This is a genomic window from Streptomyces sp. NPDC087440 (assembly GCF_044744005.1).
Classification (GTDB): domain Bacteria; phylum Actinomycetota; class Actinomycetes; order Streptomycetales; family Streptomycetaceae; genus Streptomyces.
This window is the reverse complement of the sequence record NZ_JBIUXN010000016.1, coordinates 1-56,534: the sequence shown is the minus strand read 5'-3', so window position 1 is coordinate 56,534 and position 56,534 is coordinate 1. Positions and strand designations below refer to the sequence as shown.

The window sequence follows — 56,534 nt, the reverse complement described above, 5'->3', positions numbered from 1 at the left end:
GGGGCCCGGGGGGGGGTGGGGGGGCGGGGGGGGGGGGGGGGGGGGGGGGGCGGGGGGGGGGGGGGGGGGGGGGGGGGTGCTGTTCGTGCCGGGGGCGCTGCCCCCGGACCCCCGGATTTCGCCCCGGTCCCGCCCCTTCACCTAAAGCGCTCGGCCGCGCGGCTGGGTGGGTGGTTGCTCGCGCAGTTCCCCGCGCCCCTTTAGGCGACCCGTTCGACCTCCCGCACCGACTGGGCCGGTACGTGGGCGCACGGTTGGGGGCCGCGGCGCGGGGACGGCTTGCGGCGCAGGAAGCGGGGGAGGGCCAGCGTGACGAAGCCCTCGGCCTGCATCGCGGCGAAGCCGATGCGCGGGAGGTCCCGGGTGGTGCGGAAGACCACGAAGCGCGGCTCCCAGCGCGGGCGGAACTTCGCGTTGAACTTGTAGAGGGACTCGATCTGGAACCAGCGGGAGAGGAAGACCAGCAGGCCGCGCCAGCCGCGCAGGACCGGGCCCGCGCCCAGTTTCTCGCCGCGGGCGAGCGCCGAGCGGAACATCGCGAAGTTCAGGGAGACCTTCGTGATGCCGAGGGAGGGGGCGGCCGTGAGGGACGCGACGATCAGGAGTTCGTTCATGCCCGGGTCCGCGCTGCGGTCGCGCCGCATCAGGTCCAGGGACATGCCGTCCGGACCCCAGGGGACGAAGTGCAGGACGGCCTTCAGGTCGCCGTAGGGGCCGGGGTCGGCGCCCTCGTCGTCGGCCTTGTGGGCGGTGGCGATGAAGCAGTCCTCGTCGCCCGGCTCACCCACACGGCCCAGCGCCATCGAGAAGCCGCGCTCGGTCTCCGTGCCGCGCCAGTCGGCGGCGGCGCGGCGGATGCGGTCCAGCTCCTCGGAGTCCAGGTCGCCGACCCGGCGCACACGCGTCTCGTAACCGTTGCGCTCGATGCGCTTGACCATCTGGCGCACGTTGCGCATCGCGCGGCCGGTGAGGGAGAAGTCGGGGACGTCGACGATCGCCTCGTCGCCCAGCTCCAGGGCGTCCAGGCCCGTCTCACGGGTCCACACCTCGCCGCCCGTCTCCGAGCAGCCCATCACGGCCGGGGTCCAGGAGTGGGCCTTGGCCTCCTCCATGAAGCGCTCGATCGCACCCGGCCAGGCCTCGACGTCGCCGATCGGGTCGCCGCTGGCCAGCATCACGCCGGAGACCACCCGGTAGGTGACGGCCGCCTTGCCCGAGGGGGAGAAGACCGCCGCCTTGTCGTGGCGCAGCGCGAAGTGGCCCAGCGAGTCGCGGTCGCCGTGCTTGGCGAGCAGGGCGCGCAGCTGCGCCTCGTCCTCCTCGGTGAGGCGGGCGGCCGGGTGCTCGGGGCGGAAGGCCAGGTAGACCGTGGTGATCGCGGTGATCCAGCCCAGCGCGCCGAGCGAGTAGCCGACCGTCCAGGAGACCTGTCCGCCGTACGAGAGGGGGCCCTCGAAGCCCACCAGCCCGTACAGGACGTGCTCCAGGCGCTCCAGCAGGCTCGGGTCGCCGATCAGCTTCCTCGGGTGCGAGCTGACGATCAGCAGGCCCAGCGCCAGGGAGCCCACCAGCATCACGACGAAGTTGGTGAGCGCCTTCCAGCGGCTGCGCGGGTCCGGCAGCGCGGCGAATTCACTCCGATGGACGATCAGGAGCGCCAGGAGTGCGAGGGCGATCAGCACACCGATGACGGAGTGCCGGTACGTGTACTGGGCGACCGCTCCGACGGGCAGCAGGAACACCGCCGAGCGCCAGGCCCGGCGCTTGCGCCGCTTCAGCCCGTGCGCGAGCAGGAGCAGCAGCACACCCACGGTGAGCGAGAACGCGGCCGCGAACGGGCCGAACGTACCCGGCAGCACCTCGGCCAGGCTGTGCATGCGACTGTGCCGGAAACGGGGGAAGACCCCGGCGGCGATGTCGAGCAGGCCCACGATCGTGACGGCCGCGCCCACCAGCGAAGGGACCGTTTCGGGACGCGGTCCGCGCAGGACCCGCCGGACCCGATCCGGAACCGCTCCGGACTTATCCCCATCTATTCTGATTGACATCGCTTCCCGAGGTTCCGCGAGAGGTTGTGTGCCCGTGGAACCTGGAGAAGGTCCGTCCGGACATTGTGCGTTCACTAGGACGGCGCTTGCGGGAGGTGGGTTCACTCAGCTCTCAGGAAATTCTCAGCCAGGAAGTAACGATCTCGACATGGGTCTCACCAGCACCAAAGTTCTCGTGCTCGCCGTTGTGGTGGCGGTACTGCTGTTCGCCGCCACGATCTGGCTCTGGCCGCGGCTGTCGGGACGCACCTGGCGTTCCGTGCTCGGCCGGATCGGCATGATGCTGGCGACCCAGTTGGCGCTGTTCGCCGCGATCGGCCTGGCCGCGAACAAGTCGTTCCTCTTCTACGGCTCCTGGGCGGACCTCTTCGGCCAGGAGGACCAGATGGGTGTGGTCGTCGACCACGCGAGCGGGGGCGGCAGCAAGGAGGCCCAGCTCATCGGGACCCAGGCGATGGACGTACCCGGCGGCAACAAGCCGGCCGTCGGCGGGCAGATACAGGAAGTACGGATCGAGGGCCGCGCCTCCAAGATCGTCAGCCCGGCGTACGTCTACCTGCCGCCGGAGTACTTCCAGCCGGAGTTCAAGAAGAAGCAGTTCCCGGCGACGGTCGTGCTCACCGGCTACCCGGGCATCGCGATGAACCTGATCAAAGGGCTCCGCTACCCGCAGACCGCTCTGATGCAGGCCCGCGCGGGCAAGGCACAGCCGATGATCATGGTCCTGATGCGGCCGACCGTCGCGCCGCCGCGCGACACCAACTGCGTGGACATCCCCGGCGGCCCGCAGACCGAGACCTTCTTCGCCAAGGACCTGCCGCAGGCGATCTCCGCCTCGTACCGCGTGGGCACGAAGCCGCAGAACTGGGGCTTCATGGGGAACTCCACCGGCGGCTACTGCGCCCTGAAGATCGCCATGGCGCACCCGGACAGGTTCGCCGCGGGCGCGGGCCTCTCCCCGGACTACAAGGCGGCCGACGACCCCACGACCGGTGACCTCTTCGGCGGCGACGAGGACCTGAAGAAGCGCGCCAACCTGATCTGGGCGCTCGACCACCTGCCCGCGCCCAAGACCTCCCTGCTGGTCACCACCAGCAAGAAGGGCGAGAGCAACAAGAAGCCGACGGCGGAGTTCATCAGCAAGGTGAAGCCGCCGACGAAGGTCTCCTCGATCACGCTCAACAGCGGCGGCCACAACTTCAACACCTGGAAGCGCGAGATCCCCGCCGTCATCGAGTGGATGAGCAAGAAGCTCACCGCCTGACGGACTCGGGATCACCCCCTGACGGCCGGAGCGGGTGGTCAGCCCACCGTCTCCACGTCCACCTCCGTACGAGAGACCCTGCGCCCGTCCGCGTCGATGGACCGGCGCAGGGCTTCGTGCAGCCGGGCCGGGGTGAGCACCCCGAGGAAGCGGCCCTCGCTCGCCTCGTCGATCACCGCGATCCACCCGGCGTCGTGCTGGAGCATCGTCGAGAACGCCTGCTTCAGCGAGGCCCCCACCGGCAGCCACGCCTCCATCCGGCGCGCGTGCTCGCGCACCGTGCCGTCCTTGCCCGCGGACTCCGCGGGAATCCAGCCGTGCAGGTTGTCCTCCCCGTCCAGGACGACGGCCCAGTGCGCCCCCTGCTCCGCCAGCCGTGCCGAGGCGGTGCGCATCGGGTCGTCCAGGTGCACCACGGGCGGCTGCTCCAGGTCGCCCTCCTCGATCGGGGTCACCGAGAGCCTCTTGAGGCCCCGGTCGGCGCCGACGAAGTCCGCGACGTACCCAGTGGCGGGTGCGCCCAGCACCACGGCCGGTGCGTCGAACTGCTCGATGGTGCCCTGTCCGTAGACGGCGATGCGGTCGCCGAGGCGGACCGCCTCCTCGATGTCGTGCGTCACGAACAGCACCGTCTTGCGGACCTGCGACTGGAGCTTGAGGAACTCGTTCTGGAGGCGTTCGCGGACCACCGGGTCGACCGCGCCGAACGGTTCGTCCATGAGGAGTACGGGCGGGTCCGCGGCCAGGGCGCGGGCGACGCCGACGCGCTGGCGCTGGCCGCCGGAGAGCTGTTCGGGGTAGCGGGACCCGTAGACCTTGGGGTCGAGGCCGACCAGGTCGAGGAGTTCGGCGGCCCGCAGCCGTGCCTCGGTCTTCTTCACGCCGAGCAGGTGCGGGACCGTGGCGGTGTTGTCGAGGACGGTCTTGTGCGGGAAGAGGCCGACCTGCTGGATGACGTACCCGATCCGGCGGCGGAGTTCCACGGGGTCGCCGTCGGCTATGTCCTCGCCGTCGAGGAATATGCGGCCCTCGGTGGGCTCGATGAGGCGGTTGACCATCTTCATGGTGGTGGTCTTGCCGCAGCCCGACGGGCCGACGAGCGTGACGAGTTCACCCGCGGCGACCTCGAAGGACAGGTCGTCGACGGCGGTCGTTCCGTCGGCGTAGCGCTTGGTGACGTGCTCGAACCGGATCATGGGTCCCCATTGTGGCGGCTGGTGGCGGGTGTTGTGTGAAGAGCGTGTTGCCGGGATGTGGCAGGCCGAACCGGGCCGGGCTCGTTGTCAGTGGTCGGGGATATGGTCGTTCGACGATGCGTGAACATACGTTCTCAGTCGTGTGGAACGGCCGAATCGGGGGAGGTGGGAACGCGTGAGTGAGCAGAACTGTCTGGTGACGAACGACTGGATCTGCGGGGAGTACCTGCGTTCCCGAAGCCAGGAGTTGACCGACGCGACCCTCCAGCACGTGGGGATCACGGTGGCGTCGGTGCTGATCGGACTGGCCGTGGCGCTTCCGCTGGCCGTTCTCGCGCGGCGCCACCAGCGCTTCGCCGGACCCGTCCTCGGGCTGACCACGATCCTCTACACGGTGCCGTCGCTGGCCATGTTCTCGCTGCTGCTGCCGCTGTTCGGGCTGTCGTCGGCGCTGGTCATCACCGGGCTGGTGCTGTACTCGCTGACGATCCTGGTACGGAACATCCTGGCGGGCCTGGAGGCCGTGCCCGAAGAGGCCAGGGAAGCGGCGCGCGGGATGGGGTACGGGCCGTGGCGGCTGCTGTGGGAAGTGGAACTGCCGCTCTCGCTGCCCGCGTTGATGGCCGGGGTGCGGATCGCGACCGTCTCGACGGTGGCGCTGACCACCGTCGGGTCCATCGTGGGGCGGGGCGGGCTCGGCAATCTGATCGAGGACGCGCTGCCCACCTTCTTCAAGGCGCAGGTGCTCGCCGCCTCCGTGCTGTGCGTGCTGCTGGCGCTGGTCGCCGACCTGCTGCTGCTCGGGCTGCAACGGCTGCTCACTCCGTGGACAAGGGGGCCGCGGGCCCCGAAGGCCCGGCGGGAGCCGCTGCGGGACCGCATACGCAAGACTTCTGCGGCTGTTGAGGCGGGCTGATCGCGATGGGTGTGCTCGGTGATGCCTGGACCTGGCTGGTCACGGGCTCCAACTGGTCCGGCGACGGCGGGGTCTGGACCCGGCTGACGGAGCATCTGTACGTCAGCGGGGTCGCCCTGGTGGCCGCCTGCCTGCTCGCGCTGCCGCTGGCCTTCCTGCTCGGGCACCTCGGCAAGGGAGGTGCGCTCGCGGTCAACATCTCCAACATCGGACGGGCGATCCCGGTGTTCGCGGTGCTGGCGCTGTTCATGGTCTCGCCGCTGAGGTCCGCCGGTTACCTGCCGACGATCATCGCGCTGGTGCTGTTCGCGGTGCCGCCGCTGCTGACCAACGCGTACGTGGGGATGCGGGAGGTGGACCGGGCGGTGGTCGAGGCCGCGCGCGGCATGGGCATGTCCGGCATGCAGCTTTTCCTGCGGGTCGAACTGCCCCTCGCGTACCCCCTGGTGATGACCGGTCTGCGCTCGGCCGCCGTCCAGGTGGTGGCCACCGCATCGATCGCCGCGATGGTCGGGCAGGGCGGGCTCGGGCGGATCATCACCGCCGGCTTCAACACGTACGACACCGCGCAGGTCGTGGCGGGGGCCGTGCTGGTGGCGCTGCTCGCCCTGGTGGTGGAGGGGACGCTGGTGCTGCTCGGCCGGTTCTGCTCGCCGCTGCGGAAGTCGGCGTGAGCGCGTTTCGTACGGCTGTCCCCACTCTTTCTGTTGTTCCGGTCTTTCTGTTGTTCCGGCACTTCGTGCCTCTCACGGATGGTGAATCCTCATGATCAAGACCTCACGTCTCGCGGGCGCGATAGTCGGCCTGGTGGCCCTGTCCGGTTCGCTCGCCGCGTGCGGCGGCGACAGCCTGGAGAAGGAGAAGCCGGGCGCGGGCGGGGCCTCCGCCGGTGCCGACGCCGGTTCCGGTGCGGCCGGCGGCAAGAAGGGGGCGCTTGTGGTGGGCGCGGCGGCCTTCACCGAGTCCAAGGTGCTCGCGGAGCTGTACGCGCAGGTGCTGAAGGACGCCGGATTCGACACCTCGGTGACCGTCGTCAAGAACCGTGAGCTGTACGAACCCTCGCTGGAGAAGGGCGAGATAGACGTCGTCCCGGAATACGCGGCGACGCTCGCGGAATTCCTCAATGCCAAGGTCAACGGTGCGGAGAAGGCCAAGAGCAATCCGCTGGCCTCGCCGGACGTTGCCAAGACAGTCGGCGAGCTGGAGAAGCTCGCCACTCCGCTCGGGCTGAAAGTCCTGCCCGCGGGAGAGGCCGTCGACCAGAACGCCTTCGCGGTGACCAAGGAATTCGCCGCGAAGAACAAGCTCAAGACCCTTTCCGATCTGGGCAGGTCCAAGATCAAGGTCAAGATCGCGGCGGGCGACGAGTGCGCGATCCGGCCGTTCTGCGCGCCGGGCCTGAAGTCGAAGTACGGCATCGACGTCGCGGGAATCGACCCCAAGGGCGTCGGCACCCCGCAGGCCAAGCAGGCCGTGAAGGACGGGGAGGACCAGCTCGTCCTGACCACCACGACCGACGCCACCATCGACAGCTTCGGCCTGGTCTTCCTGGAGGACGACAAGAAGCTCCAGAACGCCGACAACCTGCTGCCCGTGCTCAACACCAAGGACGCCTCGGACCCGGCGGTGGCCGAGGCCCTGAACAAGGTCACCAAGGCGCTGACCACGGCCGATCTCGGTGAGCTGAACCGCAAGGTCGACATCGAGCGGGCCAAGGAGGCCGACGTCGCGAAGGCCTACCTGGAGTCGAAGGGGCTCCTGAAGAAGTAGGCACCGGGGGAATGGCGGGCGCCGCCCGGCGTGTTCGTCGCGTAACGGGCGGGAACAGATTTACGGGCGATACCCCATACGTGTCGCGCACACGGTAAATTTCAAGCCATGCCACGTGGACGCCACCGCCATTCCCCACCCCTGCACAAACTGCTGCCGCCCTCGACGGTCGCGGGCGCCTCGCTCGTGATCGCGGGCGGTGCCTGGTTCGTGGCGGAACCCGTGGTGCTCCGGATACTGGTCGCCGCCGCAGCCGCGGCGGCCGTCACCGGGGCCGCCCTCATGCGCAGTTGGGACCGCACGGCGGGCCGCAAGGTCGCCGAGCTGAACCGGGCCCGCGAGGCCGATGTATGGAAGGCCGAGGAGCGGGCCGCCGATCTGGAGGGCGACCTGGAGGAGTCGCGCGCCCTGCGCATCCGGCTGGAGAACAAGCTGCGCGCCAAGCGCGTCGAGCTGGCCGGGCTGCGCAACGAGCACGCCGCGCTGCTGCGCCGGTACGCGACCGCCGAGACCGAGCGGGCCACCGCGCTGGAGCGGCGTCGCCTGCTGGAGCTGGAGGCGGCCTCCGCGGCCCCCAAGGAGCTGACGGCGGGGGCCTCCACGCCGACCCCGGCGGCGTACGCACGGGCCGCGGCGGCGCTGGAGAAGCTGGCGTCGGGTGCGGGGCGCGAGGTGGAGGTGCGGGCTGCGGCCCAGGCGCCCGCGCGGGTGGCGGAGCATGCCGCGGAGCGCGGGGCGGAGCAGGTGCGGGACGGGGTTCCCGCCGCCGAGTCCACGGCGCCGACCGGCTCCACAGGGGTGGAGGCGCTGGCTCCGGTTCCGGCTCCGACTCCGGCGAGCGCGGCGAAGCCGCCCGTACGAACTCCTGCGAAGCCGCCCGTACGAACTCCTGCACAGACACAGCAGGCACCGCAGGCCCCGCAGGAGCCGCAGGGACCGCAGGCCCCGCGAGCCCCACAGGCACGTCAGGCCCCGCAGGCCCCCGTGCCGACGCGGGAACTGCGGGAGCACATGCGGCCGTCGGCCGCGCTCGCCCCGTACGCACCGCAGAACCTGCCCGCCGTCCGCAAGCAGGGCGGATTCGACTTCTTCGGTACGGGCACGGGTGCGGGCACCCCGGCCGAGCGCGCGGTGCAGGAGACCGACCTGGCCGACGTCGTCGGCGAGGAGGCGCTCGCCGAGCACCGCTCCGCCCGTGGCGTCGACGGCGACGCGGTCGGCGAGGTCATCGACCTCACCGCGCACGACGAGACCGAGCAGCTGGACGTGGCGGGGCTCAGGAGCGTCGCCGGGTCCTGAACCCCCTCGCGGCGGGCGCTACTTGTCGATGTCGCCGACGACGAAGAAGAGCGAGCCGAGAATCGCAACCATGTCGGCGACCAGGGTGCCCGGCAGCAGCTCGGTCAGCGCCTGGATGTTGTTGAAGGACGCCGAGCGCAGCTTGAGGCGGTACGGCGTCTTCTCGCCCTTGGACACCAGGTAGTACCCGTTGATGCCGAGCGGGTTCTCGGTCCAGGCGTACGTGTGGCCCTCGGGGGCCTTGAGGACCTTCGGCAGGCGCTGGTTGATCGGGCCGGGCGGCAGGTCGGCGATGCGGGTCAGGCAGGCGTCGGCCAGGTCCAGGGCGTTGTGGGTCTGCTCCAGCAGGCATTCGAAGCGGGCCAGGCAGTCGCCCTCGGTGCGGGTGACGACCTTCAACGTGTCCTGGAGTTCGCCGTACGCGAGGTACGGCTCGTCGCGGCGCAGGTCGAAGTCGACACCGGAGGCGCGGGCGATCGGTCCGGAGACGCCGTACGCGTGGACGGCCTCGGCGGACAGGACGCCGACGCCGCGGGTGCGGCCGCGGAAGATCTCGTTGCCGAGCACCAGGTCGTCGTAGATGTTCATCCGGGAACGGACCGAGGCGACGGCGTCGCGCACCCGGCCGAGCCAGCCCGCGGGGAGGTCCTCCTTGAGGCCGCCGACGCGGTTGAACATGTAGTGCATGCGCCCGCCCGAGACCTCCTCCATGACGTGCTGGAGTTCCTCGCGCTCGCGGAAGGCGTGGAAGACCGGGGTGATGCCGCCGAGTTCGAGGGGGTACGAGCCCAGGAACATCAGGTGGTTGAGGACCCGGTTCAGCTCCGCGAGGAGGTTGCGGGTCCACACCGCGCGCTCCGGGACCTCCATGCCCAGCATGCGCTCCACGGCCATGACGACGCCGAGTTCGTTGGAGAACGCGGAGAGCCAGTCGTGGCGGTTGGCCAGCATCACGATCTGGCGGTAGTCGCGGGCCTCGAAGAGCTTCTCCGCGCCGCGGTGCATGTAGCCGATGACCGGCTCGGCGTGCTGGATGCGCTCGCCGTCCAGGACCAGCTTCAGGCGCAGGACGCCGTGGGTGGAGGGGTGCTGGGGGCCGATGTTGAGCACCATGTCGGTGGCTTCGGCTCCGCCGCCGATGCCGACGGTGGTCGTCTGCGGGGGCGTCTGCGGTGTCATGGGGGTCAGTATCTCTTGCCCCGGCGAGGGTGGGGGCGGGGGTTGCTGTTCCTCACCGCCGGACGGGCCGAGGCGCGCGAGGCCCGCTACACCCTCTGCTCCAGCCACCCGAAGTCCCCCAGCCCGCCCCGCGCCACCAGTTCCGCAGCCTCGCCCGCCGCCGCCAGGGCACGGACGTACCCCGCCGGGTCCGACGACGCCAGCGCCAGGGGCGGGCGGGCCCCCGTCACCCCGAGTCCGGCCAGCGCCTCCCGCTGGGTGAGCAGCCGCGCGGCGGGGGAAGCGGAGGAGGAAGCGGAGGGCGCAGCCGCCGCGCACGCGTCCAGCGCCACGTGCGACGTGATGTCGCAGGACCCGTCCGGCACCGGCCGCACCTCCCGGCCCCCCGCGAACCCGCTCAGCGTCCCGAACGGCGGCCGCGCCCCGGCCCCGTGCGCGTAGTCCACCGCCACCGCCAGACCGGCGTCCAGCGTGCCCACCGCCGCCGCCCACGCCTCGTCCCGGGGGCGGCCGATCTCCGCCCGGTGCCCGGCGGGCAGCCCGGCCAGCGGCCACCACCGCGCCAGCCACCGCGCGTCCGCGCCCGCGACCGGCGCACCCGGGCGTTCCGTGCCGTCGGCGCGCACCTCGACGTAGCGGGGGAGTCCGTCCGCGTCCGTCTCCGCGACGTCCACGGGGACGTTGTCCAGCCACTCGTTCGCGAAGACGAGGCCCCGCACTCCCCGGGGCGGCTCGGCGCACCACTCGATGCGGTGGTCGAGCCCGTGCGGACGGGGTGCCTTCTCGACACCGTACGGGTGGACCTCGACGTCCGGCGGAAGCGCCGCCAGCACCCCCGTCAGCAGCTCGCCGCGACCGGCGCCGATGTCGACCAGGTCGATGCGGGGGAGACGCTCCGGGCCGCCCAGATCCGCGTACGTACGCAGGAGAAGACCGGCCACGGCCCGGGCGAACAGCGGCGACGCGTGCACCGAGGTGCGGAAGTGGCCCGCGGGGCCCTCGGGGCGCAGGTAGAAGCCGCCAGGGCCGTAGAGGGCCCGCTCGGTCGCGGCCCGCCAGCCGAACCAGCCGTTCCCTTCCTCGTGTCGGTCGTGCCTGTCGTGCCCTCCGTCCCGGCGGGCGGTGTCCGTGTTGTCCTGCCCGTCGGGGGGTGTCGAACCGTCTCTCACGCCACCAAGTCTCCCCTGGGTCTCCACCTTGGGGAGTAGGGGCCGCACCATCGGATCGCTCCTCCGGTTGACCCTTCGGCCTCCGTGGTTTCCCTACGCTGGACATGTGCAGCGCATCTACGACTTCATCCGCAGACACCCGACGAGCGTCGACAGCTTCTGGGCTGTGATTCTCCTCGGGATGTCCGCGATGTCGGCGGGCAGCGCCTGGGACGGCCACAGCATCTCGCTGGGCCTGGCCAGCATCGTGCTGATGTGTCTGGTGCTCGCGCTGCGCCGCCGCTTCCCGGAGCGGATGCTGCTGCTCGCGATCGTCGTCGGGCTCGCGCAGGTGGCGCTGGGCGTCGAGCCGCACCTGGCGAACTTCGCGATGTTCGTCATCGTCTACACGGTGGCCGCCAACGGAGCCCGCTGGGCGTCCCGGCTGGCCCTCGGCGGCTCGCTGGTGGCGGCCACGATCTCCCAGCTCAGGTGGCCGGTCGACAAGGGCGACGCGGTCGCGCCCATCGCCTACGCGGTCTTCCTGACCATCCCCTTCCTGCTCGCCTGGGTGCTCGGCGACTCGCTGCGCACCCGGCGCGCCTACTTCGCACAGCTGGAGGAGCGGGCCACCCGGCTGGAGAAGGAGCGCGAGGCACAGGCCAAGGTCGCCGTCGCCGCCGAGCGGGCCCGCATCGCCCGCGAACTGCACGACGTCGTCGCGCACAACGTCTCCGTGATGATCGTCCAGGCCGACGGCGCCGCGTACGTCATGGACGCATCCCCCGACCAGGCCAAGCAGGCGCTGGAGACCATCTCCACGACCGGCCGCCAGGCGCTCGCCGAGATGCGGCGGCTGCTCGGCGTGCTGCGCAGCGGCGAGGCGCCGGAGAGCGGCGAGTACGTGCCGCAGCCCGACGTCCAGCAGATCGAGGACCTGGTCGAGCAGGTACGGACGGCCGGACTCACCGTCGACTTCCGCGTCGAGGGCACCGCCCGCCCGCTGCCCAGCGGCGTCGAGCTGACCGCGTACCGGATCGTGCAGGAAGCCCTCACCAACACCCGCAAGCACGGCGGCCCCGACGCGGGCGCGAGCGTGCGCCTGGTGTACTTCGACGACGGGCTCGGCCTGCTCGTCGAGGACGACGGGCGGGGCGCCGCGCACGAGCTGTACGAGGACGGCGGCGCGGACGGCCAGGGCCACGGCCTGATCGGCATGCGCGAGCGGGTCGGTATGGTCGGCGGCACGCTGGACGCGGGGCCGCGCCCCGGCGGCGGCTTCCGGATCAGCGCGCTGCTGCCGCTCAAGCCCGCCCACTGACACCCCTCTGGAAGGTCTCCTCTTATGCCGCCGATCCGCGTGATGCTCGTCGACGACCAGATGCTGCTGCGCACCGGTTTCCGCATGGTCCTGGCCGCTCAGCCGGACATGGAGGTCGTCGCCGAGGCGGGCGACGGGCAGGAGGCGCTGGACATCCTGCGCAGCACCGCCGTGGACGTCGTCCTGATGGACGTGCGCATGCCGAGGCTGGACGGGGTGGAGGCGACCCGGCGGATCTGCGCGCAGGACAACGCGCCGCGGGTGCTCATCCTGACCACCTTCGACCTGGACGAGTACGCCTTCTCCGGGCTCCAGGCGGGGGCCAGCGGCTTCATGCTGAAGGACGTGCCCCCGGCGGAGCTGCTGGCCGCGATCCGCTCGGTGCACAGCGGCGACGCGGTCGTCGCGCCGTCCACCACCCGGCGCCTGCTCGACCGGTTCTCGCCGATGCTGCCGAGCAGCGGCAAGGAACCGCAGCACAAGGAGATCGAGAAGCTCACCGACCGCGAGCGCGAGGTGATGCTGCTCGTCGCGCAGGGCCTGTCGAACGGCGAGATCGCCGCCCGGCTGGTGCTCTCCGAGGCCACCGTGAAGACCCACGTGGGCCGCATCCTGACCAAGCTCGGGCTGCGCGACCGCGTGCAGGTGGTCGTGCTGGCGTACGAGACGGGTCTGGTACGGGCCGGGGGCTCGCCCGGCGTCTAGCCGACCCGTGGCCGCTCGCCCGGCGTGCCGGAGGGGGCCCTAGCGCAGCACCCCCTCCAGGAAGTCGCTGCCGAGCCGGGCCACCACGGTGTTGTCCAGGTGGTGCAGGACGTACCGGCCGCGGCGGCGGGTGGTGAGCAGACCGGCCTTCTTGAGCACCCCCAGGTGCCGGGAGACTTCCGGCGCGGTGATGCCCAGGACGTCGGCCAGCTCGCCCGTCGTGTACGGCGTGCGCGCCAGGAACCGGCACAGCCGCATCCGCATCGGGTGCGCCAGAGCCTCCAGCCGCTGCTGCAACAGCGGTACGGAAGCGGGCGACGGCAGCTCGACGGCGCTCACCGGGTAGTGGATCACCGGCCGCCAGCCGGGCGCGTGCAGCACCAGCAGGTGCGGCCAGCCGAAGGTGGACGGCACGGCGGTGAGCCCCGCCCCGACCTCGGGGTCCACGGCGGTGGTGTGGCCCTCGGCGAGCTTGTCGGCCCGGATGCGGCGGCCGTCCTCGTCCAGGGTGAGGGCGGGGGAGACCGCGTGCAGCGCCTCGGCCAGGCCCCGGCGCTGGAGCAGGTCGTGCTTGTGCCGGGCGTCGGAGGCGAGCTGGACCCGCACCCGCCGCCAGGTGTCGGCGAAGAAGGCCTCGTCGCAGTCCTCGAAGAGCCGCCGCAGCCACAGCCGGACGGCCCCCGGGTCGTTCAGCAGGCGGTCGGTGAAGTCCAGTTGCTTGGGCCCGCGGGCCGCCGCGAGGTCCAGCGCACGCGTCCGCAGCCCGGTGTCCACCAGCGGGGAGGGGCCGCCCTCCGCGTACATGCTGGAGCAGGTGAACTCCAGGGCGGCCGACACGAACTCCTCGTCGTCCAGCCGGTCCAGCAGGTCCAGGTCCTCCGCGAGCGTCGCCCCGGGGGCGGCCGAGGGGTCCTTGAGGCCGGCGAACGGCAGGAACACGTCCGAGAACGTCGTGCGCCACAGGAAGTCGGCCTCGGTGAGCCGGTCCGCCAGGTCCGGCTTGAGCGCGGACGAGGTCGCCGTCGCCCAGCCGTGCAGGCCCGGGTGGTGCCCCGGCTCGGACAGGGCGTGCAGCGCCATGCCCAGCTCGCCCAGCGGCGAGATCGCGAAGTCGATCCGCTCGGGCGGCAGGCCGGTGATGTCCACGGAGACGCTCATGGCCCCATGGTGCACGGCCCCACTGACAATCGGCCCGTCGATTGACGCCGCCCGTCAATCGACGGCGGTCCAATTGGCGGGCTTCGTCAATCGGTTGGCAGCCGGGCCGGAGCCCGGCGCAGCGTGAGGGACATGACCGCATCCCAGCAGCACCTCTTCGACGCCTACCGCGCCGCCCAGCACGGCACCCCGACCCCGCCCGCCCCCGGCCGGCACGACTGGCAGACGGTCCGCGAACTGCGCGACACCGTCCGCGACGACCTCCGCTTCCGCGCGGTCGTCGCCGAGCGCCCCGCCGGTTCGTACGTGCGGGCCGCCCTGGCCCGGGTCGCGGACCGGTTCCGTACCGTACGGAACGCCCCCGCGACCCGTACCGCACGGCCCGCCCGTACCGCCGCCAACTGCAACTAGCCGAGACGGCCGACGAATCCGGCCACCGCCTCCCGCACGTCCGCCGCGCTCCACTCCAGCCCCTGCGACGCCACCGTCAGCTCGGTCACCGCCACCCCCGGAGGGCCCTCCGGGGCGGTGAACCACCGCTGGAACAGCGCCACCCCGGTCTCCTCCGCCTGGCGCACCGCCGCTTCGGTGAGCGCGTCCGCCCCGTACGGCAGCCACACCTGGAACTGATGCGTGTGCGGCACCTCCGGGTGCACCCGGAACCACGGCGTCCCCGCCTCCCGGAAACCCTCCACCAGCGCCTGCGCCACCCCCTTGGCGTGGGCCACGTAGGCGGGCAGCCGGGGCAGCTCCCGCTCCAGGCCGATCAGCGCGCTCAGCGCCGCCGGGTACTGCTGGAACAGGTTGCCCCCGTAGCGGTGCCGCCAGGTCCGCGCCTCGTCGATCAGCGTCGCGGGGCCCGCGAGCACCGCGCCCGACATCCCTTCCAGCGACTTGTAGAACGACACGTACACGCTGTCGGCGAGCGCGGCGATCTCCTCCAGAGGACGCCCGAAATGCGGTGTGCACTCCCACAGCCGCGCCCCGTCGAAGTGCACGACGGCGTCCCGCTCCCGGGCCGCCTCCACCACCTCCGTCAGCTCCTCCCACGACGGGAGCACAAAACCGGCCTCCCGCAGCGGCAGTTCGAGCATCAGCGTGCCGAAGGGCTCCTCGAACTCACGCACCTCGTCGGCGTTCGGCAACCGTGCCTCGCCCGTCGGGTGCACCGTGCGCAAACCGCTCACCTCATAGAGGGCGCTGCGTTCGTGCAGCTCCGGATGCGCGCGCGGGTGCAGGGCGACGGTGTTGTTCCCGGTGTGCCCCGCCCAGCACCGGAGTGCGATCTGCTGTGCCATGGTGCCGGTGGGGAAGAACGCGGCGGCCTCCTTGCCGAGGAGGCGCGCGGTGCGCCGCTCCAGCTCCTCCACGACGCCGTCGCCGTAGATGTCGGTGCTCGCGTCGAGGTCGTACACACGGCCCGCGTGGGCGGCCAGGTGCGTCAGCTGCTCGCCGATCCGGTGCTGGGCGGAGGGCCGGGAGAGCACCTTCTTCGCACTGCGCCAGGCCGCACGCCTGCGCTCCTGCGGGTCCGTCGGCACGTGGTGCGCGTCGTTGTTCGCGTCGTCGCTCATCCGCCGATGATCGCGTACGTCATCGAAGGGCGTCACCGGGGTTTTCCACCCCCTGTGGACAGGGAACGGCTCACCCCGAGAGGGGCCCGAAACGCTGGCGTAGCATGACGAGCAATCGTCCGGTACCCCCTGCGGACTGGAACGGAAGGCCGTTTCCGCGTGAACCCATCCCCCCTTTCTGGCGCTCCCGACCCCGCCGACCGCCCCGCCCGGCTCACCGTCGGCGTCGTCGGAGCGGGCCGCGTCGGCTCCGCCCTCGCCGCCGCCCTGCGCCAGGCAGGACACCGTCCCGTCGCCGCCTCCGGTGTCTCCGACGCCTCCGTGCGCCGCGCCGCCGCCCTGCTGCCGGACGTCCCGCTGGTCACCCCCGCCGAGGTGCTGGCCCGCGCCGACCTCGTCCTGCTGACCGTCCCCGACGACGCCCTGCCCGGCCTCGTCGAGGGGCTCGCCGACACCGGTGCGATCCGGCCGGGACAGCTCCTGGTGCACACCTCCGGGCGGTTCGGAACAGGCGTCCTGGCGCCCGCCCTGCGCGCCGGGGCGCTCCCGCTGGCCCTGCACCCGGTGATGACCTTCACCGGCACCTCCGTGGACGTCCAGCGGCTCGCCGGGTGCTCCTTCGGGATCACCGCCCCCGAGGAGCTGCGGCTGGCCGCCGAGGCCCTGGTCATCGAGATGGGCGGCGAACCCGAGTGGATCGCCGAGGAGGCCCGCCCGCTCTACCACGCGGCCCTCGCCCTCGGCGCGAACCACCTGGTCACCCTGGTCGCCCAGGCCATGGAGCTGCTGCGCACCGCAGGCGTCGAGGCCCCCGACCGGATGCTCGGCCCGCTCCTGGGCGCGGCCCTGGACAACGCCCTGCGCTCCGGCGACGCCGCCCTCACCGGGCCCGTCGCGCGCGGCGACGCGGGCACCGTCGCCGCCCACGTCGCGGAGCTGCGCAAGCACGCCCCGCAGACCGTCGCGGGCTACCTCGCGATGGCCCGCACCACCGCCGACCGCGCCCTCGCGCACGGCCTGCTCAAGCCCGAACTCGCCGAAGACCTGCTGGGCGTCCTCGCGGAAGGGGACCTGCGATGACCGTTCTGGTCCGTACCGGCGCCGAACTGGCTGCCCTCGACCGCACCGGCCGCCGTTGCGTCGTCATGACCATGGGCGCCCTGCACGACGGGCACGCCACCTTGATCCGTACCGCCAGGGAGCGCGCGGGAGCCGAAGGACAGGTGATCGTCACCGTCTTCGTCAACCCCCTCCAGTTCGGCGCGAACGAGGACCTGGACCGCTACCCGCGCACCCTGGACGCCGACTTCGCCCTGGCACAGGAGGCGGGCGCGGACGCCGTGTTCGCCCCCGCCGTCGACGAGGTCTACCCCGGCGGCGACCCCCGGGTGCGGCTCTCCGCGGGCCCCATGGGCGAGCGCCTCGAAGGAGCCACCAGGCCCGGACACTTCGACGGGATGCTCACCGTCGTCGCCAAGCTGCTCCACCTCACCGCACCCGACCTGGCCTTCTTCGGCCAGAAGGACGCGCAGCAACTCGCCCTGATCCGGCGCATGGTCCTCGACCTGAACTTCCCCGTCGAGATCGTCGCCGTACCCACCGTGCGCGAGGCCGACGGTCTGGCCCGCTCCAGCCGCAACCGTTATCTGTCACCGGAGGAGCGCAGCGCCTCCCTCGCACTGTCGCAGGCACTGTTCGCGGGCGCGCGCGAGACGACTCCCGCCGCGGTACGGGAAACCGCGCACCGCCTCCTGAAGGAAGCACCGGGGCTGGAGCTCGACTACGTCGCCCTGGTGGACCCCGCCGACTTCACCGACGCCGGTGACAGGCACACGGGCGACGCGGTCCTCGCCGTCGCCGCCCGGGTCGGCACCACCCGGCTCATCGACAACCTGCCGCTGACCTTCGGCGACGTAACAACAGGCGTAACAACAGACGTAACAACAGACGTACCGCAGGATCCTCAGCACACCCCTGGAGCAGCACCGTGACCGGCATACGTCTCGCCGCCCCCGCCCCCGGCTGGTCCATCGACGCCGACGTCGTGATCGTCGGCTCCGGAGTCGCGGGCCTCACCTGCGCCCTGCGCTGCACCGCAGCGGGCCTGCGCACCGTCGTCGTCACCAAGGCCCGCCTGGACGACGGCTCCACCCGCTGGGCGCAGGGCGGCATCGCCGCCGCCCTCGGCGACGGCGACACCCCTCAGCAGCACCTGGACGACACCCTGGTGGCGGGCGCGGGCCTGTGCGACGAGGAAGCCGTACGCACCCTGGTCACCGAAGGCCCCGACGCCGTACGGCGGTTGATCGCCACCGGCGCGCACTTCGACACCGACCCCGACAGCGGCGTCATCCAGCTCACCCGCGAAGGCGGCCACCACCGCCGGCGCATCGCGCACGCGGGAGGCGACGCCACCGGTGCGGAGATCTCCCGCGCCCTGGTGGACGCGGTCCGCGCACAGGCCGTGGAGTTCATCGAGAACGCCCTCGTCCTCGACCTCCTCGTCGACGCACAGGGGCGCACCAGCGGTGTCACCCTGCACGTCATGGGCGAGGGCCAGCACGACGGCGTCGGCGCGGTGAACGCCCCCTCCGTCGTCCTGGCCACCGGCGGCATGGGCCAGGTGTTCGCCGCCACCACCAACCCCGCCGTCTCCACCGGCGACGGTGTCGCGCTCGCCCTGCGCGCGGGTGCGGAGGTCTCCGACCTCGAATTCGTGCAGTTCCACCCGACGGTGCTGTTCCTGGGCGCGGGCGCGGAGGGCCAGCAGCCGCTGGTGTCCGAAGCGGTGCGCGGCGAGGGCGCGCACCTCGTCGACGCGGACGGCGTGCGCTTCATGCTCGGGCAGCACGAACTCGCCGAACTCGCCCCCCGCGACATCGTCGCCAAGGCGATCATGCGCCGGATGCAGGAGCAGGGCGCCGCCCACATGTACCTGGACGGCAGGCACTTCGGCGCCGAGATGTGGGAGAACCGCTTCCCGACCATCCTGGCCGCCTGCCGCGCCCACGGCATCGACCCGGTGACCGAGCCGATCCCGGTCGCCCCCGCCGCGCACTACGCCTCCGGCGGCATCCGCACCGACCTCCGGGGCCGGACCACCGTGCCGGGGCTGTACGCGTGCGGCGAGGTCGCCTGCACCGGTGTGCACGGCGCGAACCGCCTCGCCTCCAACTCCCTGCTGGAGGGCCTGGTGTTCGCCGAGCGCATCGCCGAGGCGGTCACGTCCACGCCGGTACGCACCCCGGGCGCCCCCACCGAGCCCGCCACCGTCCTCCCGCTCATCGCCCCCGACGCCCGCCACGGCATCCAGCAGACGATGTCGCGGGGCGCGGGCGTCCTGCGCTCGGCCCGGAGCCTGGGCGACGCCGCGGACGCCCTGGAGGCCGTCCACCTGGGCGCCCGGCACGACGCCGCCGGTTCGGGCAAGTCCGCCGAGCCCGGCGTCGACTCCTGGGAGACCACGAACCTCCTGTGCGTCTCGCGGGTGCTCGTCGCCGCCGCCCAGGAGCGCGCGGAGACCCGCGGCTGCCACTGGCGCGAGGACCACGCCGACCGCGACGACGCCCACTGGCGGCGCCACCTCGTCGTACGGCTCACCGACGACCACCGCCTCGTGGTGCGCCGCACCGAGACGGCCGCCTTCCCGCCCGTACGAGAACCCGTACCAGAAGACGCAAGCGTGCACGACGTACGAGAGACCCTTCCGAAGGAGCAGCACCAGTGAGCACCCCCGAGAACCCCCAGCTCCTCCCGCAGGCGGGCGGCTGCGGCGACGCCTGCGGCTGTTCCGGCGGGGCACCTCAAGAGGTGACGGAGGACGGCACGTACGACCTCTCCGACTGCGGCCTGGACCCCCACCTCGCGCAGCTCCTCCTGGACTGCGGCCTGGACCCCATCGAGGTCGAGGACATCGCCAACGTCGCCCTCGCCGAGGACCTCGCGCACGGCGTCGACGTGACCACCGTCGCGACGGTGCCCGAAGAGGCCGTCGCCACCGGTGACTTCACCGCCCGCGAGGCGGGCACGGTCGCGGGCCTGCGCGTCGCGGAGACGGTGCTCTCCATCGTCTGCACCGAGGAGTTCGAGGTCGAGCGGCACGTCGAGGACGGCGACCGCGTGGCAGCCGGTCAGAAGCTCCTCACCGTCACCACCCGCACCCGCGACCTCCTCACCGCCGAACGCAGCGCCCTGAACCTCCTGTGCCGCCTCTCGGGCATCGCCACCGCCACGCGCGCCTGGGCGGACGTCCTGGAGGGCACGAAGGCCAAGGTCCGCGACACCCGCAAGACCACCCCCGGTCTGCGCTCGCTGGAGAAGTTCGCGGTGCGCTGCGGCGGCGGCGTCAACCACCGCATGTCGCTCTCCGACGCCGCCCTGGTCAAGGACAACCACGTGGTGGCCGCCGGGGGAGTGGCCCAGGCCTTCAAGCTCGTACGGGACGCCTTCCCGGAGGTCCCCATCGAGGTCGAGGTCGACACCCTCGCGCAGGTCACCGAGGTGCTGGAGGCGGGCGCCGACCTGATCCTGCTGGACAACTTCACTCCGGAGCAGACCGCCGAGGCCGTCGCCCTGGTCGCGGGCCGCGCCGCCCTGGAGTCCTCCGGCCGCCTCACCCTCGCGACGGCCCGCGCGTACGCCGACACCGGCGTCGACTACCTCGCCGTGGGCGCGCTCACGCACTCCTCCCCGATCCTCGACATCGGCCTGGACCTGAGGGAGACCGAAGCGGAGACCGGAGTGGAGGCCAAGGCCTGATGCTCCTCACCATCGACGTCGGCAACACCCACACCGTCCTCGGCCTGTTCGACGGCGAGGAGATCGTCGAGCACTGGCGCATCTCCACCGACCCCCGCCGCACCGCCGACGAACTGGCCGTGCTGCTCCAGGGGTTGATGGGCATGCACCCCATGCTCGGCAATGAGCTGGGCGACGGCATCGAGGGCATCGCCATCTGCGCCACCGTCCCCTCGGTCCTGCACGAGCTGCGCGAGGTCACCCGCCGCTACTACGGCGACGTCCCCGCCATCCTCGTGGAGCCGGGCGTCAAGACCGGTGTGCCGATCCTCATGGACAACCCCAAGGAGGTCGGCGCGGACCGCATCGTCAACGCGGTCGCCGCCGTCGAGCTGTACGGCGGCCCGGCGGTCGTCGTCGACTTCGGTACGGCCACCACCTTCGACGCGGTCTCCGCCAAGGGCGAGTACGTCGGCGGCGTCATCGCCCCCGGCATCGAGATCTCCGTGGACGCCCTCGGCGTCAAGGGCGCCCAGCTCCGCAAGATCGAACTGGCCCGCCCGCGCAGCGTCATCGGCAAGAACACCGTCGAGGCCATGCAGTCGGGCATCGTGTACGGCTTCGCGGGCCAGGTCGACGGGGTCGTCGCCCGCATGGCACGCGAGCTCTCCCCGCAGGACCCGGACGACGTCACGGTCATCGCCACCGGCGGCCTCGCCCCGATCATCCTCGGCGAGGCCACCGCGGTGGACGAACACGAGCCCTGGCTCACGCTGATCGGGCTGCGCCTGGTGTACGAGCGGAACATCGCCCGCATGTGAAGCGGTCACCGGTGCCGGCGCCGGGGCTCTCACCGGTGCCGGTGCTCTCCTCGGTGCCGGGGGCGGTGCCGTGGGCGCGGAACCGCTCGAACCGGTTCCGGATGTAAGGGTGTTGCGCACCCTTCCCCGGGCGGTGCAACCCCCGTGCTCCGCCGCGGGTCGTACTCCGCATGCACGGAGGCACGCACGGAGTTCCCTCGCACCGGAGCCGGACCGCGGCCGCCCGGGTCCCCTCGTCGCCGGGACGGCTCTCGGGGGCGGCCCTGTGCCTGCTGGCCCTGGTCGCCGTCGCCGGCTGCGGCACCACGGGCGACACCCCCGACGGCAAGCCGTCCGCACCGGCGCACCCCACCCGCACGACCTCCCCACCCGCCGCGCCCGCCCCACCCGTCCCGTCCGCCACCGAGCCCCTGCCGCGGCGCGTCGCCGACCTGTTCTTCGTCCCCTCCGCCGAGGGCTCACCCCTGTTCAGCAACGGCTACCGGGTCGACTTCGCCAACGACCTGAACGCCCTCCCGGCCTACCGGGACGCGACGGTCGCGTACGACCTGACCTCCCTCAAGGGCAAGATGGTCATCGGCCCCGGCCTGCGCCGCGGCTGCGTCAACAAGGACCACGTCGTCACCTGCCCCCTGCCCGCCTCGGAAGGCCCCAACGACCCGGCGTTCTGGCTCAAGACCCTTCCCGGCGTCCCCCGGGGCAGGGCGGGCGAGGTCGTCTTCCGCGTCACCGCGCCCCACGCCCCGCCCGTGAGCGGCAGGACCACGGTGATGGTCGGGTCGCCCCGGTTCGCCGCCGAGCCGAAACCGCCCCCGCGCCGAGGGGTGGCACGCGGCGCCGAGGTGTCCGTCACCCCCCGCTTCACTTACCAAGGCGACGTCCCGCTCCCCGGCGGCGTCACCGTCGGGCTGGAGAGTTCCGGCTCCTCCTTCTCCGCGACGTACGCCAACTGCCGCTACGACAGCCTGGAGCACCCGACGCAGGCCGAATGCACCTTCCCCGGCCCCCTGTCCCCCGGTGACTCCCGCACCCTGCGACTGCCCGTCGCGGCCACGGTCGAGTCCGTGAGCCGACTGGAGCCGCGCGAACCGGTGCTGGCGGGCGGAGTGTCGTACGGGATACGCCCCGCCGGGGTCCTCGACCCGGAGTTCGGCCTTCCCGAGAACGCCCCGCGCGGCACCGGCCCCGCCCTGCGCCTGGTGCCGGACGGTTTCGAGCCGCCGCCGAAGGCGCTCACGTACGGCGGCATCGAATTCACCACCGAGCTGAACGAGGCCGCCGCCGACTGGGCGGCACCCGCGATCACCATCAAGGGACGCGTCGGTGAGGAGATCGAGCTGGAGATGCCTCCGGCCGTGGAGCACCGGCTGGACGCCTCGTCGACGCAGCAGGTCAAGCTGAAAGTGGTCCTTCCGCCCGGCGTCAGCGCCACCCGCGTGGGCTCGACCTGGCTCAGCAGCGACGCGGCGTACTGCACCCGCGAAGGCGTGGAGGCGGGCGCGATCCTGTGCGCCCCGGGAACGGCCTTCGAACCCGCGCGGCTCGGCGTCCGCATCGACCGCGCCTCGGCGGCGGGTTCCGGCGGGAGCGTCGAGATCGTCGATTTACCACCCCCCGCGAACGGTCGGCCCGACCCCGACCCGGCGAACAACTCCGCCCCCCTGCGGGTCCGGGTCGTCCGCTGACCGTGCCCGCCCCACCCGGCAACGCGCCACCGATCACCCGTTAAGACACTTTTGTCCGCTTAGCACTTAAAGTCACCACATGCCCACGCCATACGGTTCCCGCGGCGGCATGGCGTTCAGCGCAGACGAACTGCGTGTGCTCCGGCGCGCCCTCGCCCTCGCCCTCCACCCCGCCCCCCTTCCCTCCGACGAGGTACGCGAGTGCCTGCGCCTGGCGGAGTCCGTCGACGAGGCCATCCGCGAGGCGGGACGGCTGCGCGCCTTCCTGCTCGCCGACCTCGCCCGCTACCGGGTCGCGCTCCCCGGCTCCGCCACCGGCTACCTGGAGCTCCTCCAGGACGCCCTGGCGGCCGGCTACCGCCCCCAGCCCGACGACCTCGCCTCCCTGCGCTCCCTGCGCAAGCTCCCGCTCGCGGCGGCGCTGCTCGGCCGCTGCCAGGGCATCGCGGAACGTTCGGTACGGGCCAGGCTCGCCCGTACGAGCACTCCCGCGGCCGCCCCCGCCGCCCCCGCCCCGCGCACGCGCCTCACCGCCCTGCCCGGCGGCCGCGCCGACACCAAGCCGGTACGGCCCGCCGGACCCCAGGCCCCGGCCCCGGCCGACAACCCCACGCGCGGGCGCCCGATGCCCACCCCCGCCGAGGCCTTCCCGCCCCGCAAGCGGCCCGCGCCCCCCGGGGAGCGACGCGAAGCGAGCTAGCTACTCTGGAGGCATGGACTATGTCTCCGCGCTCCTGCCCCCGGTGGTGATGGCCGCCTTCTTCATCGGTCTCGTCGTGACGATCGTCAAGACGCAGGGCGGCGCCAACAAGACCAAGGAAGACCGCATCGTCGACGCCGTCGCCGCGGCCACCGCGGCCCCCGGCCCGCCCGTCGACACGGCCGCGAAGCGCAACAGCGACGATTCCTGAAGCAGGGGCCACCGGCACCGGCGGGACGTCGTACAGAACAGACGCACCGAAGAGGGGCGTGCGATCCGGAACTCACCGGACCGCACGCCCCTCTTTTTCTGCGCCCCGCCCGAATAGCCGGGAATTCCTGATATCTCCCACTAGGGTGGCGCTGTGCCACGCCGATTGGGAGAGCTGGAAGACGCCGTCATGACGCGCGTGTGGCAGTGGAACCGTCCGGTCACCGTGCGGGAAGTCCTCGAAGATCTTCAGAAGGACCGTTCCATCGCCTACACCACCGTGATGACCGTAATGGACAATCTCCATCAGAAGGGCTGGGTGCGCAGGGAAGTAGACGGCAGGGCCTATCGATATACCTCGGTCTCCACGCGCGCCGCCTACTCGGCCGCACTGATGAACGAAGCCTGGTCGACCAGTGACAACCCCGCCGCCGCCCTTGTCGCGTTCTTCGGGATGATGTCCGCCGAGCAGCGCGAAGCACTTCAGGACGCGATGCGCGTCGTACGGCGCGACGACGACACGGAAGATTCGGCTCCAGTCGCCGATGTCCCGGATGTCGATGCCCCGGACGCGGATGTCGCGGATGCGGATGCGGATGCGGATGTCCCGGATACGGAACTCCCCGGTGAGGGTGCGAAGCCGCCGGGGCGATAGCGTCCGGGCATGGCCCCAGATCGTATTGCGCCCGCAAAATCCGGCACGGCAGCCAACGCGGAAGCCATCACCGTCCGCCGTGCGCGCACCAGTGATGTGCCCTCGATCCGCTCCCTTGTGGACGCCTACGCGCGCCAGAGCATCCTGCTCGACAAAGCGAACGTGACGCTTTACGAGGACATCCAGGAGTTCTGGGTCGCGGAACGCGACGAGGACGCCCGGGTGATCGGCTGCGGAGCGCTGCACGTCATGTGGGAAGACCTCGCCGAAGTGCGCACTCTCGCCGTCGATCCGGGCATGAAGGGCGCGGGAGTGGGGCATCTGGTGCTGGACAAACTGCTCCAGACCGCCCGGTGGATCGGAGTGCGCCGCGTTTTCTGTCTGACCTTCGAAGTGCAGTTCTTCGCGAAGCACGGGTTCACGGAGATCGGCGAGATCAGGGAGAACGGCGAGATCGCGGAGTCGCCGGTCGACGGAGATGTCTACAGCGAGCTGCTGCGTTCCCATGACGAGGGTGTGGCGGAGTTCCTCGGTCTCGAACGAGTGAAGCCCAACACCCTGGGCAACAGCCGGATGCTTCTGCACCTCTGAAGCGCGGGGAACCGGCTGTTGTCCTATGTCCGAATCGCGCACGTTTCCCGTGTTCTTGCGGTACTGAACCTCCCACAGGGGTTTGTGTTTTCCCCGGAAAAGCGGTTTCCTTTCCGCGTACTGCATTTTCGATGAAAGGAAATCCGGTGGCGCAGAAGGTTCAGGTCCTTCTTGTTGACGACCTCGACGGCGTCGAGGCGAACGAGACGGTGACGTTCGCTCTGGACGGCAAGACCTATGAGATCGACCTCACCACCGCGAACGCGGAGAAGCTCCGCGGGCTGCTCGACCCGTACACCAAGAACGGTCGTCGCACGGGTGGCCGCAGCGCCGGCCGCGGCAAGGCGCGCGTTGTTTCCGGTGGTACGCAGAACACGGCCGAGATCCGTAAGTGGGCGAAGGAGAACGGTCACGAAGTCAGTGCCCGTGGTCGCGTTCCCGCTTCGGTGAAGGAAGCCTACGAGAAGGCCAACGGCTGAGCCTGCCGCTTTTTCGGCAGTCCCGTCATCACGTCGAGGTCCCTGCGGTTCGCGTCGGCCGGGTGTGCGTGAAGCAATCGCACCCGGTGGCATTCCGTCGCCGCCGCGGCCAGCAGGCGTACGAGATCGGGGGCGTCCCCACTGCCCCCGATGCCGGTGAAGGCCGGCAGCGCTCCCTCGCGGCCCGGCACGGGGGGCCGCAGCCATACGGCGGCCCCGCCCTCGGGCAGCGGGTCGCAGTGCGGCGGAGCGGGGGCGGTGATCAGGCCGCCCGTACCGGTCGCCCGCAGGTCCAGGGCGACGGACCCCCACTCCAGCCAGTCCAGGAGCGAGGGCACCTCGTCCGCGCTCCCCGCGGCGAGCAGCAGCCGCATCCGCCGCCCCAGCAGGGCGACGGGCCCGGTGGGCCCGATCCGGCGCAGCACGGCATGTCCCGCTTCCACGGGCAGTTCCAGTACGTCGAAATGGCGGCCGGTGGGCAGCAGAACCGGTTCTCCCGGTGCGTGGACAGTGCTCCAGCCGAGCTCTTCTTCGTACCAGCGGACCCAACGGCCCGCGCGGTCCCGTGCGGCGTCGTCACCGGACAGCGGCGGGCGGGGGCGGGGAACGGTGGGAGCCATGCCCGGAGCAACTCCCGAGACGGCCGGTGGTTACGCTGAGTCCGTGAACGGATGCGCTGCGTGGGCGAAATGGGGGCGTGTGCGCGCATCCGGCGGCGCAAGGATGTTCGCCCGTAGCTGAGGGAACCGGCGTGCGCCGCATGGAGTGTCAGTGCTTGCGGGTAAGACAGTCCTAGTGGGGAGGGGCGACACGCACGCGAAGCGGTCCCCCGTTCGCCATCGGCGTAGTGGCGATAGGGGTAACTGCTTGGCCTGCGGGAACATCGTCTCGCACCATCGAGTTGAGGCAGTAGTCGGCTGTTCAGGCCGGGAGGCAAGAACGGGTGTCGGCAGTTGGAATGAGCTGTCCCGCCCCGCGGGACTAGCATGCGGAAGGACAGGGAGGGGACCGACCCCTTAACTGCCCGACCGCTCTGAGGAGCGAATAACGATGTTCGAGAGGTTCACCGACCGCGCGCGGCGGGTTGTCGTCCTGGCTCAGGAAGAAGCCCGGATGCTCAACCACAACTACATCGGCACCGAGCACATCCTCCTGGGCTTGATCCACGAGGGTGAGGGTGTCGCCGCTAAGGCCCTGGAGAGCCTCGGCATTTCGCTTGAGGCGGTTCGCCAGCAGGTCGAGGAGATCATCGGTCAGGGGCAGCAGGCCCCGTCCGGTCACATTCCCTTCACCCCGCGTGCCAAGAAGGTCCTGGAGCTGTCGCTCCGCGAGGCCCTCCAGCTCGGCCACAACTACATCGGCACCGAGCACATCCTGCTCGGCCTGATTCGCGAGGGCGAGGGCGTCGCCGCCCAGGTCCTGGTGAAGCTGGGCGCCGATCTCAACCGGGTGCGGCAGCAGGTCATCCAGCTGCTCTCCGGATACTCGGGCAAGGAGACCGCCGCAGCCGGCGGCCCTGCGGAAGGCACGCCTTCCACGTCCCTGGTGCTCGACCAGTTCGGCCGGAACCTCACCCAGGCCGCTCGTGAGTCCAAGCTCGACCCGGTCATCGGGCGCGAGAAGGAGATCGAGCGGGTCATGCAGGTGCTGTCCCGCCGTACGAAGAACAACCCGGTCCTCATCGGCGAGCCCGGCGTCGGCAAGACCGCCGTCGTCGAAGGCCTGGCGCAGGCCATCGTCAAGGGCGAGGTGCCCGAGACCCTCAAGGACAAGCACCTCTACACCCTCGACCTCGGTGCGCTCGTCGCCGGTTCCCGCTACCGCGGTGACTTCGAGGAGCGGCTGAAGAAGGTCCTCAAGGAGATCCGCACCCGCGGCGACATCATCCTGTTCATCGACGAGCTGCACACGCTCGTGGGTGCGGGTGCCGCAGAGGGCGCGATCGACGCGGCGTCGATCCTGAAGCCGATGCTGGCCCGCGGTGAGCTCCAGACCATCGGTGCCACCACGCTCGACGAGTACCGCAAGCACCTGGAGAAGGACGCCGCTCTTGAGCGCCGCTTCCAGCCCATCCAGGTCGCGGAGCCGTCGCTGCCGCACACCATCGAGATCCTCAAGGGTCTGCGCGACCGCTACGAGGCCCACCACCGTGTCTCCATCACGGACGAGGCCCTCGTCCAGGCGGCCACGCTGGCCGACCGGTACATCTCGGACCGCTTCCTGCCGGACAAGGCGATCGACCTGATCGACGAGGCCGGTTCCCGGATGCGCATCCGCCGGATGACCGCGCCGCCGGACCTCCGCGAGTTCGACGAGAAGATCGCGAACGTCCGTCGCGACAAGGAGTCCGCGATCGACTCGCAGGACTTCGAGAAGGCGGCCTCCCTCCGCGACAAGGAGAAGCAGCTCCTCGCGGCGAAGGCCAAGCGCGAGAAGGAGTGGAAGGCCGGCGACATGGACGTCGTCGCCGAGGTCGACGGCGAGCTCATCGCCGAGGTCCTCGCGACCGCGACCGGCATTCCCGTCTTCAAGCTGACGGAGGAGGAGTCCTCCCGTCTGCTGCGCATGGAGGACGAGCTGCACAAGCGCGTCATCGGCCAGAAGGACGCCATCAAGGCGCTCTCCCAGGCGATCCGCCGCACCCGTGCAGGCCTCAAGGACCCGAAGCGTCCCGGTGGCTCGTTCATCTTCGCCGGTCCGTCCGGTGTCGGTAAGACCGAGCTGTCCAAGACGCTCGCCGAGTTCCTCTTCGGCGACGAGGACGCGCTGATCTCCCTCGACATGTCGGAGTTCAGCGAGAAGCACACGGTCTCGCGCCTCTTCGGCTCGCCCCCCGGCTACGTGGGCTACGAAGAGGGCGGCCAGCTCACCGAGAAGGTCCGCCGCAAGCCGTTCTCCGTCGTCCTCTTCGACGAGGTGGAGAAGGCCCACCCGGACATCTTCAACTCGCTGCTGCAGATCCTGGAGGACGGTCGCCTGACCGACTCCCAGGGCCGCGTGGTCGACTTCAAGAACACCGTCATCATCATGACGACGAACCTCGGCACCCGGGACATCTCCAAGGGCTTCAACCTGGGCTTCGCCGCCCAGGGCGACGTCAAGACCGGGTACGAGCGGATGAAGAACAAGGTCAACGAAGAGCTCAAGCAGCACTTCCGCCCCGAGTTCCTCAACCGTGTCGACGACACGGTGGTCTTCCACCAGCTCAGCCAGGAAGACATCATCCAGATCGTCGACCTGATGATCGCCAAGGTGGACGAGCGCCTCAAGGACCGCGACATGGGCATCGAGCTCAGCGGTGACGCGAAGCAGCTCCTCGCCAAGAAGGGCTACGACCCCGTGATGGGCGCCCGGCCGCTGCGCCGGACGATCCAGCGCTCGATCGAGGACGTCCTCTCGGAGAAGATCCTCTTCGGCGAGCTGCGCCCCGGTCACATCGTGGTCGTCGGCACCGAGGGCGAGGGCGACGCGAAGGAGTTCACCTTCCGCGGCGAGGAGAAGGCAGCCCTGCCGGACGCCCCGCCGATCGAGTCCGCCGCCGGTGGCAACGGGCCGAACATGACGAAGGACGCGTGACGCTTGGCGCTTGCGCCGAGGTGAGCGTGTGAAGGGCCCCGGAACCGATCGGTTCCGGGGCCCTTTGCCGTGCCGTACGCCTACGACTGCTGCCGACGGACCTCGTCGAGCAGCGCGTACAGGTCGGCCCCTTCGTAGGTGCCGCGCAGGGTGACCACCCGAAGCTGCTCGGGCGGCAGCAGCGGCAGGTGGGCCAGCCGGTCGGGCGTACGGACGTCGATCTCGTACGGGGGGACCGCGAGCCGGGTCAGTACGTCGCGGGCGTACGCGGCGGTGGGGAAGTGCGGCCAGGCGTCCACGAGGGCCTGGGCGACCTCCTCGGTGGCGCACCGGGCGACCTCGGCGGCGTACGCCATGGCCTCGGGGCCGCCGATCCGGCCCAGCATCCGGACCGTGTAGTCGGCCTGCGCCAGGCTCAGCTCCCTCGGCGGGGGCAGCAGCGGGATCACCGGCGGGCCGAGGCGGGCGAGCTGGGCGGCGTGGTCGGCCCCGACGGGCGGGACGACGGTGCGCAGGAGGGTGCGGACGTCGCGGGCCAGGGTCTCGTCCAGCCAGGCGGCGTGCTGGGCGCACAGGGCGGTGAGGACCGGTCGGGTGCCGAGTTTCAGGAGGCCGCGCAGGAGTTCCGTCATGTCGCGGCGGTTGCAGTGGCCGGAGGCCAGGAGGATCACGTCCTCCCAGCGGGAGTCCTCGGAGTGGGTGAGGAGTTCCGGCAGGTGGCCGCCCTCGACGAATTCCTTGGCGGCGAGGAAATCCTGGAAAGTGCGATGGGTGAATTGGAAGAAGTCGTCCACCCGTTCCTGGAGGAGACCGGTGCGGTTCACGAGGTGGGTGAGGATCGCGTCGGAGGAGCCCTGGGCGCGGACCCGTTCCATTCCGGCGAGGGCGGGCTGGATTTGGCGGACCGCCTGAAGGCGGGTGAATTCCGATTGGCCGCCCCTGACCTGCCACACCGCTATCCGCTGGAGGAGCTGGGTGTGTTCCTCGACGGTCATCTCGATGCCCTCGGGACTGCCGATGCGGCGGCGTTTGTCACGGTTGCCGAGGAGCATGTGCAGGGCCGATTGGTAGAGGGCCCAGCGGGTTTCCGGCAGGAAACCCTGGCGGACGCGGTGGACGGCGCAGATCACCGCGCACAGGAGCGGGGTGCGGGCGAGGTCGGCGAGGGCCGGATTCTGGCGGAACTGGTGGGAGAGGTCGTGTTCGAGGGCGGGGAGGTCCTCGTGGGGGTCGGTGCTGCTGAGGGCGGCGGCCTGGTGCCAGGCGGTCACGAAGGACTGGATGTCGTCGTTCCGCATGGGGAGAAGGCGTAATTCTTCGAAGCCCTCGGAGCGGAGCCAGTCCGGGGCGACCGCTAGGGGCCGGGAGGTGACGACGCAGCGGTTGTCGGGGAAGCGGGCGAGGAGGTCGGCGAGCCAGGTGTGGGCGTCCTCGCGGTCGTCCTGCGAGACCTCGTCCAGGCCGTCGACCAGGATCAGCGCCCGGCCCGCCGCCAGGACGCGTCCCGCCCAGCCGTCCGGGGCCGCGTCGATCATCAGCCGGGAGGCGGAGGGGAGTTGGGCGGGGGTCGGGAAGGTGCGGCCCTGGGCGCGGAGGGTGCGCAGGGGGACGACGTACGGGACGAGGCCGTTGAGGTCGGCGAGGTCGGGGCCGAGTGTGCCGGCGGCGGCGTGGGCGGCGAGCCACCAGACCAGGGTGGTCTTGCCCGCGCCGGCGTCGCCCCGGAGGAGGACGCGGGGGCGCTCCGAGAGGAGGGTGTCGATGCGTTGCGGGGTGCGGGCGGACTCGGTGCTGGAGTGGGCTTCCAGGGAGAGGTAGGCGGTGTCGAGGTCCCATTCGGCGTCCTGTTTGCCGAGCTCGTCCAGGCCGAAGATCTTGGTCTTGCGGTAGGCGGTGCGGAGGGAGAGGGCGTATTCGCGTTCGTACGGGGAGTCCTCCGGGTGGGAGCCGGTCAGGGGCTCCAAACGGGGGGCCTGTTCGTTCAGCATCTCGTACGCGAAGCGGAATTCGGAGTTCCGGACGATGCGGGAGACGGGCACGCACTCGGCACGCCGGTGACCGCGCCCGTACGGAATCGAGCGCACCAGGCCCATCAACAGGTCGCCGCAGAAGACCGGGGCACCGGAGAGTCCCGCCAGCGGCGAGCTGCCGTCGCCGGGGTCACCGGCGGGCGGGCGGTCGAACTCGAAGGCCAGATCCCGGCGGATCAGACTGGCCGACGGCAGCAGGGTGCCGGTGAAGTGGTCGCTGTCCGGCTTCTGGCCGTCGTACCGCTGGATCTTCGGGTAGCCGTAGACCTCGCAGTGCGGAAGGGCCCGGTGGGTGTCGACCGTGCCCAGCCGGGGGAGCGAGAGCGGCTCGAAGAAGACGAGGTTGTCGACCTGGAGGAGGGCGGCGTCAAGGTTCCGGTCGATCCACACCAGCGTGCACTGTCGCGCAGTCCGTTCGCCGGGCAACAGGATTGTCGACGCCTTCTGCGGACCCTCGATGACATGCGCGCAGGTCAGTACCGCGCGGCCGAGCCGGACTCCGCTCCCCTGCTGTTTTCCCAGCACGATGACCGACGACCCCGCGACCCCCGTCCACCTCATCGCGCGCCCCTCACTCCTCCGCGCCGGAATCGCCGAACCCGCTTATGTCCGGCAGCTCGTCGTTGCCCACCGCGACGCTCCCGCCCGTAGCGGCCTTCACCGGGGTCAAGGTCAGCGCCACCTTGTGCGTCCGCCCCGTGGCGAGCCCCGCGTCCGTGCCCGCCTCCACCACCCACGCCTTCACCTTCGCCCCGCCCTTGACCTCCCTGCGGAGCTCGACCGTGAACTCCATCTGGATGTCCCCGACCGTGAACGCGATCTCCTTGCCCGCCGACCGCGCGGCTGCGCGCATCAGCTGGCTGCGGATGGACTCCACCGCGTCCGCCAGCTCGATGCCGTCGTACGGGTGCGATGCGTCAGCCATGTGTGCCCCCCAGGTGAAGTTCTCACCCCTACAACGGAGTTGGAGCCCCCTCCGGTTCCCGCCCGCGCCCAGCGATCACGCGTGCACGATCCGCACCACCGTCACCACCAGCACCGCCGCACTCACGTAGTAGACGACCACCGCCCCGCCCGCGACCCCCTGCCGCCGGTCCTTCTCGCCCTTCACGTCGCGCGTGCCCTGCCCGTACGGATCGCGGGCCAGCGCCCGCATCGCGTGCTCGAAGCGCTGGCGGAGGTCGGGGTGCATCGCGTGCCGGGCCGTCTCCGCGGCCGGGGCGTACTGGATGCGCAGACGCGTCATGAGGATTCCGGTCGGGGCTCGTCGGGGGACGCGGACACGCAGTCGGAGAAGTCGCCCGAGGCCAGCCGGGCGAAGACCGCCTCGTCCTCCTCGGCGGCGTCCGTCGGCGCCAGCGCCCAGCGGGCCAGCACTAAGGGGAGGTCCAGGGCGGGGGTGCGGGCGATCTCGGCGTCCAGGTCGGCGGCCTGGGCGGGGGTGAGGGCGGCCCTGATGGTGGGGAGCGTGGCGGGCAGGTCGACCGCGCGGCCGCTCACCACCGTGTGCCACACGACGTCCGGTTCGCTGCTGTCGCCCATCCGGTGCCCCTCCCGCCCCGACGGCACTGCACTTCGCCACCACCGTACGCCGACGCCCCTCATGCGGTTGAGACTTGCGCACGAGGGACGTGTGGGCGAGCGAAAGGACGAGGAGTCGTCCGTACGGGTGGGTCGGGCATGCCCGATTGACGCCGGATGTGTCCGTACGGAACGGCAGGCGCGGCCCGCTCGTGACAAGGCGCACAGGGGTTACGGGGCCTACTAGGGGCGGTAGTGGCCCCGGCGGGGCCTTCGGCGGGACCTCGGGGGTGGTCGGGGAGGGACCTTGGCCCCCGAGGGAGGGGACCCTTCGCAAGCGGGGGTGAATGTCCGATTCAGGGTGCTCTGGCTAGGGCGTAAACCCGTTCCGCCGATGATTTTTTGGGTTGCCCGGGAAAGGGGTGGGGCCGTCAAGGGACCGAATTCCGGGGCTCCGGCTACGAAGAAGGGTCGTAGGAGAGCCGTTTGGGGGTCGGTGGGGCGGCGGGTTACCAATGTGGAGCAAGCCCGGCGAACCTGCCGGGTTCACTCATCTCCGGAGGTTTCTCCCGTATGTCGAAGCTCGTTTCCCGCCGTTTCCGCAACGCCGTCGTTGCCGCCACGGTCGGTGCGGCGTGCGTGGCCGGTACCGGGAGCGCCTTCGCTGCGAGCGGCGCCCCGGTCAGGGCCGTCCCCGCCAAGGCCGCTGCCGAGAAGAAGGCCCCCGCCGCCAAGGCGAAGGGCTGGGCCAAGCCCCTCCAGGGCGGTTATGCCCTCTCCGCCACCTTCGGCAAGGGCGGCACCATGTGGTCCCACAAGCACTCCGGCCAGGACTTCGCCGTCCCCGTGGGCACCCCCGTGAAGGCCGCCTGCGCCGGCACCGTCGTCAAGGCCGGCCCCAACGGCGGCGGTGACGGCCCCGCGTACGGCAACGCGATCGTCGTCAAGCACACCAACGGCACGTACTCGCAGTACGCCCACCTGTCCCGCGTCCAGGTCGCCCCCGGCCAGAAGGTCGCCGCGGGCCAGCAGATAGCCCTCTCCGGCAACACCGGAAACTCCTCGGGCCCGCACCTGCACTTCGAGATCCGCACCACCCCGAACTACGGCTCCGCGGTCAACCCGATCGCGTTCCTGCGCTCTGTCGGCGTCAACGTCTGACCGCAACCCGCAGTAAGTCCGCAGCGAGCCCCGAAGGCCGTTCTCAGGACGCGTCCGCCTGTGTCACCAGGTCGATCGCGACTTCGAGGACGGCCTTCCGCTTGTCCTCCTCGTCGCCCTCGATCTCCTTCAGCGCGAACATCCCCGCGTGCATCGTGAACAGAGCGCTGATGCACCGCACCTGGTCGACCAGCGGAGCCTCCGGCTCCTTCATCAGGGCCACCATCTTGATCATGCGGCTCTTGAAGCTGTCGCCGATGCTCAGGTCCCGCACGGTCCCCTGGTTCTCCTGCATGAAGCGGAAGAGCGGGCCCGCGTTCGTCAGCGCCGTGCTGTAGCGGGTGAGGAGCTCCTTCTTGGTGGCCAGCGTGCGCGGCTGGCGCTCGCCCCACTCGATCATCTCGTCCAGGGGCCTGGTCAGGTCCTCGAAGAGGCTGATCAGGATGTCTTCCTTGGTCTTGAAGTGGTAGTACAGCGCCGCCTTGGTGACCTCGAGTTCCTCCGCGATCTCCCGCAGCGAGGTCTTCTCGTACCCCTGCTCGCCGAACAGCCGCAGTGCCACGTCCTGGATGCGCTGGCGCGTGTCACCTCGGCGCTGCCGACCCGTTCCGCTGGCGCTGCTGGTCATCCTCGTACTCCCAAGGCTTGTTCAACTCACCAAAACTTACTTGACGACCGGCAAGTTAGCGGTCTACCTTCCTGAAGTGTAGCCAACTTGCCGGGCGGCAAGTAAGTACCCAAGGGGAGCGGAACATGACCACCACCACGCCGAACGCGGCGATATCGAAGCCAGAACAGGCGGGGAAGCAGCAGCGCAGCGTGCGTGTGGTGCTCCTCGCGCTGATGATCGCCATGCTGCTGGCGATGCTCGACAACATGATCATCGGCACCGCGATGCCGACCATCGTCGGCGAGCTGGGCGGCCTGGAGCACCTCTCCTGGGTCGTCACGGCGTACACGCTGACCACCGCCGCATCGACCCCGATCTGGGGCAAGCTCGGCGACCTCTACGGCCGCAAGGGCATCTTCCTCACCTCGATCGTCGTCTTCGTGCTGGGCTCCGTGCTCAGCGGCATGGCCCAGGACATGGGCCAGCTGATCGGCTTCCGGGCCGTGCAGGGACTGGGCGCGGGCGGCCTGATGGTCGGCGTCATGGCGATCATCGGCGACCTGATTCCGCCGCGTGAGCGCGGCAAGTACCAGGGCATGATGGCCGGCGTGATGGCGCTCGCCATGATCGGCGGCCCGCTGGTCGGCGGCGCGATCACCGACCACCTCGGCTGGCGCTGGTCCTTCTACATCAACGTGCCGCTCGGCGCGCTCGCCCTCGTCATGATCACCACCGTGCTGCACCTCCCGAAGAAGGAGCGCACCGGCAAGGGGAAGATCGACTACCTCGGCGCGGGCCTGCTGACCATCGGCATCACCGCGATCGTGCTGGTCACCACCTGGGGCGGCACCGAGTACGCCTGGGGCTCCGGCCAGATCCTCGGCCTGATCGCCCTCGGTCTCGTCGCCGTCGCGGGCTTCCTGTACGTGGAGACCAAGGCGGCGGAGCCCATCATCCCGCTGCACATCTTCCGCAACCGCAACTTCACCCTGATGTCCGTGATCGGCTTCATCGTCGGCTTCGTGATGTTCGGCGCGGTGCTCTACCTGCCGCTCTTCCAGCAGTCCGTGCAGGGCGCATCGGCCACCAACTCCGGCCTGCTCCTGCTGCCGATGCTGCTGTCGATGATGGTCGTCTCGCTGGTCGTCGGCCGGGTCACCACCAACACCGGCAAGTACAAGATGTTCCCCATCATGGGCGGCACGCTGATCACCGTCGGCCTGTTCCTGCTCGCCCAGATGGACACCGACACCTCCCGCCTGACCTCCGGCGTCTACATGGCGGTGCTCGGTGCGGGCATGGGCTTCCTGATGCAGATCACGATGCTGGTCGCGCAGAACAGCGTCGAGCCCAAGGACATGGGCGTCGCGTCCTCGTCCACGACCCTCTTCCGTACGCTCGGCAGCTCCTTCGGCGTCTCGGTGATGGGTGCGCTGTTCACCGCCCGGGTCACCGACTCGATGGTCGCCCAAGGCGGCTCCACCGGCGGCATGCCCAAGGGTGCGGCCCTCGACGCCGCCAGCCTGGAGAAGCTGCCCACCGCGCTGCGGGAGATGTACCAGGTCGCCGTCTCCTCCGGCACGCACGGCGCGTTCCTGCTGGGCGCCGGGATCGCGGTGACCGCCCTGGTCGCGGCGTTCTTCGTCAAGGAGATCGAGCTCAAGGGCGCGGGCCCGCAGAAGAAGGTCGACTCCGCCGCCGACTCCGCCACCGAGCAGGACGTGGTGGCCGCCAAGGCGTAGCGGGTACGCCGCCCGGCTCGGAAGTCACGGAGAAGGGGCGCCCGGCACTCACCAGTGCCGGGCGCCCCTTCTCCGTACCGTACGTACGAAGCCTGCTCAGCCATTTCCGTACCGTACGGAGCCTGCTCAGCGCTTGCGCGGCGGCAGGTCCGCCAGCGAGACGATGGGGAAGCTGCCCGTCGCCGTCGGGGCGTGCTCCGGCAGCCACAGCACGGCGATCGCGCCCCCGTCCGCCTGCGCGTTGCGGAACGTCAGCCGCGCCCCCAGCACCTTCGCCTGGCCCGACGCGATGGTCAGCCCGAGGCCGTGCCCGTGACCCGCACGGTCGGTCGATCCGGTACGGAACCGGCTCGGCCCCTCCCGCAGCAGGTCCGCGGGGAAGCCCTTGCCGTGGTCGCGGACCCGCACCACCCGGCCCTCCACGGTCACCTCGAACGGGGGCTTGCCATGCTTGGCGGCATTGCCGAGGAGGTTGCCGATGATGCGCTCCAGGCGACGCGGATCGGTGTTGACCCAGCTGTCGTGCACCACCGTGACGACCGCGTCCGGGTACAGCGCCGCCACCCGCCGCGAGACGAACTCGCCCAGCGCGATCTCCTGCATCTCCGCCCGCTCGGCGGCGCTGTCCAGCCGCGCCACCTCCAGTACGTCCTCCACCAGCGTCCGCAGCGCCTGCGCCCGGTCCCGCACCAGTTCGGTCGGCCGGGACGGCGGCAGCAGTTCCGCGGCCGTGAGCAGGCCCGTGACCGGTGTGCGCAGCTCGTGCGCGATGTCGGCGGTGACCCGGCGCTCGGCCTCCACCCGCTCCTGGAGCGCGTCGGTCAGCGCGTCCACCGCGTGCGCGAGGTCGTCGGTCTCGTCCCGTACGACACCGCCGATCGCGTCCAGCACCCGTACCTGCGTATTGCCCTGGGCGACGTCGGTGGCGGCGGACGCGGCCTTGCGCAGACGGCGCGAGATCGAGCCGCCGATGAGGATGCCCAGCGCGGTGCCGCCCACCACGACGGCGGCCGACGCGATGATCAGCGACCGGTCGAGGTCCTCCACGACGCGCGTGTTGTTCGGGAAGCGGGTGTGCAGGGAGAGGATGTCGCCGCCCGGATAGGGGACCGCGGCCCACACCTCGGGCACCCCGTCCTTGTCCTCCTGGACGTGCGTGGCACGGCGGCCGTGCGCCAGCTTGGCGCGCAGCTCGGCGGGCAGGTCGAGGTCGTTGAGCTGGGAGCCCAGCTTCGGGTCGCGGGAGGACTCGTACAGCCGCTGGGCGAACTGGAGGCGCTCCAATTGCAGGTCACGGGCGTTGTCGAGCATGGAGACGCGCGCCGAGTTGTGCACGACGAGGCTCAGCAGGACGGCGATCAGCGCGCTCACGGCGGCGATCGCGAAGCTGATCTTCCAGCGGATGCCGGTGCGCAGGGCGAAACGGCTCATGCGGCGCTCATCGCGGGGCGCGGCCTGCTCGTCCGGCTCGTCATGTCCGTCGTGCTCGTCATGGGGGAAATGGGGTCAGGCCTTCAACTTGTAGCCGAAGCCGCGGACCGTCTCGATCCGGTCCTGGCCGATCTTCGTGCGCAGCCGCTGGACATGGACGTCCACGACCCGGGTGTCACCGCCCCAGCCGTAGTCCCACACCCGCTCCAGCAGCTTGTCGCGGGAGAGCACGGTGCCGGGCGCGGAGGAGAACTCCAGCAGCAGCCGCATCTCGGTCGGGGTCAGCGCGACGGGCTCGCCGTTCTTGCGGACCTCCATGCCCTCGGTGTCGACCTCCAGCTCGCCGAAGGTCAGCACCCCGCCCTCGCCGCCCGTCACGGGCTCCGGCGCGCCCCCGCCCGACGCGTGGCCGAAGCGGCGCAGCACCGCGCGGATGCGGGCGACCAGCACCGAACCGTCGAACGGCTTGGTCACGTAGTCGTCGGCCCCGGCCTCCAGGCCCAGCACCACGTCGATGGAGTCGGCCCGTGCCGAGAGCATGATCACCGGAACGGTCGACTCGTCACGGATGCGGCGGCACAGGCTCACCCCGTCCATGCCCGGCAGCATCACGTCGAGCAGCGCGATGTCCGGCTGCTGCGCGCGGAACGCCTCCAGGCCCGAGAGACCGTCCGGCATCGCGGTGACGGTGAAACCGTCCCGTTCCAGGGCGAGCTGGGTCGCCTCGCGGATCACATCGTCGTCCTCGACGAACAGGACGTGCGTATCGGCCATGCGGTGCTCTCTGCTCTCTCGGTCCGGGCCCTTCTCGGTCCGGGCTCTCGTGGTCCGGTGCTCTCGCGGTCCGGTCTCACGCGGCCCGGGGGCAGGGGCGATGTTCCACGTGAAACATCACCCGGTCAGCCCTCGGGAGTCGGCGTGTCGCCGGCCTTGTCGGTCCGCGCGGGCGCGACGGGGGTCGGTTCGGCCCGCTTCTTCTTCTCCGCGTCCAGGTCGGGGCTCTGCACCTCGCCCTGCTTGTCGCCGTTGCCGACGGCCTTGCTGTAGCTGTTCTCCACCTTGTCGTGCTCGACGAACTTCTGCCCCATCCAGCGGTACGTCACGACCACCTCACCGGACGGGAACGCCACCGCGTCGCCCTTCTTGTACTCCGGACGGGTCACCACCAGGTCGCCCCGGTCGATCGACGCGTACACCGCGGGCTCCTCGGCCACGAAGACGTTGGTGTACCGGCCATTGTCCTCGCGGAACACATAGCTGCCGATCCCGACGGCATCACCGCAGGTCATCACGTTCACGATGACGTCGTCCGAGGTGTTGCCGGTGACCTTCCCGTAGGAGGCGTCGACCGGGTAGATGTCCTTCACACAGGGCTTGAGGTCGCGCTTGACCGTCTCGCTGACCTTCGGGTCGTTCTTCAGCAGCTCCACCGGGTCCGTCCGGGCGGCCGGGACGGACGAACCGTCGGCCGCCGGCGCGGAGGAGGTGGGCTGCGGCGTCGGGTCGACCTTGGCCGCGACCGGGTCGCTGCGGGCCGGACCCTCGTCGCGCGTACCGGTGCCGCCCGCGCTGCAGGAGACCCCGAACAGGCCGACGGCGGCGAGGCCGGCCATCGCCGTTCCACTCACCGCCAGTACGTTCCGGTGGGACTTCTCCCGGGTCACGGACCCGGGGTTGTGCCCGATCGTGGTGCAGTCGTCGGGGGAGGCCCCTCGGCCGTCCCCCTCCACCGCCCCCAGATCGCTCCGCCTGCCTAGGCCGCGCACCGCTCCTGCCCCCGTTCGACCCGCACTCCACCACGCATGTCTTCGCGCTCCAGGGCCCTGGCGTCCAGGTCCCTGCTCTCCAGTTCCTGCCGGAGCCGGGCGAGTGCCCGGTGCAGGGTGCTCTTGACCGTACCGGCAGACATGCCCAGTGCGGCAGCGGTCTCCTCGGTGCTCATCTGCTCCCAGTGCCGCAATACGACCACGCTGCGCTGCTTCGGCGCCAGCACCCCGAGGATGTCCATCAGGAGAGCGCGGTCGGCGCGCTGCTCCGTGCCGTCCTCGACGCGGGCGTCGGGCAGCTGCTCGGTGGGGACCTCGTCCAGCTTGCGGGCCCGCCACCACTCCGTACGCGTGTTGATCATGACACGGCGCAGGTAGGCGTCGGCCAGCGACTTGTCCTCGATGCCGTCCCAGCGGCCGTACGTACGGGCCAGCGCGGTCTGGAGGAGGTCCTGGGCGTCGACCGGGTCCGGGACGAGTCGGCGTGCACTGCGCAGCAGGGCCTCCTGCCGCGTGCGTACGTACTCCTCGAATCCGAGCACCTCGCCGTGCGCCATTCGAACCGCCTCCGTCCCGTCCCGTTTTCAGCCGGTGGTCAATTCCGGCTGCCGTTCCCCTGTGTCCATGAAGGTACGGAGGCGTTGTCACGGGGTTGTGCGGGTCAGCGCTCGGAGGGCGCACGGCTGTCCATCGGTTGTGTAACGACGGAACCCCTCCGGGAGGTTTAACTCTGCGGAAGCCGGTAAACGCCACCCGCCAGCGGCTCCACCAAACCGTCCGAAACCAGCCCGTCCAGGGCACGTGCCCGTTGCACCGGCTCGTGCCACACGGCGTCAAGTTCCTTCTGCGGCACGGGAGTCACGGCCTCCCGCAACACGGCGAGCAGCCGCCCGCGCACCTGGCGGTCGGTACCGGCGTACGTCTGCGTCCTGCGCGCCGGGCCCTCGTGCGGGGGTTTGCCCGCCTGTAGCCAGGCGCACTTCGCGGAGATCGGGCAGCGCCCGCACTCCGGGTTCTTCGCGGTGCACACCAGTGCGCCGAGCTCCATCGAGGACGCCGCCCAGCGGGCCGCCGTCTCCGTCTCCTCGGGCAGCAGCGCGCGGGCCAGCTTGCGCTCGGCGGCGGTGGTCGCGTTCGGCGGGTACTCGACGCCGGTCACCGCGCGGGCGATCACCCGGCGGACGTTCGTGTCGAGCACCGCGTGCCGCTGTCCGTACGCGAAGGAGGCCACGGCGGCGGCCGTGTACTCGCCGATGCCGGGCAGCGACAGGAGCTGGGCGTGCTCGGACGGTACGTCGCCGCCGTGCCGCTCCGTTATGGCGGTGGCCGCACCGTGCAGGCGCAGCGCCCGGCGCGGGTAGCCGAGCCGGCCCCAGGCGCGGACGGCCTCGCCGGACGGCTCGGCGGCCAGGTCGGCGGGGCGGGGCCAGCGGTCCAGCCACTGCTCGTACACCGGAAGGACCCGGGCGACGGGCGTCTGCTGGAGCATGAACTCGCTGACCATCACACCCCACGGGCCCGCTTCGGGGCGCCGCCAGGGGAGGTCGCGGGCGTTCGCCGTAAACCAGAGGTTGACGTCGGGGTGCAGGACGGGCAGATCGCCACCGTGCTGATCGGGCACGGTCGCGGCGGTCCCGGTGGTGGTCGTTGGTGCGGAGGAGGGGGTCGCGGACATGGGCTCGGACGGGGTCTGGGGCGTGAACTCAGTGGTCGCAGTCATGGCACTTCCGATCCTGGCACGAAACGGTGTGCGGACGGCCGAGGCGGGACGCGGAGCCGCCCGATGATGTGAGCGCGGTCATGTCAGGTGCGGCGGGGAGGGCCCTCAGGGCCGGTCGGCTCCGCCCGGCCCGCAGGGCGGGTCCGCTCTGTACGGCCCGCAGGCCGGGTCCGCTCTGTACGGCCCTCATGTCAGGCTCCTGGAGCGGCGGCCCGCGCCGGGCCCCGCGAACCAGACCAGCAGGCCGACGCTGGACGCCCGCATCCACATGATCACGCCCTGCGCCAGCCGCGCCGACACCCACACCAGCACCGCCGCGCCGATCCCGCCGAACAGCAGGCCGACCAGCACGTCGTGCGGGTAGTGCACGCCGACGAACACCCGCGAGAGCGCCATCAGCACGGCCATCGGCGCGACGAACAGCGCGAGCCGGGGCCAGGCCAGGATCAGCCCGGCCGCCGCCGCGCCCGCGATCACCGAGTGGTTGCTCGGGAACGACCAGTCGCCCACCGCCGGGCACTCCACCAGCGGCTTCGCCGCCCGCGCCACCGCCCGGCAGGGCCGGTCCTCCGTGATGAACGTCTTCAGCAGCTCGCTCGCCACGTACATCACCCCCGTCGCCAGCGGCGCGAGCACCGCGACCGCCACCGACGCCGCACTGTCGCCGCGCGAACGCCACCACACGACGAGGAAGAGGCCGGCGAAGACCAGCAGCCCCAGCTCCGTCCATATCTCGGCGAGGAACTGGAACCAGCCGGGGGTGGCGTGGGCGAAGTTGAGGATGGCGCGGTAGAGCGCGCTGCTGGTTTCCATGCCCCCAGACGTTACGGAATGGACGGGCGGCGTTCACAATCGCCGATCGTCGACTGCTGTGCGTGACGGAGCATGACGAAAGTCGAGTGCGGGATCGTCAGCCAGGATGATGATCGGCAAAAGTTGTCGTGACAGCGGCGGGTGGGGCAGGAGTTGGGGCCTCTTCTCTCGTAGAGTTCGGGCCGTGGGATCTCTGCGTAATCCAGTCGGGCCGCTCCCCTCCTCCATTTACTGGCGACGGAGGGCCGTCGGGCTGTCCTTGCTGGCGCTGTTGGTGGTGCTGGTGCTGTGGATCGTGCTCTCCGGAGGGGGAGACGACGACAAGAACGGCAAGGGCAAGGGAGGTCCTTCGCCCGCCGCCTCCATCACCCCGGGCCCGTCGGCCACGGGACCCGTCGTGCCGGGGGAGCCTGGTGGGCGGGAGACCGGGGGCGGCAACGGGGATGCGGACGGCGGGAGTACGGGGTCCGGATCGGGTTCCGGATCCTCCGGCTCCTCGGGTTCCTCCGGTTCCGGCTCGGGCTCCGGTGGTACGGAGACGGGCGGGGCCGGTGGTGCTGGTGGTGCCGGTGGGACCGGGCAGCAGCTTCCGGCGAATTCATCCCTGCCCAACTGTGCATCCGGGGCAGTGGAGTTGACGCTCAGCGCGCTGAAGGTGCAGGTGCCGGTCGACGAGCCCGCGAAGTTCGTGGTGACCGCGAAGAACACGTCGGCGGGGGCCTGCAAGGTGGACCTGGGGCCCGAGGGAGCGGTCGTCACCGTCAAGAACGACGCGAGCGAGAAGGTCTGGTCCTCGAAGGACTGCGTCAAGGGCGCGCGGAATGCCTTCTTCCAGCTTCCGGCGAAGGGGCAGGTGACGCGGGTCGTCACGTGGGACCGCAAGCCGAGTGATGCGGCGAAGTGTGATGCTCCGGTGGGTGGTGTGGTGGCGCCGGGCACCTATGTGGTGGAGCTCTCCGGAGCCAAGTTCCCCGCCTCCATCTCCCTCCAGAAGGACTGACCCCTCCACCCCTCTGCTTCCCCAGCCGGCCCCCTTGGGCCCCCTCTTGCGGCCCCGCCCCCTCGGGCTGCGCCCACCCCCTTCCCCCAGCCGCCTTGGGCGGCGGGGCCGCCCCCGGGGGCGGGACGGGCGGGCAAGGGGGCGGCCCCTCCCGCTCCCGGCCCACCCGGGTGCCGCCCCTGGCTCCGCCCCGACTCCGGGTGCGCGTCCAAAGGGGCCCGGGCCCGCCCCCGTACCGGACATGCGGCCCCGCCCGGCTCAGGCAGAGAGGCCCCGGACCCGCCCCTCCACCTAAAGCGCTCGCCGCGCGGCGATTGCACGGGTCCGTGCGGGTGAGTGGGTGGCTGGGCGCGCAGTTCCCCGCGCCCCTGAAGGGGCGCGACCGCGCGGCGGAGACGCAGAGCACAGCCCCGTGCCCCTGGAGCACGGCCCCACGCCCCTAAAGGGTGCGACCGCAGAGCGAGCGTGGGGTCAGACGTAGCGTTCCAGGATGGAGGATTCGGCGAGGCGGGAGAGCCCCTCGCGGACCGACCTGGCGCGGGCCTCGCCGACGCCGTCGACCGTCTGGAGGTCGTCCACACTCGCGGCGAGGAGCTTCTGGAGCCCGCCGAAGTGCTCCACGAGTCGCTCGATGATCGCCCCGGGCAGCCGCGGCACCTTCGCCAGGAGGCGGTAGCCGCGCGGGGAGACCGCGGAGTCCAGGGTCTCCGGGGATCCGCTGTAGCCCAGGGCCCTCGCCACGATGGGGAGTTCGAGCAGCTCGCTGTGGGAGAGCGCGTCGAGTTCGGTGAGGGCCTCGGCCACCGTGCGGGAGCGCTTCGCCGTCGGCTCGGGGACGTAGTCGCGTACGACCAGTTCGCGCTCCGGCTCGACGCCCGCGATCAACTCGTCCAGCTGGAGGGAGAGCAGGCGGCCGTCCGTGCCCAACTCGACCACGTACTCGGCGATTTCGGTCGCGATCCGGCGCACCATCTCCAGGCGCTGGGCGACCGCCGTCACGTCGCGGACCGTGACAAGGTCCTCGATTTCGAGGGCGGAGAGGGTCCCCGCGACCTCGTCCAGGCGGAGCTTGTAGCGCTCCAGCGTGGCCAGGGCCTGGTTCGCGCGGGAGAGGATCGCGGCGGATTCTTCGAGGACGCGGCGTTCGCCGTTCACGTACAGGGCGATCAGGCGCATCGACTGCGAGACGGAGACGACGGGGAAGTGGCACTGCTTGGAGACGCGGTCCGCGGTGCGGTGGCGGGTGCCCGTCTCCTCGGTGTGGATCGAGGCGTCCGGCACCAGCTGCACGCCCGCGCGCAGGATCTTGGTGATGTCCTTGTCGAGGATCAGCGCGCCGTCGAGCTTGCAGAGCTCGCGCAGGCGGGTGGCGGTGAACTCGACGTCGAGGACGAAGCCGCCGGTGCACATCGACTCGACGGTCTTGTCCATGCCGAGGACGATCAGCCCGCCGGTGTTGCCGCGCAGGATGCGCTCCAGGCCGTCGCGGAGGGCCTGCCCGGGGGCGACGGCGCTCAGCGAGGCGCGGATCTGGGCCTCGTTGCCAGAGCCGGAGTTGCTGGAGCCTCCGCCGGACTTTCCGGGTGATGAGGCCCGGTCGTTGGCTGCCACTGCACTCCTCCGGATACGGGGGTCACGGGTCGGGGCCGCCCCTGGCAGGGGCGGTCAACTTCGCCTCGCGTACGCGGTGGACAGGCGAGACCAGGGCAAAGTCTACCGGCGCTCCTCCTCGCTCCGTGGGGCCTGTGCGCGAGACCGGCGCGGAAGGGCCAGCAGAGCGGCTCCCATGTCGGCGACTTCGGTCACCTTCATGCCCGCCGGAACCTTGCCCGGATCGCTCGGGACCAGGGCGTGCGTGAAGCCCAGGCGGTGCGCTTCGGCGAGGCGGCGCTGGACGCCCGTGACCCGGCGGATCTCCCCGGCCAGGCCCACTTCGCCGATCGCGACCAGGTTCTTGGGGAGCGGGGTGTCGGACGCGGCGGAGGCCAGGGCGAGGGCGACGGCGAGGTCGGAGGCGGGCTCGGTGAGTTTTACGCCGCCGACCGTCGCGCAGTAGATGTCGCGTTTGCCGAGCGCACTGATCTTTCCGCGCTGTTCGAGGACCGCCAGCATCATCGAGACGCGGGAGGTCTCCAGGCCCGAGGTGGTGCGGCGGGGGGAGGGGATCTGCGAGTCGACCGTGAGGGCCTGGACCTCGGTGACCAGGGGGCGGCGGCCCTCCAGGGTGACGGTCAGGCAGGTGCCGGGGACGGCGACGTCGCGGCGGGTGAGGAAGAGGCCGGAGGGGTCGGCGAGGCCCGTGATGCCCTCGTCGTGCAGTTCGAAGCAGCCGACCTCGTCGGTGGCTCCGTACCGGTTCTTCACGCCCCGGACCAGGCGCAGGCGCGCGTGCCGGTCGCCCTCGAAGGAGAGGACGACGTCGACCAGGTGCTCCAGCAGGCGGGGGCCCGCGATGTTGCCGTCCTTGGTGACGTGGCCGACCAGCAGGGTCGCCATGCCGCGTTCCTTGGAGGCCCGGATCAGGGCCGCCGTCACTTCCCGGATCTGGGCGACGCCGCCGGGCGCGCCGTCCAGCTCGGCGGAGGCGACGGTCTGCACGGAGTCGAGGATCAGGAGGGTGGGCTTGACCGCGTCGAGGTGGCCGAGGACGGCGGCCAGGTCGGTCTCGGCCGCCAGGTAGAGGTGGTCGCTGACCGCCTTGATCCGGTCCGCGCGCAGCCGGACCTGGCTCGCCGACTCCTCCGCCGTGACGTACAGCGTGCGGTGCTCGTCGTCGGCGGCCTTCGCGGCGACGTCGAGCAGCAGCGTCGACTTGCCGACGCCCGGCTCGCCCGCGACCAGCACCACCGCGCCGGGCACCAGACCGCCGCCGAGCACCCGGTCCAGCTCGGGCACCCCGGTGGAGCGGGCCGTGGCCGTACGGACGTCGACCTGGCCGATGGGGAGTGCGGCCGTGGAGACCCGGCCGGCCGCGGTCGTACGGACCGCGGGCGCGCCGCCGTACTCCTCGACCGTCCCCCAGGCCTGGCACTCGGGGCAGCGGCCGAGCCACTTCACGGCCGTCCAGCCGCATTCGGTGCAGCGGTAGGACGGCCGGTCCTTCGCGGATTTTGTACGGGCAGCCATGGCGTCACCGTACAGAGGGGGTCTGACAACCCGGCCCCGGGCACCGCCACGGGGCGTGAGGGCATAGGCCACTGGTACGGGACAGAAAGGGGCGGAATGAGGGATTCCTGTCCCCTTTTGAGGGATCTGTTCACCCGTACGGATTAAAAGGGCTCAAGGGGAGCGAGGGGGCGGCCGTACCGCCCCTACGGTCGGCCGGGTGACGACCAGCAGGCGGGAGCAGCACCCCACGCGCCCCACACCACCCACCGGCACCACCGGTAGCGCGGGCGTGACCGAAAGCAGCACCGGCGCGCACCGGGCCCACCGGCGCGCCCCCCGCACCCTGGCCCAGCGGCCGCCGAGCCGCTACGAGCCGTATCTCGACGGACTGTTCACCTACGCCCTGTCCGTCCTGCGCGACCACGACGTGGCCACCGCCGTGCTCGGCGACGTGCTGGCCCTGTCCGAGCGCAGCTTCACCCGCAGCCCCGCCGGTGAACCGGAACGCCGGGCCTGGCTGTACGCGCTGGCCCGCTGGGCCTGTCTGCGCCGCCTCGCCGACGAGAAGCGGCGTCGGCAGGCCTCGCACGGCGGCCACCAGGCCCACCGCCCGCCCTTGGCCGTACCGGAACCGGAACTTCCGGTCGAGGGGAGCGTCGCCCGCGCCCGGCACGCCGACCTGGCCCGGCTCGCCTGGCCCGAGGCCGCCGGGACGTCGCCGGAGCAGCGGGAAGCCCTGGAGCTGGCGGTACGGCACGGGCTCGGCGCCCGGCAGGTCGCGGCGGTGCTGGGGCTCGACTACCCGGCGGCCCGCGAACTCCTGGCCGCCGCGGCCTGCGAGGTCGAGCGGACCCGGGCGGCGCTGCTGGTGGTCGAGAGCGGGGCCTGCCCGACGGTGACCCGGCTGACCGGCGACGACCAGGTGCTGCTCAGCACCGCCCTGCGCGGGGAGCTCGTCCGGCACGTGGACGAGTGCCCCCTGTGCCGCCGGGCCGCCGAGCGGGCCGGGGCGGGCGGGCCCTGGCCGGGCACCGGCGCGTCCCCGGGGCGGCTGCCGCTGGTCGCGGCGCCGCGCTCGGCGGCGTACATGGCGATGCTGCACGCCCCGAGGGTGCCGCGCGGGGGCACTCCGCGCTTCGACCGCGACGGCTTTCCGCTGGACCCCAAGGACCGGGCGGCGCGGCGCGAACGGCTGCGGACCCGGGCCGTGACGACGACCGTGGTGGCGACCGTCGTGGCCGCACCGGTGCTGGCCCTGTGGGCGGCGTACCGGGCGCCCGCGACGGGGGAGGGGCACCGGGGCGCTTCCGTCACCGCGAGCGAGAAGGAAGGGGCGGTGGGGAGGGACGGCTCGCCGTACGAAGGGGACGGCGGGGACGCGTACGAGAACGCCGGGAGCGCGCGCAACGGGCCCGACCCCAGTCTTTCCACGGGCAGCGGGGTGCGGGACGTCGCGGTGAAGGTCCTCACCCCCGGGCGGCCGCCCGCCCCCGGTGCGGGGCGGCTCACGGTGACGGCGGAGTCCTCGGGCGGGGCCACGGTGGTCCGGCTGAGCGCGTCCCGGGACGGGCCACTGGCGTGGTCGATCTGGGCCAACGCGCCGTGGCTGCACCTGAGCAGGGGTTCGGGGGTGCTGGCGCCGGGGGAGTCGGTCACGGTGTACGTGACGGTGGACCGGGAGCGGGAACCGCTGGAGGCGTGGACGGCGCGGGTGGGGGTGTCGCCGTGCGGGGCGGTGGTGTCGGTGAGCGGGAGGGGGGCAGGGGTGCCGGGGCCCGTGCCCTCGTCGGGCGGGGGGTCGGAGGGGTCGTCGTCGGGCGGGGAGTCCGGGGGGCCGTCGGCGCCGCCCACTGTTCCGCCGACGCAGCCGCCGACCTCGCCGCCCACTGTTCCGCCGACTTCGCCGCCGTCCGGGCCGCCTACGCATCCGCCGACGCAGCCGCCGTCGTCGCCGCCCACGGAGCCGGGCGGGTCGGCTTCGCCGTCGGGGGAGCCGAGTCCTTCCGGGAGCCCGGAGCCGGTGCCGTCGGCGACACCGGGGGCTTCGCGCTAGGGGTTTCCGTGCGGGTGGGTGGGTGGCTGGTCGCGCCCACGCGGCGGAGCCGCACATCGAAACAGCCCCGCGCCCCTGATGGCATGCCCTCCGGGCAGCCATCCCCCCAGCCCCCTTGGGCGGCGGGGCCGCCCCCCGGGGGCGGGACGGGCGGGCAAGGGGGCGGCCCCTCCCGCTACCGGCCCCGCCCGGGAGCCCCCGCCCAGCCCCCGCGCCGGACGCGCGTCCCAAGAGGCCCCGCCCCGCCCCGTACCGGCTAACGCTTCGGATCCGCCGGATGCGGGGCCACCAACGGCAGTTGGGAAGCGAGCCGCGCCTCGCACAGCTCCGCCAGCTTCGCGTAGCCGCCCGCACCCATCAGCTCCGTCAGCTCGGGCCGGTAGGAGACGTAGACAGGGTCGCCCGCCCCGTGCGCGGACGTCGCCGACGTGCACCACCAGTGCAGGTCGTGGCCGCCCGGACCCCAGCCGCGCCGGTCGTACTCCCCGATCGTGACCATCAGGATCTTCGTGTCGTCCGGGCGCTCCACCCAGTCGTACGTCCGCCGCACCGGCAGCTGCCAGCACACGTCCGGCTTCGTTTCGAGGGGCTCCTTGCCCTCGCGCAGCGCGAGGATGTGCAGGGAGCAGCCCGCCCCGCCCGCGAATCCGGGGCGGTTCTGGAAGATGCAGGAGCCCTCCCAGCGGCGCGTCTGGCGGTCGCCGTCCTCGTCGGTCTGGACCCAGCCGCCGTTCGGGCCCTTCACGCCCTTCGAGGTCTGCGCGATGTCGTGGAACTGCCAGATGTCGGGGGTGAGACGGGCCACGTGCCCCGCGACCCGCTTCTCGTCGTCCTCGTCCGAGAAGTGCGCCCCCAGCGTGCAGCAGCCGTCGTCCGCGCGGCCCAGCTTGATGCCCTGGCAGCCGCTGCCGAAGATGCACGTCCACTTCGACGTCAGCCAGGTCAGGTCGCAGCGGAAGACCTGCTCCTCGTCCTCCGGGTCCGGGAACTCCACCCACGCGCGGGCGAAGTCCAGACCCTGCTCGTCAGTCACCACCGCATCCACCGCCGCGCCCGCTTCCGACTGCTTCGTCGCTTTTCCCGGCTTCGCCTTTTTCGTCTTTGGCACGGGGCAAGGGTAGGCGCAGGAACCTGTGCGCCGCGCCGCAGTAGCGTTCCGTACATGAGACTCGGAGTCCTCGACGTCGGTTCGAACACGGTGCACCTGCTCGTGGTGGACGCCCATCGCGGCGCCCGCCCCCTCCCCGCGCACTCCTACAAGGAGGAACTGCGCCTCGCGGAGCTGCTGGACGGGGACGGTGCGGTGGCCCCGGCCGGCATAGACCGGCTGGTCAGCACGGTGCGGCAGGCCATGCAGGCCGCCGAGGACAAGGGGTGCGAGGACGTCATCGCCTTCGCCACCTCGGCCGTGCGGGAGGCCACCAACGCCGACCACGTCCTCGCGCGCGTGCGGGAGGAGACCGGGGCGGACTTGAAGGTGCTGTCGGGGGAGGACGAGGCCCGGCTCACCTTCCTCGCCGCCCGCCGGTGGTTCGGCTGGTCCGCGGGCAAGCTGCTGCTGCTCGACATCGGCGGCGGCTCGCTGGAGATCGCGTACGGCATCGACGAGGACCCGGACATCGCCGTCAGCCTGCCGCTCGGCGCCGGCCGCCTCACCGCAGGCCACCTGCCCGGCGACCCGCCGGACGCCCAGGACGTACGGGCCCTGCGCAAGCACGTACGTGCCGAAATCGCCCGTACGGTCGGGGAGTTCGCCCGCTTCGGGCCGCCGGACCACGTCGTGGCGAGCTCCAAGACCTTCCGCCAGCTCGCCCGGATCGGCGGGGCCGCGCGGTCGGCCGAAGGCCTGTACGTACAGCGTGAACTGAGCCGCAGTTCGCTCCAGGAGTGGGTGCCGAAACTGGCCGCCATGACCGCCGAGCAGCGCACCCACCTGCCCGGCGTCTCCGCCGAGCGCGCGCCCCAACTCCTGGCGGGAGCCCTGGTCGCGGAGGGGGCGATGGACCTGTTCGAGGTGCGCGTGCTGGAGATCTGTCCGTGGGCGCTGCGGGAGGGCGTCATCCTGCGGCGGCTGGATCGGCTCGCTCCGTCCTGAGGGTCCCGCCCCCTCGCCGCACCCCGGCGGGAGGGGGACCGTACGCTGTCCTTCGTGGCAGAAGTGGCGAAACCAGCGGAACCGTCGGCGGCGCCGGGGATCGTGCCGCGGGCCGTACCCGAGTCCGTACCGGCCGTGCGCATCCCCGATGCGAAGGTCGCGCTGTCCACCGCCTCCGTCTACCCGGAGTCGACCGCGACGGCCTTCGAGATCGCCGCGCGCCTCGGCTACGACGGCGTCGAGGTCATGGTGTGGACGGACCCCGTCAGCCAGGACGTCGAAGCGCTGCGCAGACTCTCCGACCACCACGGCGTCCCGATCCTCGCCGTGCACGCGCCGTGCCTGCTGATCACGCAGCGGGTGTGGTCGACGGACCCGTGGGTCAAGCTCCAGCGGGCCCGGGCGGCGGCGGAGAAGCTGGGCGCGTCGACGGTGGTCGTGCACCCGCCCTTCCGCTGGCAGCGCTCGTACGCCCGCGACTTCGTCACCGGCATCTGGCGGATGGCCGAGGAGACGGACGTCCGCTTCGCCGTCGAGAACATGTACCCGTGGCGGTACAAGGACCGCGAGATGCTCGCGTACGCCCCCGAGTGGGACGTGACGAAGGACGACTACCGGCACTTCACCGTCGACCTCTCCCACACGGCGACCGCCCGCACCGACGCCATGGCCATGATCGACCGCATGGGCGAGCGGCTCGGCCACGTCCACCTCGCCGACGGCAACGGCTCCGCCAAGGACGAGCACCTGGTCCCGGGGCGCGGCACCCAGCCCTGTGCGGAACTCCTGGAACGGCTGGCGGCCACCGGCTTCGACGGGCACGTCGTCGTCGAGGTCAACACCCGCCGGGCCATGTCCTCCGCCGAGCGCGAGGCCGACCTCGCGGAGGCGCTCGCCTTCACGCGCCTGCACCTGGCGTCGGCGCCGGTGCCGCCCGCCCCGGGAGCGCGGGGCGCATGACCACGGACGGCCCGGCGGGCCCGCGTCGCAGGGGACGCCCGTCCCGTACCCAATCGGACGCGGCGCCCGCGGCCCGCGACCGCATCCTGGACGCGGCCCGCGCCGAGTTCGCCGAACGCGGGTACGACAAGACCTCCGTGCGGGGGATCGCCCGATCCGCCGGAGTCGACTCCGCCCTCGTCCACCACTACTTCGGTACGAAGGACGAGATCTTCGCGGCGTCCGTCGAGGTGTCCTTCGAACCCGCCCTCGCCATGGAAGCCCTGGTCGGGCAGGGGCCGGACGGCATCGGCGAGCGCATCGCCCGCTACTTCTTCTCCGTCTGGGAGAACCCGGCGACCCGGGGCCCCCTCCTGGCCATCGTCCGCTCGGCCCTCACGCACGAGGCGGCGGCGAAGGTGCTGCGCGGGTTCGTGCTCCGCCGCCTCCTGGAGCGGATCGCGGCGGACCTGGAGGTCCCCGACCCCACGTTCCGGGCGGAGCTGGCGGTCTCCCACATGGTCGGCATCGCGGTCGTCCGCTACGCCCTGCGCGTCGAGCCCCTGGCCTCCGCCCCGGTGGACGACATCGTGGCGCTGGTCGCCCCGACCCTCCAGCGCTATCTGACCGAGCAGTAACCCACTGGTCCCCGGAGCCCCCCACCCGAACATCCGTCCCGCGATCCGGACTCCCCGTCCACATCCCGGAATCTAGGCGTACGCTCGACGCCAGTCGTACCGTACGCAGACACACCCGATCCGTACTCCTGGGAAGTGAACCCCGATGCCCGAGCTGAGGTCCCGCACCGTCACCCACGGCCGCAACATGGCAGGCGCCCGCGCGCTCATGCGCGCCTCCGGTGTAGCGAGCGAGGACATCGGCAAGCCGATCATCGCGGTCGCCAACTCCTTCACCGAGTTCGTCCCCGGCCACACCCACCTCGCCCCCGTCGGCCGGATCGTCTCCGAGGCGATCCACGCCGCCGGCGCGGTCCCCCGCGAGTTCAACACCATCGCCGTGGACGACGGCATCGCGATGGGCCACGGCGGGATGCTCTACTCCCTCCCCTCCCGCGACCTCATCGCGGACAGCGTGGAGTACATGGTCGAGGCCCACTGCGCCGACGCCCTGATCTGCATCTCCAACTGCGACAAGATCACCCCCGGCATGCTGATGGCGGCCCTGCGCCTCAACATCCCCACGATCTTCGTCTCCGGCGGCCCCATGGAGTCCGGCAAGGCCACCCTCGTCGACGGTACCGTCCGCACGCTCGACCTGGTCGACGCCATGTCGGACGCCGTCAACGACAAGATCTCCGACGCGGACATGCTCCGTATCGAAGAGAACGCCTGCCCCACCTGCGGCTCCTGCTCGGGCATGTTCACGGCCAACTCCATGAACTGCCTCGCCGAGGCCATCGGCCTCGCCCTCCCCGGCAACGGCTCCACCCTCGCCACCCACACCGCCCGCCGCGCGCTGTACGAGAACGCGGGCCGCACCATCGTCGAGATCACCAAGCGGCACTACGAGCAGGACGACGCGACCGTCCTCCCGCGCTCCATCGCCACCTACGCCGCGTTCGAGAACGCCATGGCCCTCGACATCGCCATGGGTGGCTCCACCAACACGATCCTGCACCTCCTGGCCGCCGCCCAGGAGGCCGGAGTCGCCTACGGGCTCCCGGAGATGGACGTCATCTCGCGCCGCGTCCCGTGCCTGGCGAAGGTCGCGCCGAACGTCGGCAAGAACCGTACGTACTACATGGAGGACGTCCACCGCGCGGGCGGCATCCCCGCCATCCTCGGCGAGCTCCACCGCGGCGGCCTCCTCAACGAGGACGTGCACAGCGTGCACTCCGCCTCCCTCGCCGAGTGGCTCAAGAACTGGGACGTCCGCGGCGGCTCCCCGGCCCCCGAGGCCGTCGAGCTGTGGCACGCCGCCCCCGGCTGCGTCCGCTCCGCCACCGCCTTCTCGCAGTCCGAGCGCTGGGACACCCTCGACACGGACGCCGAGGAAGGGTGCATCCGGTCCGTCGAGCACGCGTACTCGAAGGACGGCGGCCTCGCCGTCCTGCGCGGCAACCTCGCCGTCGACGGCTGCGTCGTGAAGACCGCGGGCGTCGACGAGTCCATCTGGACCTTCGAGGGCCCCGCCGTCGTCTGCGAGTCGCAGGAGCAGGCCGTCGAGAAGATCCTCCTCAAGGAGGTCACGGCGGGCGACGTCGTCGTCATCCGGTACGAGGGCCCCAAGGGCGGCCCGGGCATGCAGGAGATGCTGTACCCGACCTCGTACCTGAAGGGCACCGGGCTCGGCAAGCAGTGCGCGCTGATCACCGACGGCCGCTTCTCCGGCGGCACTTCGGGCCTCTCCATCGGCCACGCCTCACCCGAAGCGGCCTCGGGCGGCACCATCGCCCTGGTCCAGGACGGCGACCGCATCCGCATCGACATCCCCAACCGTACGATCGAACTCCTGGTCTCCGACGAGGAGTTGGCGGAGCGGGACGCGGCCCTCGGCGGCGTCTACGCCCCGAGGAACCGCGAGCGCAAGGTCTCCCAGGCCCTGCGCGCGTACGCCGCCATGGCCACCAGCGCCGACAAGGGCGCGGTCCGCGACGTCTCCAAGCTGGGCTAGCCGACCGGCCCTTGCGGCTGACCTCCCCCGTCCCGCGGGCTGGGCGGGGGAGGGGGCGGCGGTCCGGGGTCCGTGCCCGGCGGGTCGTCCGAGCCGGGGCGCAGGTTCGGGTCGTGCGGGTCCAGGGAGAAGACCGCGCCGCCGGTCCCCGTGACGACGAGCGCGCCGCCCACCCGCAGCACGCTCGTGTCGTGGTACGCGGCCGGGGGCGCCCCGCGGTGCCCCGACCGCCATCTCTCCTCACCCGTACGGGAGTCGAGCGCCACCACCCGCCCGCTCAGGCTCGGCACGTACAGCGTCGTGCCCCCGGCGTCCGTCTCCGGCGCACCGAGCCCGCGCACCCCGGTGTTCCGCGTCCAGCGCACACCGCCGTCGCGGGCGTCGTACGCGGAGACCGTGCCCCAGTGGTGCACGAAGTAGACCGTGTCGCCGCGCAGCACCGGCCGCCCCTGCGGCGTGCCGGACAGCCGGACCGTGCGCGGGGCGCGGGTGCCGGACGGGTCGACCAGGACGAGTGCGGAGAAACTGCCCTCGTGATGCGCGTGCTGGGCGACATCACCGGCCCTGCCCCACTTCGCGAAGACCAACATCCCGCCCGAAAGACCGAGTTGGTCCTGGTCGCGGCCCCGCTCGCGCTCGGTCAGGACGGTCCGCCTGCCGCCCCCGCTCGCCCAGCCGACGTACGTACGGGGTCCGCCCTCGTCACCGCGTTCCGTGCACGTCCCGTACAGCGCCCCGCCGATGACGTACGGAACGCACGCCAGCCCCGCCGGATTCGGCGAGGTCCAGCGGGCGTCGCCGGTGGCGGTGTCGCGGGCGACGACGGCCCGCAGATCGGCGGAGGGTGCGACGACGAGCCCACCGAGCACCGCGGGCTCGCCGGTGGGCCCGCCCACCGGCCGGTGCCAGAGGCGGTGGCCGTCGCGGGAGTCCAGCGCGACCAGCCGGTGCGCGGTGTCCGACAGCGTCTCCACCACGAACACGGTCTTCCCGGCCGCCAGTTGGGAGGGGCTGGAGTCGCCGATCTCCCGGGTGCCCGGGGCGGTCGGCGGCTGCGGGGCCCGCCACAGCACCGTCCCGGTCGCCGCGTCCAGCCGTACCGTACGCACCGAACCGCCCCCGCAGTGCACGGCCGCCGTGCCGTCCGCGGTGCACCGCACCGACTCGACCGGCCCGGTCGCGCCGACGGTCGCGGGCGGCAGCGCGGCCTGCCAGGACCGCCACCCGGCGGGCAACGCCTCCCCGGACCGCACGGGCCGCTGCTGCCCGGACCGGGGAGTGGCAGACGTACTCGCACTGCCCTCCTCCCCGTTCCCCTCGGGCAGCAGGAGTACGAGCACTCCGGCGCCCGCGGCGAGCAGCAGGCCGGAGGCGACGGCGAGGACGGCGGCACGGGGGCGCCGGGGCAGCCAGGGTTGCCGGGGGAGGGGGTGCGCGGCCGGGGGAGGGGTCGGGGTGGTGGGGGAGCCGGGGCGGCCCCGCCGACGTACGACCATCGTGTCCGCATCGGCGTGGGCGTCGGAGTCGGAGTGGGCGGCTTGTTCGGTGCCCCCTTGGCCACCCGTGGGCCGCCACTTGCGTAACAACCCCGTCAGCTCGGCGAGATCGGGCCGCTCGTCCGGCTCCTTGAGCAGGCAGTACTCCAGGATCCCGCGCAGGGGCTCGCGCACGCCGTCCAGGACGGGCGGCTCGTGCACGACGGCGTACGCGGTCATGAACGGGCTGTCGGAGTCGAACGGGCCGTGCCCCACGGCGGCGTACACGAGCAGCGTCGCCAGCGAGAAGACGTCCGAGGCGGGCCCGACCGTCCGAGGGCTGTTCAACTGCTCCGGCGACATGAACGGCGGGGTCCCCATCACGTTCCCCGTGACGGTGAGCGGGGCGTTCCCCACCGCCCGCGACACCCCGAAATCAATGACCCTCGGCCCGTCCGCCGCCATCAGCACATTCGCGGGCTTGAGGTCCCGGTGCACGACCCCGACCCGGTGGATGTCCCGCAACGCCTCCACCAGCCCGAGCGCCAGCAGTCTCAACTCGGCCTCGCCCAGCGGCCCCTGCTCCTCCAGCAGCTGGGCGAGCGTGGGCCCGGGAACGTACTGCGTGGCCATCCACGGCCGCACCGCCTCCGCGTCCGCGTCGACCACGGACGCGGTGAACGCCCCGCTGACCTGCCGCGCAGCAGCGATCTCCTGCCGAAACCGCACCCGGAAGTCCGGGTCGGCGGAGAACTGCTCATGGACCACCTTCACGGCGACCTCACGCCCCGAGGGGGACCTCCCGAGGAAAACGGTCCCCATGCCACCGGTCCCGAGCCGGCCGAGGAGCCGGTACTCCCCGATGACCTGAGGATCGTCCGCCGCGAGCGTCACGGCTCAACTCCCTTACCCCTCACCACACCTGGACCCCCCACCCTAGGCACAGAACCCTCCCCACCGCGTCCCCTTCCCCTCCCCCTCCCCCCAACAACCCCCACCCCCTTCCCCTGGGCCCACCACCCCGCCCGTCTCGGTCGCGGGTGCTGCCTGCCCGTCCCGGTCGCGGGTGCTGCCCCCGCGTCCCGGCTACGGGTGCCGCCCGCCCGTCCCGGCTGCGGGTGCTGCCCTGCCCGTCCCGGTCGCGGGTGCTGCCCTGCCCATCCCGGTCACGGGTGCCCCCCCCGCCCGTCCCGGCCACGGGTGCCGCCCCGGCTGCCCGCGCTGCGGGTGCTGTCCCGGTCGTCCTCCTGCGCTTGCCGCCCCGACCCTGCGACGGTCACCGTCCCCCTGCTGCCCTGCTGCCCTGCTGCCCTGCTGCCCTGCTGCCCTGCTGCCCTGCTGCCCTGCTGCCCTGCTGCCCTGCTGCCCTGCTGCCCTGCTGCCCTGCTGCCCTGCTGCCCTGCT

Annotated in this window: 50 protein-coding genes; 28 read left to right on the top strand and 22 right to left on the bottom strand. The window is 71.7% G+C overall.

Features of this window, described 5'->3' with window-relative positions:
• Nucleotides 1-200: 200 nt before the first annotated feature.
• Nucleotides 201-2,048: a phosphatidylglycerol lysyltransferase domain-containing protein gene (locus tag ACIO3O_RS28085; RefSeq protein ID WP_401750500.1), complete on the bottom strand. Its 1,848-nt coding sequence runs from the start codon at nt 2,046-2,048 to the stop codon at nt 201-203.
• Nucleotides 2,049-2,196: 148 nt separating this feature from the next.
• Between ACIO3O_RS28085 and ACIO3O_RS28080 the strand changes: the two genes are divergently transcribed.
• Nucleotides 2,197-3,312, top strand: coding sequence for an alpha/beta hydrolase (locus ACIO3O_RS28080; RefSeq protein WP_401750497.1), 1,116 nt, complete (start codon nt 2,197-2,199; stop codon nt 3,310-3,312).
• Nucleotides 3,313-3,350: 38 nt separating this feature from the next.
• On the opposite strand, the gene ACIO3O_RS28075 is transcribed toward ACIO3O_RS28080, so the two are convergent.
• Nucleotides 3,351-4,508 (bottom strand): ABC transporter ATP-binding protein, encoded by a 1,158-nt coding sequence (locus ACIO3O_RS28075; protein WP_401750495.1) that lies wholly within the window; start codon nt 4,506-4,508, stop codon nt 3,351-3,353.
• Between the two features lie 175 nt (nt 4,509-4,683).
• Between ACIO3O_RS28075 and ACIO3O_RS28070 the strand changes: the two genes are divergently transcribed.
• The 4 genes from ACIO3O_RS28070 to ACIO3O_RS28055 all read left to right on the top strand — a co-directional run bounded on the left by ACIO3O_RS28070 (nt 4,684) and on the right by ACIO3O_RS28055 (nt 8,493).
• Nucleotides 4,684-5,424, top strand: a complete 741-nt coding sequence (locus ACIO3O_RS28070) for an ABC transporter permease (RefSeq protein ID WP_401750493.1) — start codon at nt 4,684-4,686, stop codon at nt 5,422-5,424.
• 5 nt (nt 5,425-5,429) lie between these two features.
• Entirely contained in the window at nt 5,430-6,098 is a 669-nt protein-coding gene (locus ACIO3O_RS28065) for an ABC transporter permease (RefSeq protein ID WP_401750490.1), read from the top strand.
• A gap of 91 nt (nt 6,099-6,189) precedes the next feature.
• Nucleotides 6,190-7,194, top strand: coding sequence for an ABC transporter substrate-binding protein (locus tag ACIO3O_RS28060; RefSeq protein WP_401750488.1), 1,005 nt, complete (start codon nt 6,190-6,192; stop codon nt 7,192-7,194).
• A gap of 108 nt (nt 7,195-7,302) precedes the next feature.
• Entirely contained in the window at nt 7,303-8,493 is a 1,191-nt protein-coding gene (locus ACIO3O_RS28055; RefSeq protein ID WP_401750486.1) for a hypothetical protein, read from the top strand.
• Between the two features lie 18 nt (nt 8,494-8,511).
• Here the strand turns inward: ACIO3O_RS28055 and ACIO3O_RS28050 are convergent, their stop codons facing one another.
• Nucleotides 8,512-9,672, bottom strand: a complete 1,161-nt coding sequence (locus ACIO3O_RS28050; RefSeq protein ID WP_401750484.1) for an NADH-quinone oxidoreductase subunit D — start codon at nt 9,670-9,672, stop codon at nt 8,512-8,514.
• 86 nt (nt 9,673-9,758) lie between these two features.
• Entirely contained in the window at nt 9,759-10,892 is a 1,134-nt protein-coding gene (locus ACIO3O_RS28045; RefSeq protein WP_401750482.1) for an SAM-dependent methyltransferase, read from the bottom strand.
• Between the two features lie 55 nt (nt 10,893-10,947).
• Between ACIO3O_RS28045 and ACIO3O_RS28040 the strand changes: the two genes are divergently transcribed.
• Nucleotides 10,948-12,141, top strand: coding sequence for a sensor histidine kinase (locus ACIO3O_RS28040; RefSeq protein WP_401750480.1), 1,194 nt, complete (start codon nt 10,948-10,950; stop codon nt 12,139-12,141).
• A gap of 24 nt (nt 12,142-12,165) precedes the next feature.
• Complete coding sequence (locus ACIO3O_RS28035; protein WP_401750479.1) at nt 12,166-12,846, top strand: response regulator; 681 nt, start codon at nt 12,166-12,168, stop codon at nt 12,844-12,846.
• A 39-nt stretch (nt 12,847-12,885) separates the two neighbouring features.
• On the opposite strand, the gene ACIO3O_RS28030 is transcribed toward ACIO3O_RS28035, so the two are convergent.
• The gene (locus ACIO3O_RS28030) at nt 12,886-14,004 is read right to left on the bottom strand and encodes a DUF5937 family protein (protein WP_401750477.1); all 1,119 of its coding nucleotides are present in this window, start codon (nt 14,002-14,004) and stop codon (nt 12,886-12,888) included.
• A gap of 132 nt (nt 14,005-14,136) precedes the next feature.
• Here ACIO3O_RS28030 and ACIO3O_RS28025 point away from each other — a divergent pair, with 132 nt between their 5' ends.
• Nucleotides 14,137-14,415 (top strand): hypothetical protein, encoded by a 279-nt coding sequence (locus ACIO3O_RS28025; RefSeq protein ID WP_401750476.1) that lies wholly within the window; start codon nt 14,137-14,139, stop codon nt 14,413-14,415.
• Here ACIO3O_RS28025 and ACIO3O_RS28020 read toward each other — a convergent pair.
• Nucleotides 14,412-15,578: a threonine aldolase family protein gene (locus ACIO3O_RS28020; protein WP_401750473.1), complete on the bottom strand. Its 1,167-nt coding sequence runs from the start codon at nt 15,576-15,578 to the stop codon at nt 14,412-14,414. The genes ACIO3O_RS28025 and ACIO3O_RS28020 overlap by 4 nt on opposite strands.
• A gap of 159 nt (nt 15,579-15,737) precedes the next feature.
• Between ACIO3O_RS28020 and ACIO3O_RS28015 the strand changes: the two genes are divergently transcribed.
• The 11 genes from ACIO3O_RS28015 to ACIO3O_RS27965 all read left to right on the top strand — a co-directional run bounded on the left by ACIO3O_RS28015 (nt 15,738) and on the right by ACIO3O_RS27965 (nt 25,456).
• Nucleotides 15,738-16,658 carry a Rossmann-like and DUF2520 domain-containing protein gene (locus ACIO3O_RS28015; protein ID WP_401750471.1) on the top strand — a complete coding sequence of 307 codons (921 nt, stop codon included), beginning with the start codon at nt 15,738-15,740 and terminating at the stop codon, nt 16,656-16,658.
• Nucleotides 16,655-17,569 carry a pantoate--beta-alanine ligase gene (gene panC / locus ACIO3O_RS28010; RefSeq protein WP_401750469.1) on the top strand — a complete coding sequence of 305 codons (915 nt, stop codon included), beginning with the start codon at nt 16,655-16,657 and terminating at the stop codon, nt 17,567-17,569. The genes ACIO3O_RS28015 and panC overlap by 4 nt, the downstream gene beginning before the upstream one ends.
• Nucleotides 17,566-19,305 (top strand): L-aspartate oxidase, encoded by a 1,740-nt coding sequence (locus ACIO3O_RS28005; RefSeq protein WP_401750466.1) that lies wholly within the window; start codon nt 17,566-17,568, stop codon nt 19,303-19,305. The genes panC and ACIO3O_RS28005 overlap by 4 nt, the downstream gene beginning before the upstream one ends.
• Nucleotides 19,302-20,336 (top strand): carboxylating nicotinate-nucleotide diphosphorylase, encoded by a 1,035-nt coding sequence (gene nadC, locus ACIO3O_RS28000; protein ID WP_401750464.1) that lies wholly within the window; start codon nt 19,302-19,304, stop codon nt 20,334-20,336. The genes ACIO3O_RS28005 and nadC overlap by 4 nt, the downstream gene beginning before the upstream one ends.
• A complete protein-coding gene (locus ACIO3O_RS27995) occupies nt 20,336-21,136 on the top strand; it encodes a type III pantothenate kinase (protein ID WP_345220185.1) in 801 nt (266 codons plus the stop codon). The genes nadC and ACIO3O_RS27995 overlap by 1 nt, the downstream gene beginning before the upstream one ends.
• A 170-nt stretch (nt 21,137-21,306) precedes the next feature.
• Complete coding sequence (locus ACIO3O_RS27990) at nt 21,307-22,821, top strand: hypothetical protein (protein ID WP_401750463.1); 1,515 nt, start codon at nt 21,307-21,309, stop codon at nt 22,819-22,821.
• A gap of 109 nt (nt 22,822-22,930) precedes the next feature.
• On the top strand, nt 22,931-23,521 hold the full coding sequence (locus ACIO3O_RS27985) for a hypothetical protein (RefSeq protein ID WP_401750828.1): 591 nt from the start codon (nt 22,931-22,933) through the stop codon (nt 23,519-23,521).
• A gap of 13 nt (nt 23,522-23,534) precedes the next feature.
• The gene (locus ACIO3O_RS27980) at nt 23,535-23,732 is read left to right on the top strand and encodes a hypothetical protein (protein WP_401750461.1); all 198 of its coding nucleotides are present in this window, start codon (nt 23,535-23,537) and stop codon (nt 23,730-23,732) included.
• 153 nt (nt 23,733-23,885) lie between these two features.
• Nucleotides 23,886-24,386, top strand: a complete 501-nt coding sequence (locus ACIO3O_RS27975) for a BlaI/MecI/CopY family transcriptional regulator (RefSeq protein WP_401750459.1) — start codon at nt 23,886-23,888, stop codon at nt 24,384-24,386.
• Nucleotides 24,387-24,395: 9 nt separating this feature from the next.
• Entirely contained in the window at nt 24,396-24,977 is a 582-nt protein-coding gene (locus ACIO3O_RS27970; protein WP_401750458.1) for an amino-acid N-acetyltransferase, read from the top strand.
• Nucleotides 24,978-25,123: 146 nt separating this feature from the next.
• Nucleotides 25,124-25,456, top strand: coding sequence for an Lsr2 family protein (locus ACIO3O_RS27965; RefSeq protein ID WP_401750456.1), 333 nt, complete (start codon nt 25,124-25,126; stop codon nt 25,454-25,456).
• Here ACIO3O_RS27965 and ACIO3O_RS27960 read toward each other — a convergent pair.
• The gene (locus ACIO3O_RS27960; RefSeq protein ID WP_401750454.1) at nt 25,435-26,076 is read right to left on the bottom strand and encodes an SCO3374 family protein; all 642 of its coding nucleotides are present in this window, start codon (nt 26,074-26,076) and stop codon (nt 25,435-25,437) included. The genes ACIO3O_RS27965 and ACIO3O_RS27960 overlap by 22 nt on opposite strands.
• Before the next feature lie 430 nt (nt 26,077-26,506).
• Here ACIO3O_RS27960 and ACIO3O_RS27955 point away from each other — a divergent pair, with 430 nt between their 5' ends.
• Nucleotides 26,507-29,032, top strand: coding sequence for an ATP-dependent Clp protease ATP-binding subunit (locus ACIO3O_RS27955; protein WP_401750452.1), 2,526 nt, complete (start codon nt 26,507-26,509; stop codon nt 29,030-29,032).
• A gap of 80 nt (nt 29,033-29,112) precedes the next feature.
• Here the strand turns inward: ACIO3O_RS27955 and ACIO3O_RS27950 are convergent, their stop codons facing one another.
• The 4 genes from ACIO3O_RS27950 to ACIO3O_RS27935 form a co-directional block, all read right to left on the bottom strand.
• On the bottom strand, nt 29,113-31,623 hold the full coding sequence (locus ACIO3O_RS27950; protein WP_401750450.1) for an NACHT domain-containing protein: 2,511 nt from the start codon (nt 31,621-31,623) through the stop codon (nt 29,113-29,115).
• Between the two features lie 10 nt (nt 31,624-31,633).
• The gene (locus ACIO3O_RS27945) at nt 31,634-31,987 is read right to left on the bottom strand and encodes a trypco2 family protein (RefSeq protein WP_401750447.1); all 354 of its coding nucleotides are present in this window, start codon (nt 31,985-31,987) and stop codon (nt 31,634-31,636) included.
• 75 nt (nt 31,988-32,062) lie between these two features.
• On the bottom strand, nt 32,063-32,308 hold the full coding sequence (locus ACIO3O_RS27940; RefSeq protein ID WP_189826963.1) for a hypothetical protein: 246 nt from the start codon (nt 32,306-32,308) through the stop codon (nt 32,063-32,065).
• Complete coding sequence (locus tag ACIO3O_RS27935; protein WP_401750444.1) at nt 32,305-32,604, bottom strand: hypothetical protein; 300 nt, start codon at nt 32,602-32,604, stop codon at nt 32,305-32,307. Before ACIO3O_RS27935 ends, ACIO3O_RS27940 begins: the two co-directional genes overlap by 4 nt.
• A gap of 552 nt (nt 32,605-33,156) precedes the next feature.
• Between ACIO3O_RS27935 and ACIO3O_RS27930 the strand changes: the two genes are divergently transcribed.
• The gene (locus tag ACIO3O_RS27930) at nt 33,157-33,744 is read left to right on the top strand and encodes a M23 family metallopeptidase (protein WP_401750442.1); all 588 of its coding nucleotides are present in this window, start codon (nt 33,157-33,159) and stop codon (nt 33,742-33,744) included.
• A 43-nt stretch (nt 33,745-33,787) separates the two neighbouring features.
• Here the strand turns inward: ACIO3O_RS27930 and ACIO3O_RS27925 are convergent, their stop codons facing one another.
• Complete coding sequence (locus ACIO3O_RS27925) at nt 33,788-34,372, bottom strand: TetR/AcrR family transcriptional regulator (protein ID WP_401750440.1); 585 nt, start codon at nt 34,370-34,372, stop codon at nt 33,788-33,790.
• 125 nt (nt 34,373-34,497) lie between these two features.
• Here ACIO3O_RS27925 and ACIO3O_RS27920 point away from each other — a divergent pair, with 125 nt between their 5' ends.
• Nucleotides 34,498-36,096 carry an MDR family MFS transporter gene (locus tag ACIO3O_RS27920; RefSeq protein WP_401750438.1) on the top strand — a complete coding sequence of 533 codons (1,599 nt, stop codon included), beginning with the start codon at nt 34,498-34,500 and terminating at the stop codon, nt 36,094-36,096.
• Nucleotides 36,097-36,222: 126 nt separating this feature from the next.
• Here ACIO3O_RS27920 and cseC read toward each other — a convergent pair whose 3' ends face one another.
• From cseC to ACIO3O_RS27890, 6 genes are all read right to left on the bottom strand, one after another.
• Nucleotides 36,223-37,527, bottom strand: a complete 1,305-nt coding sequence (cseC, locus tag ACIO3O_RS27915) for a two-component system sensor histidine kinase CseC (protein ID WP_401750436.1) — start codon at nt 37,525-37,527, stop codon at nt 36,223-36,225.
• 75 nt (nt 37,528-37,602) lie between these two features.
• Complete coding sequence (gene cseB / locus ACIO3O_RS27910; protein WP_401750433.1) at nt 37,603-38,301, bottom strand: two-component system response regulator CseB; 699 nt, start codon at nt 38,299-38,301, stop codon at nt 37,603-37,605.
• 125 nt (nt 38,302-38,426) lie between these two features.
• Nucleotides 38,427-39,140 (bottom strand): hypothetical protein, encoded by a 714-nt coding sequence (locus tag ACIO3O_RS27905; RefSeq protein ID WP_401750826.1) that lies wholly within the window; start codon nt 39,138-39,140, stop codon nt 38,427-38,429.
• A gap of 140 nt (nt 39,141-39,280) precedes the next feature.
• On the bottom strand, nt 39,281-39,850 hold the full coding sequence (locus ACIO3O_RS27900) for a SigE family RNA polymerase sigma factor (protein ID WP_189826970.1): 570 nt from the start codon (nt 39,848-39,850) through the stop codon (nt 39,281-39,283).
• Nucleotides 39,851-40,017: 167 nt separating this feature from the next.
• The gene (locus tag ACIO3O_RS27895; protein WP_401750430.1) at nt 40,018-41,013 is read right to left on the bottom strand and encodes an A/G-specific adenine glycosylase; all 996 of its coding nucleotides are present in this window, start codon (nt 41,011-41,013) and stop codon (nt 40,018-40,020) included.
• A gap of 186 nt (nt 41,014-41,199) precedes the next feature.
• Nucleotides 41,200-41,826 carry a phosphatase PAP2 family protein gene (locus ACIO3O_RS27890; RefSeq protein WP_401750428.1) on the bottom strand — a complete coding sequence of 209 codons (627 nt, stop codon included), beginning with the start codon at nt 41,824-41,826 and terminating at the stop codon, nt 41,200-41,202.
• Nucleotides 41,827-42,010: 184 nt separating this feature from the next.
• Between ACIO3O_RS27890 and ACIO3O_RS27885 the strand changes: the two genes are divergently transcribed.
• Entirely contained in the window at nt 42,011-42,826 is an 816-nt protein-coding gene (locus tag ACIO3O_RS27885; protein WP_401750426.1) for a hypothetical protein, read from the top strand.
• A gap of 471 nt (nt 42,827-43,297) precedes the next feature.
• Here ACIO3O_RS27885 and disA read toward each other — a convergent pair whose 3' ends face one another.
• Nucleotides 43,298-44,437, bottom strand: a complete 1,140-nt coding sequence (gene disA, locus ACIO3O_RS27880) for a DNA integrity scanning diadenylate cyclase DisA (RefSeq protein WP_401750424.1) — start codon at nt 44,435-44,437, stop codon at nt 43,298-43,300.
• Nucleotides 44,438-44,539: 102 nt separating this feature from the next.
• On the bottom strand, nt 44,540-45,952 hold the full coding sequence (radA, locus tag ACIO3O_RS27875) for a DNA repair protein RadA (RefSeq protein WP_401750422.1): 1,413 nt from the start codon (nt 45,950-45,952) through the stop codon (nt 44,540-44,542).
• A gap of 199 nt (nt 45,953-46,151) precedes the next feature.
• On the opposite strand from radA, the gene ACIO3O_RS27870 reads away from it, so the two are divergent.
• Nucleotides 46,152-47,987 carry a hypothetical protein gene (locus ACIO3O_RS27870; protein ID WP_401750421.1) on the top strand — a complete coding sequence of 612 codons (1,836 nt, stop codon included), beginning with the start codon at nt 46,152-46,154 and terminating at the stop codon, nt 47,985-47,987.
• Nucleotides 47,988-48,243: 256 nt separating this feature from the next.
• On the opposite strand, the gene ACIO3O_RS27865 is transcribed toward ACIO3O_RS27870, so the two are convergent.
• Nucleotides 48,244-49,095 carry a hypothetical protein gene (locus ACIO3O_RS27865; protein ID WP_401750419.1) on the bottom strand — a complete coding sequence of 284 codons (852 nt, stop codon included), beginning with the start codon at nt 49,093-49,095 and terminating at the stop codon, nt 48,244-48,246.
• A gap of 54 nt (nt 49,096-49,149) precedes the next feature.
• Here ACIO3O_RS27865 and ACIO3O_RS27860 point away from each other — a divergent pair, with 54 nt between their 5' ends.
• The 4 genes from ACIO3O_RS27860 to ilvD all read left to right on the top strand — a co-directional run bounded on the left by ACIO3O_RS27860 (nt 49,150) and on the right by ilvD (nt 53,655).
• Nucleotides 49,150-50,082 (top strand): Ppx/GppA family phosphatase, encoded by a 933-nt coding sequence (locus ACIO3O_RS27860; RefSeq protein WP_401750418.1) that lies wholly within the window; start codon nt 49,150-49,152, stop codon nt 50,080-50,082.
• A 102-nt stretch (nt 50,083-50,184) separates the two neighbouring features.
• On the top strand, nt 50,185-51,042 hold the full coding sequence (locus tag ACIO3O_RS27855) for a sugar phosphate isomerase/epimerase family protein (protein WP_401750825.1): 858 nt from the start codon (nt 50,185-50,187) through the stop codon (nt 51,040-51,042).
• Nucleotides 51,039-51,659: a TetR family transcriptional regulator gene (locus tag ACIO3O_RS27850; RefSeq protein WP_401750416.1), complete on the top strand. Its 621-nt coding sequence runs from the start codon at nt 51,039-51,041 to the stop codon at nt 51,657-51,659. Before ACIO3O_RS27855 ends, ACIO3O_RS27850 begins: the two co-directional genes overlap by 4 nt.
• Before the next feature lie 145 nt (nt 51,660-51,804).
• Nucleotides 51,805-53,655: a dihydroxy-acid dehydratase gene (gene ilvD, locus ACIO3O_RS27845; protein WP_401750413.1), complete on the top strand. Its 1,851-nt coding sequence runs from the start codon at nt 51,805-51,807 to the stop codon at nt 53,653-53,655.
• Here the strand turns inward: ilvD and ACIO3O_RS27840 are convergent.
• Nucleotides 53,652-56,024, bottom strand: a complete 2,373-nt coding sequence (locus ACIO3O_RS27840) for a PQQ-binding-like beta-propeller repeat protein (protein ID WP_401750412.1) — start codon at nt 56,022-56,024, stop codon at nt 53,652-53,654. The two genes, ilvD and ACIO3O_RS27840, sit on opposite strands and share 4 nt — an antisense overlap.
• Nucleotides 56,025-56,534 lie beyond the last annotated feature (510 nt).

Coding starts and splice junctions, on each gene's coding strand:
- ACIO3O_RS28085 (WP_401750500.1), bottom strand. CDS start 2,048: ATGTCAATCAGAATAGATGGGGATAAGTCCGGAGCGGTTCCGGATCGG.
- ACIO3O_RS28080 (WP_401750497.1), top strand. CDS start 2,197: ATGGGTCTCACCAGCACCAAAGTTCTCGTGCTCGCCGTTGTGGTGGCG.
- ACIO3O_RS28075 (WP_401750495.1), bottom strand. CDS start 4,508: ATGATCCGGTTCGAGCACGTCACCAAGCGCTACGCCGACGGAACGACC.
- ACIO3O_RS28065 (WP_401750490.1), top strand. CDS start 5,430: ATGGGTGTGCTCGGTGATGCCTGGACCTGGCTGGTCACGGGCTCCAAC.
- ACIO3O_RS28060 (WP_401750488.1), top strand. CDS start 6,190: ATGATCAAGACCTCACGTCTCGCGGGCGCGATAGTCGGCCTGGTGGCC.
- ACIO3O_RS28055 (WP_401750486.1), top strand. CDS start 7,303: ATGCCACGTGGACGCCACCGCCATTCCCCACCCCTGCACAAACTGCTG.
- ACIO3O_RS28050 (WP_401750484.1), bottom strand. CDS start 9,672: ATGACACCGCAGACGCCCCCGCAGACGACCACCGTCGGCATCGGCGGC.
- ACIO3O_RS28045 (WP_401750482.1), bottom strand. CDS start 10,892: ATGGTGCGGCCCCTACTCCCCAAGGTGGAGACCCAGGGGAGACTTGGT.
- ACIO3O_RS28035 (WP_401750479.1), top strand. CDS start 12,166: ATGCCGCCGATCCGCGTGATGCTCGTCGACGACCAGATGCTGCTGCGC.
- ACIO3O_RS28030 (WP_401750477.1), bottom strand. CDS start 14,004: ATGAGCGTCTCCGTGGACATCACCGGCCTGCCGCCCGAGCGGATCGAC.
- ACIO3O_RS28025 (WP_401750476.1), top strand. CDS start 14,137: ATGACCGCATCCCAGCAGCACCTCTTCGACGCCTACCGCGCCGCCCAG.
- ACIO3O_RS28020 (WP_401750473.1), bottom strand. CDS start 15,578: ATGAGCGACGACGCGAACAACGACGCGCACCACGTGCCGACGGACCCG.
- panC (WP_401750469.1), top strand. CDS start 16,655: ATGACCGTTCTGGTCCGTACCGGCGCCGAACTGGCTGCCCTCGACCGC.
- ACIO3O_RS27995 (WP_345220185.1), top strand. CDS start 20,336: ATGCTCCTCACCATCGACGTCGGCAACACCCACACCGTCCTCGGCCTG.
- ACIO3O_RS27990 (WP_401750463.1), top strand. CDS start 21,307: ATGCACGGAGGCACGCACGGAGTTCCCTCGCACCGGAGCCGGACCGCG.
- ACIO3O_RS27985 (WP_401750828.1), top strand. CDS start 22,931: ATGGCGTTCAGCGCAGACGAACTGCGTGTGCTCCGGCGCGCCCTCGCC.
- ACIO3O_RS27980 (WP_401750461.1), top strand. CDS start 23,535: ATGGACTATGTCTCCGCGCTCCTGCCCCCGGTGGTGATGGCCGCCTTC.
- ACIO3O_RS27970 (WP_401750458.1), top strand. CDS start 24,396: ATGGCCCCAGATCGTATTGCGCCCGCAAAATCCGGCACGGCAGCCAAC.
- ACIO3O_RS27960 (WP_401750454.1), bottom strand. CDS start 26,076: ATGGCTCCCACCGTTCCCCGCCCCCGCCCGCCGCTGTCCGGTGACGAC.
- ACIO3O_RS27955 (WP_401750452.1), top strand. CDS start 26,507: ATGTTCGAGAGGTTCACCGACCGCGCGCGGCGGGTTGTCGTCCTGGCT.
- ACIO3O_RS27950 (WP_401750450.1), bottom strand. CDS start 31,623: ATGAGGTGGACGGGGGTCGCGGGGTCGTCGGTCATCGTGCTGGGAAAA.
- ACIO3O_RS27945 (WP_401750447.1), bottom strand. CDS start 31,987: ATGGCTGACGCATCGCACCCGTACGACGGCATCGAGCTGGCGGACGCG.
- ACIO3O_RS27940 (WP_189826963.1), bottom strand. CDS start 32,308: ATGACGCGTCTGCGCATCCAGTACGCCCCGGCCGCGGAGACGGCCCGG.
- ACIO3O_RS27935 (WP_401750444.1), bottom strand. CDS start 32,604: ATGGGCGACAGCAGCGAACCGGACGTCGTGTGGCACACGGTGGTGAGC.
- ACIO3O_RS27930 (WP_401750442.1), top strand. CDS start 33,157: ATGTCGAAGCTCGTTTCCCGCCGTTTCCGCAACGCCGTCGTTGCCGCC.
- ACIO3O_RS27925 (WP_401750440.1), bottom strand. CDS start 34,372: ATGACCAGCAGCGCCAGCGGAACGGGTCGGCAGCGCCGAGGTGACACG.
- ACIO3O_RS27920 (WP_401750438.1), top strand. CDS start 34,498: ATGACCACCACCACGCCGAACGCGGCGATATCGAAGCCAGAACAGGCG.
- cseC (WP_401750436.1), bottom strand. CDS start 37,527: ATGAGCCGTTTCGCCCTGCGCACCGGCATCCGCTGGAAGATCAGCTTC.
- cseB (WP_401750433.1), bottom strand. CDS start 38,301: ATGGCCGATACGCACGTCCTGTTCGTCGAGGACGACGATGTGATCCGC.
- ACIO3O_RS27905 (WP_401750826.1), bottom strand. CDS start 39,140: ATGGCCGGCCTCGCCGCCGTCGGCCTGTTCGGGGTCTCCTGCAGCGCG.
- ACIO3O_RS27900 (WP_189826970.1), bottom strand. CDS start 39,850: ATGGCGCACGGCGAGGTGCTCGGATTCGAGGAGTACGTACGCACGCGG.
- ACIO3O_RS27895 (WP_401750430.1), bottom strand. CDS start 41,013: ATGACTGCGACCACTGAGTTCACGCCCCAGACCCCGTCCGAGCCCATG.
- ACIO3O_RS27890 (WP_401750428.1), bottom strand. CDS start 41,826: ATGGAAACCAGCAGCGCGCTCTACCGCGCCATCCTCAACTTCGCCCAC.
- radA (WP_401750422.1), bottom strand. CDS start 45,952: ATGGCTGCCCGTACAAAATCCGCGAAGGACCGGCCGTCCTACCGCTGC.
- ACIO3O_RS27860 (WP_401750418.1), top strand. CDS start 49,150: ATGAGACTCGGAGTCCTCGACGTCGGTTCGAACACGGTGCACCTGCTC.
- ACIO3O_RS27850 (WP_401750416.1), top strand. CDS start 51,039: ATGACCACGGACGGCCCGGCGGGCCCGCGTCGCAGGGGACGCCCGTCC.
- ilvD (WP_401750413.1), top strand. CDS start 51,805: ATGCCCGAGCTGAGGTCCCGCACCGTCACCCACGGCCGCAACATGGCA.